Raw genomic sequence first — 51023 nt, 5'->3', positions numbered from 1 at the left:
GGCTAATTTGTTAGAAATTATGTCCCAGCCTCTTCATTTATATCAATTTATATAGAAGATAAAGGTTGTACATGTTAGGCGCTAATGATTATAAAGTTAATTTATAATTCCAAGTCTCTAGTCATTTCAATCATTTGTGTATATATATCATAGTAAATGTAATTAAACGCCATTGTATGAGGTTGTACAATTTTATCGTAATCCTCAGTATATACAATCGGACGCGGAGTTGATAAGTTTACAAAATGCATAAGATGTTCAGGGAAATCTTCTTGTTTAGGACGATTGCATACTAATACAAAATCAATATCTTTGTCTATTAATTGTTGAACATCTTGAGCAACCTCCTTAGTATAAAAAGGAGAGAATAAAAATACACGATCAGTTGTGTCTAAATCATTTAAACTGTTTAATTCACTCAATTTTTTACTAGAATTTAATTTTTCATCACTGTCTAATATAAAAGTTTCAAAAAATTTTAAATCTCCATAACCATTAATATATACATATCCTTCTCCACCAATAGCTTGGATTAAACATTGAGCAGCCATTTGTATGTCTAACGCTTGGTCTTCTAAACGATTAAATATACCCGTTAATTGTGTTTGTAGTATCTTTGACATGATTATCCTCCATTTCATTAGTATTGTAATGAAATATAATATTTTATGCAATGAAGCTTCAAAAGTTATCAATTATTTTTAAATTAAGCATGCAATAAAAAATATTATCTGCTATAATAATTTTTGAAAATTTATGTAATTGGATACAAGGAGGAACTTTCATGCCATTAGTTTCAATGAAAGAAATGTTAATCGATGCGAAAGAAAATGGTTATGCGGTTGGTCAATACAACTTAAATAACTTAGAATTTACACAAGCTATTTTAGAAGCTTCTCAAGAAGAGAACGCGCCAGTGATCTTAGGTGTTTCCGAAGGTGCTGCACGTTATATGAGTGGTTTTTATACAGTAGTTAAAATGGTAGAAGGTTTAATGCATGATTTAAACATTACTATACCAGTAGCTATCCACCTAGATCATGGTTCAAGTTTTGAAAAATGTAAAGAAGCTATTGATGCTGGATTTACTTCAGTAATGATTGATGCTTCACATAGTCCATTTGAAGAAAATATTGAAATTACTTCTAAAGTAGTAGAATATGCACATCAACATGGCGTGTCAGTTGAAGCTGAATTAGGAACAGTGGGTGGACAAGAAGATGATGTTGTAGGCGGTATCATCTATGCTGATCCTAAAGAATGTCAAGAATTAGTCGAAAGAACTGGTATTGATACTTTAGCACCAGCATTAGGTTCAGTACATGGTCCTTATAAAGGCGAACCTAAATTAGGCTTCAAAGAAATGGAAGAAATTGGTGTATCAACTGGATTACCACTTGTTTTACATGGTGGTACAGGTATTCCAACTAAAGATATTCAAAAAGCAATCCCTTATGGTACTGCAAAAATTAATGTAAATACTGAAAATCAAATTGCTTCAGCTAAAGCTGTTAGAGATGTATTGAACAATGATAAAGAAGTTTACGATCCTCGCAAATACTTAGGTCCAGCACGTGAAGCTATTAAAGAAACAGTAAAAGGCAAAATTAGAGAGTTTGGTACGTCTAATCGCGCTAAGTAAAATAATTATTATTAAAGGTTAAGGCAACCTGAACTGTCAGCAAAGTGTTCGCTTTGTTGACAGTTTTTTTATTTTATACAAAAATTTTACGATATATTATTAAAGTATTTGTATAAAGTTAGTCATGCTGAATGTTAATCAATTACTGACTCATGATTTATAAAAAATAAATTATCTCTTTTTAAAATTTATGAAAAAACAGAATTAAATAATTGTATAAATTGATTTATAATAGTGTTATCAATCCGTTATATGAAATATTAGATTTTTGGATATTAATATTATAATTGCTAAGTTTTTTTAAAAGTTAGTGTTTTACAAATAAATAATATATAATTTATAATGCGAATTATGTATAATTTTACAAAAGGCGAATAAAGGAGAAAAAATAAATGAGTCAAGAAGTAATTAAAATCCGAGGTGGTCAACCACTAAAGGGTGAAGTTACAATTAGTGGTGCAAAAAATAGTGCCGTAGCTATTATTCCAGCTACTCTATTAGCGCAAGGACAAGTGAAAATTGACGGTTTACCGCAAATCTCAGATGTTGAAACACTAGTGAGTTTATTAGAAGATTTAAATATTAAAACAAATCTTAATGGTAAAACATTAGAAGTTGATACAACAGACATTAAAAATGCACCGTTACCAAATAACAAAGTTGAATCTTTACGTGCTTCTTATTACATGATGGGAGCCATGTTAGGTCGCTTTAAAAAATGTGTGATTGGTTTACCAGGTGGTTGTCCATTGGGCCCACGTCCAATTGATCAACACATTAAAGGATTTAAAGCTTTAGGTGCTGAAATTGATGAATCAAGTGATACATCAATGAAAATAGAAGCAAAAGAATTGCACGGAGCCAACATCTTTTTAGATATGGTAAGTGTTGGTGCAACCATCAACATTATGCTTGCAGCTGTTCATGCAAATGGGCAAACAACGATTGAAAATGCTGCCAAAGAACCAGAAGTAGTAGATGTAGCAAACTTTTTAAATAGCTTAGGCGCAAATATCAAAGGCGCCGGTACAAGCACTCTAAAAATCAGTGGTGTTGAAGAGTTACATGGAGCTGAATATCAAGTGATTCCTGATAGAATTGAAGCGGGAACGTATATGTGTATTGCCGCTGCTTGTGGTGACGAAGTAACAATTAAAAATATTGTACCTAAACATTTAGAAGCGCTCACAGTTAAACTAAATGAATTAGGTGTTGATATTGATATCGATGATGATAAAGAACAAATAGTAATTAAAGGTAAATCATCATATAAAAATGTAGATATTAAAACATTAGTATATCCTGGATTTGCTACTGACTTACAACAACCTATTACGCCTTTATTATTTATGACAGATGGTCCATCTTTCGTTACAGAAACGATATATCCAGCTCGTTTCCGTCATGTAGAAGAGCTCAAAAATATGGGCGCTAGTATTGAAGCAGATACGTCTACTGGTACTGCAACAATTAAACCTTCTAAACTTCAAGGTGCCGAAGTATATGCGAGTGATCTACGTGCAGGAGCTTGCTTGATTATTGCTGGATTACTAGCAGAAGGTGTTACAACAATTTATAATGTTAAACATATTTATAGAGGATATACAGATATCGTTAAACATCTTAAAGAATTAGGTGCGGATATTTGGACTGAACAAGTTTAATTATTTTTGATATACTTAAATATATTAATTGCTGAAGTATATTAAATACCTGCAATGTTTAAGAAGTTTTGAATAGAGGTGAAGACAATGGAAATCTGTCCATATCTCGAAGAAACCTTTAAAATTGTTGGTAGAAGTTGGAACGGTTTAATCATTAATTACCTATCTCGATGCGCTGATTATACTGCACACTTTTCCGATATGAAAAGGGATTTAAAAACAATTACTCCACGTGCATTAAGTATTAAGCTTACAGAATTAGGTGAGTGGGAATTAGTAGACAAAAAAGTCATTTCTACACGTCCTGTTTCTATCGTTTATGAGTTAACCGATAAAGGAAAAGCACTTGCTGAGGCTTTAAGACCAATTGAAGCATGGGCTAGAGATTACGTCACATTAGAACATAACGATTCAGTTAAATAATATAGTTAAAAGGTTGGAGTTTATATAAACTTTAACCTTTTAATTATGTTTAAATAACATCAAATCGGATATATATTAGACATACACATTCTTAAGGAGTGAATCATTGATGAGAAATTATACTCAACAATATATTAATGGTGAATGGATTGATAGTGAAAGTAACGAAACAATTGATGTAATTAATCCAGCAACAGAAGAAGTTATTGGAAAAGTTGCAAAAGGTAATGAAAAAGACGTAGAAAAAGCGGTTCAAGCTGCTCATGACGTATATTTAGAATTTCGCCATAGTTCAGTTGAAGAAAGAAAACAACTACTAGATAGAATAGTAGAAGAATATAAAAATAGAAAACAAGATATTATTGAAGCAATTACTGCAGAGTTAGGTGCTCCACTAACTGTTTCAGAAAATGTTCATTATCAAATGGGTTTACAACACTTTTCAGAAGCACGTAGAGCTTTAGATTCATTTGAATTTGAAGAACGTCGTGGAGATGATTTGGTAACTAAAGAAGCGATTGGCGTTTCTGGATTAGTTACACCATGGAATTTCCCAACTAATCAAACATCTCTTAAATTAGCAGCAGCATTTGCTGCAGGTAGTCCAGTTGTGTTAAAACCTTCTGAAGAAACACCATTTGCTGCAATAATTTTAGCTGAAATCTTTGAAAAAGCAGGCGTTCCTAAAGGTGTATTTAACTTAGTTAATGGTGATGGTGAAGGTGTAGGTAATCCATTAAGCGAACATCCTAAAATTAGAATGATGTCATTCACTGGTTCTGGAGCTACAGGTTCTAAAATTATGGAAAAAGCAGCTAAAGATATCAAAAAAGTATCTCTTGAATTAGGTGGCAAATCACCATATATCGTACTTGACGATGTAGATATTAAAGAAGCTGCAAAAGCTACAACTGGAAAGGTTGTTAATAATACTGGTCAAGTATGTACTGCAGGAACAAGAATCTTAGTTCCAGAAAGTATTAAACAAGAATTCTTAACTGCCTTAAAAGAAGAGTTTAGTAATGTTAAAGTTGGCGATCCACTTGATAAAAATACTCAAGTAGGACCAATCATTAGTAAAAAACAATTCGACACAGTACAATCTTATATTGATAAAGGTATTGAAGAAGGCGCTGAATTATTATATGGCGGTCCAGGTAAACCAGAAGGATTAGATACAGGTTATTTTGCTAGACCAACTATTTTTGTAAATGTTAAAAATGATATGACTATTGCACAAGAAGAAATTTTTGGTCCAGTTGTTTCAGTAATCACATATAATGATTTAGACGAAGCAATCGAAATTGCTAATGATACTAAATATGGTTTAGCAGGATATGTAATTGGTAAAGATAAAGAAACGCTTCAAAAAGTAGCACGTTCAATTGAGGCAGGTAGAATTCAAATTAATGAATCTCCAAACGAACCTTATTTACCATTTGGTGGTTATAAACAATCTGGTATCGGTCGTGAATGGGGCGACTACGGAATTGAAGAGTTCTTAGAAGTAAAATCAATTGCTGGTTATTTTAAATAATTAAGTATAATGAAATATTTTAATATAAATACAGTTCATGGAATCGTTTTAGTTCCATGAGCTGTTTTATTTTTTGAAATTTAATAAAATCATTTTGTAATTAAATTAAAAATTTGCTATATTAATTCTAGTATTTAAGATGCTAACGTTTAAAACATTTAAGTTATAATCATTTAGATGATTTGACAATGCTAGTAGCTAGATGATTTTTATAAAAATATAAGAAATGGGTGCAATTTATGCCTGAAAGAGAACGAACATCACCACAATATGAATCTTTTCATGAATTGTATAAAAATTATACGACAAAAGAACTTACGCAAAAAGCAAAATCATTAAAACTAACTAATTATAGTAAATTGAATAAAAGTGAGCTTGTCTTGGCAATTATGGAAGCTCAAATGGAAAAAGATGGAAATTACTATATGGAGGGTGTTTTAGATGATATACAACCTGATGGATATGGTTTCTTAAGAACCGTTAATTATTCTAAAGGTGAAAAAGATATATATATATCAGCTAGTCAAATTAGACGTTTTGAAATTAAACGAGGCGATAAAGTAACTGGAAAAGTACGAAAGCCTAAAGACAATGAAAAATACTATGGACTTCTACAAGTTGACTTTGTTAATGATGAAAATGCAGAAGTTGTAAAAAAACGTCCTCATTTCCAAGCACTTACTCCGTTATACCCAGAGGAAAGAATTATTCTTGAAACAGAGCCTCAAAACTATTCTACTCGAATTATGGATTTAGTTACTCCAATTGGTTTAGGTCAACGTGGTCTTATTGTTGCTCCTCCTAAAGCTGGTAAAACGTCATTACTTAAAGAAATTGCAAATGCAATTAGTACAAATAAACCAGATGCTAAATTATTTATATTATTAGTAGGTGAACGACCTGAAGAGGTAACTGATATAGAGCGTTCAGTAGAGTCAGCAGAAGTAGTACATTCCACTTTTGATGAACCTCCTCAACACCACGTTAAGGTAGCAGAGTTATTACTAGAAAGAGCAAAACGTCTTGTAGAGATAGGACAAGATGTCATTATCTTGATGGACTCTATTACGCGTTTAGCAAGAGCATATAATCTTGTTATCCCGCCTAGTGGTAGAACATTGTCAGGTGGTTTGGATCCAGCATCCTTACATAAGCCTAAAGCATTTTTCGGTGCTGCGCGTAATATTGAAGCAGGTGGTAGCCTAACTATTTTAGCAACAGCTTTAGTAGATACAGGTTCACGTATGGATGATATGATTTATGAAGAGTTCAAAGGTACAGGTAATATGGAACTTCATCTTGATCGTAAATTATCCGAACGTCGAATATTCCCAGCTATTGATATTGGACGTAGTTCTACACGTAAAGAAGAATTATTAATTAGCAAGTCCGAATTAGACTCATTATGGCAACTTAGAAATATGTTTACTGATTCTACCGATTTTACAGAGCGTTTTATAAGAAAATTAAAACGTTCAGAAAATAACAAAGAATTTTTTGAACAATTGCAAAAGGCAGCCGCTGAAAGTACAAAAACAGGAAAACCAATTATCTAAAATATATGATTGAGGGTTGCGTTTTCCTTCAATAACTATTATAATTACACAGTATTGGGTAAAAACTCACAAATAACTCTGTTCCAGATGGTTCAGGGCAAAGGAGCTGAAAAAAATGAAACAAGGAATTCATCCTGATTACCACAAAGTCATCTTTTTAGATACAACAACTAACTTTAAATTCTTAAGTGGTTCTACTAAAACTTCTTCAGAAACAATGGAATGGGAAGATGGTAACGAATACCCAGTTATTCGCTTAGATGTATCATCTGATTCACATCCATTCTACACAGGACGTCAAAAATTCGCTGCTGCGGATGGTCGTGTGGAACGTTTCAACAAAAAGTTTGGTCTCAAATCAAACAACAATTAATTTTGAACTTAAAATGCCTGCCTAATCTATTATGTATAGAATTAAGCAGGTATTTTTTTATTTCTAAACTATTTTATTCATTTGTTCAATGATAACCCAGTAATAAACTCATTTATAATAAACGAAAATATGATATAATTAAGCGATTATGTTTTGAAAAAGGTGGAACTTATAATGTATGAAACTTACCATTCTGGTTGGATTGAATGCATTACTGGAAGTATGTTTAGTGGTAAATCGGAAGAATTAATTCGTCGATTAAGAAGAGGAATTTATGCTAAACAAAAAGTAATCGTATTTAAACCGGCTATTGATGACCGGTATCATAAAGAAAAAGTTGTATCACATGATGGTAATGAACTAGAAGCCATTAATATTTCAACAGCTAGAGAAATACTATTACAAAATTTATCTCAATTTGATGTCATAGGGATAGATGAAATTCAATTTTTTGATAATGAAATTGTACATATAGTAGAAAAGCTAGCTGAAGAGGGTCATAGAGTTGTAGTAGCAGGTTTAGACATGGACTTTAGAGGTGAACCTTTTGACCCCATGCCTCAAATTATGGCTGTAAGTGAACAAGTGACCAAATTACAAGCCGTTTGTGCAGTATGTGGTTCGTCATCAAGTCGGACGCAACGTTTAATCGATGGACAACCAGCAAGAATTGATGACCCAATTATATTAGTAGGAGCAAATGAAAGTTATGAGCCAAGATGCAGAGCACATCATATTGTAGCACCTAGCATCAATGACAAGGAGGAAATATAGTGTTTGATCAATTAGATATTGTTGAAGAAAGATATGAACAGTTAAATGAAATGTTAAGTGATCCCGAAATCGTCAACGATCCAGATAAATTACGAAAATATTCTAAAGAGCAAGCTGATTTACAGAAAACAGTAGATGTTTATAGAGATTACAAAAGTAAAAAAGAAGAAGTAGCAGAAATAGATGAAATGCTAACTGAAACAGATGATAAAGAAGAAATTGAAATGTTAAAAGAAGAAGCATCTGGATTAAAAAGTGAACTTCCTGAATTAGAAGAACAACTTAAATTCTTGTTAATTCCTAAAGATCCAAACGATGAAAAAGACGTTATTGTCGAAATTAGAGCAGCAGCTGGTGGAGATGAAGCAGCTATTTTCGCAGGCGATTTATTAAGAATGTATACAAAATATGCGGAATCTCAAAATTTTAAAACTGAAATTGTTGAAGCGGCAGAAAGTGATCATGGTGGATATAAAGAAATCAGTTTTTCAGTTTCAGGTAATGGTGCCTATAGTAAGTTGAAATTTGAAAATGGTGCTCATCGTGTACAACGTGTGCCCGAAACAGAATCTGGAGGACGTATTCATACATCTACAGCGACTGTAGCTGTATTACCTGAAGTTGAAGATGTAGAAATTGAAGTGCGTAATGAAGATTTGAAAATTGATACGTATCGTTCAAGTGGTGCTGGTGGTCAACACGTTAATACTACAGACTCTGCTGTGCGTATTACGCATATTCCAACCGGTATTATTGCAACGTCTTCAGAAAAATCACAAATTCAAAACCGTGAAAAAGCATTAAAAGTATTAAAAGCACGATTATATGATATGAAATTACAAGAAGAACAGCAAAAGTATGCAGCTCAACGTAAATCAGCTGTAGGGACAGGAGATCGTTCTGAACGTGTACGAACTTATAATTATCCTCAAAGTCGTGTGACAGATCATCGAATTGGCTTAACTTTACAAAAGCTCGACCAAATTATGGAAGGTAAATTGGATGAAATTATTGATGCATTAACACTTTCTGAGCAAACTGAAAAACTGAAAGAACTAAATAATGGCGAGCTTTAAAGATACCTTACAAGAAGCGATTGAATTAACAAAAGAAAAAGGATTTGAGCAATCTAGAGCGGAATGGCTGATGTTAGACTTATTTAAATGGTCTAGGACAGATTATTTAATGCATATGTATGATGAGATGTCTCAAGCTGAAGAAGCAAAATTTTCACTTGCATTAGACCGTATGTTATTAGGAGAGCCTATTCAATATATTGTTGGTTTTCAATCATTTTATGGATATCAATTACAAGTAAATTCTCAATGTCTTATTCCACGTCCAGAAACAGAAGAAGTTATGCTTCATTTTTTAGAGCATTGTAAAGATGGAAGTACAATTGCTGATATAGGAACAGGCAGTGGAGCGATTGCAATTGTACTTAAAAAACTAAATCCAACCTTAAATGTAATAGCCACAGATCTTATTGAAGATACTCTAGAGGTAGCATCTGATAATGCACATCAATTAAAAGCGGATATCAGATTTCTAAAAGGTAACGCCCTTAAACCACTTATTAAAGAAAATATTAAATTAGATGGCTTAATTTCAAACCCTCCTTATATTGATCAAACTGAGATGAAAGATATGGAAGATACGGTAGTAAAGTATGAACCTCATATCGCGTTATTTGCTGAGGATGAAGGGTATGAAATTTATGAGATGATTCTAGATGATTTACCAAAAGTACTTAATAAAGGGGCTTATGTAACTTTTGAAATTGGATATAATCAAGGAGAAATATTAAAAGCACGTATTATAAATAAATATCCGCATGTGAATGTAAATCTCTTGAAAGATATTAACGGATTAAATAGAATGATTTCATTTAAGTGGTAATAGTGGAGTGGGAAAGAAATGTATTATTTTCTAACCCACTTCTTTTTCTTTAATAATTTCACATATGTGAAAGGTGTGATCAAAGTGAAAACAAATATATGGAATATGAAAGATTATAGTCAAGATCCCCACACGTTTTCTCAATTAGCAGAAATAAAAACTATTTATGAAAATGGTGGCCTAATTGCGATACCTACTGAAACAGTGTACGGTTTAGGTGCCAATGCTAAAAATGAACAGGCAGTAGAAAACATTTATAAAGCCAAAGGACGCCCGTCTGATAACCCACTGATTGTTCATATTTACAAGCAATCACAAATGGATGCATTTGTATCAACTATCCCTAAGGAAGCTAAGAAATTAATGAATGCATTTTGGCCTGGCCCAATCTCGTTTATTCTTCCTTTAAAACAAGGATATTTATGTGAGAAAGTGACAGGTGGTCTTAATTCTATTGCTGTAAGAATGCCAAGTCATCCAATTGGAAGAGCAATATTAGAATATGTTGATTTACCAATCGCAGCACCCAGTGCAAATATAAGTGGAAGACCTTCTCCAACGACATTTCAACATGTTTATAATGATTTAAATGGAAAAATAGATGGTATTGTGAATGGCGATCAAAGTGAAGAAGGCTTGGAGAGTACAGTTTTAGATTGTACCCAATTTCCTTTTAGAATAGCAAGACCAGGATCAATTACTCAAACAATGCTTAATCAGGTGGTACCTCACAGCGTCATTCAATATGATTATAATCAATTAGAACGTCCCATAGCACCAGGTATGAAATATAAACACTATGCACCTAAAACACCTGTATATATGTTAACTGAATTGACACAACCTATTTCTGAGTTAAATGAATCAGGGTTAGCATTTGTTTTACCTTCTAGTATGAAAAAGTATGTACCTAAAGATGGTATATTTATCTCTCTTTGTGAAAATCAAAGAGATGTTAAAGGGGCTAATCATAACTTATATAAAATTTTACATGACATTGATGATGATGAACGAATAAAAAAAGCATTTATTTATACTTTTGATAATATTGAAGGTTCTGAAGCAGTTATGAATCGTATGCTAAAAGCAACGGGAAATCAAATAGTTAAAGGAAGAGAATTATGAAGATAATATTTGTATGTACTGGAAATACTTGTAGAAGTCCTATTGCTGAAAGTATAGCTACAGCGCTTCTACCTAACGATTCTATTCAATCACGTGGATTATTTGCAATGAATGGACAATCCATTACTCCTGAAGCATTAGAAGTTATTTTAGAAAATAATTTACCAGAACCCTCTGTATCTCAAATATTCAGTCAAGATGACTTAAAAAGTGATTTAATTTTAACGATGACCAATAGTCATAAACGACAGTTAATCAGTCAATTTGGGACAGAATATCCTATTTATACATTATGTGAGTATGTATCAGAAACAGGTGAAATAGATGATCCATTTGGCGGTAGCATAGATACCTATCGTCACACATTTAATCAATTATATTCTCTTATTAGCAAATTGAAACACGAAGAATAAAGAGAAATATTACGCTAATAGTATAAGTTGAGTAATAAATAAGTTATAATAAAGAAGTATAGCTTGTCAGCTATGCTTCTTTTTATCTTTGTAAGTGAGGTGAAATAATATGCAAGAACTTACAACTTTACTGGATGAATTGAAAACTCAATCGTTTTTCAAAAAAGATGAGATTTGTGTGATAGGATGTTCAACTTCTGAAGTAATTGGGGAAAAAATTGGGTCAGTTGGTTCAATGGAAGTTGCTGAAACTATTTTTAATGAATTGGAACGTATAAAACGTGAAACGGGCGTTTCATTTGCGTTTCAAGGTTGTGAACATATTAATAGGGCGATTACAATTGAGCGTGAAGATTATAATCCATTTACTATGGAAGAAGTAACTGTTGTACCAGATGTTCATGCAGGAGGAAGTCTTGCTACATATGCCTATCAACATATGAAAGATCCAATAGTCATTGAATATATAAAAGTGCCTAAAGGTATTGATATTGGTCAAACGCTTATTGGAATGCACATTAATCATGTTTGTGTTCCGTTGAGAACAAGCGTTAAAAAAGTTGGTGAAGCTACAGTTACAATCGCTACTTCAAGACCAAAAAAAATTGGTGGAGAAAGAGCTAAATATGAATAAGTTCTAAAGGAAGAAGGGGAATATATGTCTTATATTAAAGAACAAGATCACATTATTTATGAAGCGATTCAAAATGAATACAACCGTCAAAACAATAATATTGAGCTCATTGCTTCAGAGAACTTCGTTTCAGAAGCGGTAATGGAAGCGCAAGGATCTGTAATGACAAATAAATATGCAGAAGGCTATCCAGGTCGTCGTTACTATGGTGGTTGTGAATATGTTGATGTTACGGAAACAATAGCTATTGAACGTATCAAAGCTTTATTCGGAGCTGAACATGCAAATGTACAACCCCATTCAGGTTCTCAAGCTAATATGGCAGTGTATTTAGTTGCTTTAGAGATGGGAGATACTGTGCTTGGAATGAATTTAAGTCATGGTGGTCATTTAACTCACGGTGCTTCAGTTAATTTTAGTGGTAAGTTTTATAACTTTATCGATTATGGCGTAGATAAAGAAACTGAAAGAATTAATTATGATGAAATTCGTGAATTGGCACAGAAACATAAGCCTAAATTAATTGTAGCTGGTACGTCAGCGTATTCTAGACAATTAGATTTTAAGAAATTTAAAGAAATTGCTGATGAAGTTGGTGCTAAATTAATGGTTGATATGGCACACATTGCAGGTTTAGTAGCAACTGGATTACATCCTAATCCTGTAGAATATGCTGACTTTGTTACCAGTACAACTCATAAAACGTTGAGAGGACCACGTGGAGGCCTGATTCTTTGCAAGGAAAAGTATAAAAAAGAGATAGATAAGACAATATTTCCTGGAATTCAAGGTGGACCACTAGAACATGTGATTGCTGCAAAAGCTGTTGCTTTTGGAGAAGCTTTAGAACCAGATTTCAAAGTGTATCAAGAACAAGTCATTAAAAATGCTAAAACTTTAGCTGAAACACTTCAAAATGAAGGATTTAGAATTGTTTCAGGAGGTACAGATAATCATCTAATTTCAGTAGATGTGAAACAATCAGTTAATTTAACGGGTAAACAGGCTGAAGAAACATTAGATTCAATTGGTATTACATGTAATAAAAATACAATACCTTTTGATCAGGAGAAACCATTCGTTACAAGTGGAATTAGACTAGGCACTCCTGCTGCAACGACGCGTGGTTTTGATGAAGTAGCATTTAAAGAAGTTGCTTTAATTATCAGTACAGCATTAAAAAATTCAAATGACCAAGCAAAATTGAAAGAAGCTAGTGATAGAGTAAAACAATTGACTCAACAATATCCGCTATATGAATAACAACATAAATGGAGGAAATGAATTATGAGTAAAGTACATGTATTTGATCACCCACTCATTCAACATAAATTGAGTTACATTCGTGATAAAAATACTGGAACAAAAGAATTTAGAGAGCTTGTTGATGAAGTAGGTATGCTAATGGCATATGAAGTTACAAGAGATTTACAATTGCAAGATGTAGAAATTGAAACACCTGTAACAACTATGACAGCAAAACGATTAGCTGGAAAAAAATTAGCAATTGTACCTATTTTAAGAGCAGGATTAGGGATGACAGATGGTGTATTAAACTTAGTTCCAGCTGCTCGTGTAGGACATATTGGTTTGTATCGTGATCCTAAAACATTAAAAGCAGTAGAATATTTTGCTAAATTACCTCAAGATATCGATGAACGTGAAATTATAGTAGTTGATCCAATGTTAGCTACAGGCGCTTCAGCAATCGAAGCAATCAATTCACTAAAAAATCGAGGTGCAAAGAATATTCGTTTTATGTGTTTAATTGCCGCACCTGAGGGTGTTGAAAAAATGCAAGAAGCGCATGAAGATGTTGATATCTATATTGCAGCTTTAGATGAAAAACTTAATGAAAAAGCATATATTACACCTGGTTTAGGAGATGCTGGGGATAGATTATTTGGTACTAAATAGTACTATAGGAGTAAATATTATGAGAAAGATTATGACAGTCTTTGGTACAAGACCGGAAGCAATTAAAATGGCACCTTTAGTTAAAGCACTTGAAAAAGATTCAATGCTAGAACCAATTATTGTTGTAACTGCTCAACATAGAGAAATGCTTGATTCAGTTTTAAAAACATTCAACATAAAACCACATTATGATTTGAATATTATGAAAAAAGGGCAAACTCTTTCAGAAATAACAGCTAAATCTATTATTCAACTTGAGCAAATTATGAAAAAAGAATGTCCAGATATGGTACTTGTTCATGGTGATACAACAACTACTTTTTCTGGCGCATTAGCAGCATTTTATAATCATACCTCTGTAGGCCACGTAGAAGCTGGTCTTAGAAGTGGTAATAAATATGCGCCTTTTCCAGAAGAAATAAATCGGCAGATGGTTAGTAACATTGCCGATTTACACTTTGCTCCTACTATTGGTGCAAAACGCAATCTAATTCAAGAAAATAAAGATAAGACATCTATAGTGATTACTGGCAATACTGCCATTGATACACTAAATTTTACAATTAATAAAAATTATACTTCTGAGTTGATAGAAAAGCATAAAAATAAAAAAATTGTATTGCTGACCGTTCATCGTAGAGAGAATATTGGAAAACCTATGGAACATATTTTCAAAGCAGTTAGAGATATCGTTGAAGATATTGAAGACGTTGTAGTAGTTTTTCCTTTACATATGAATCCCGAAGTTAGAAAACTATCATACGCTTATTTAGAAAATCATCCAAGGATAGAGCTTATTGAACCATTAGATGTTGTCGATTTTCATAATTTTGCTAATCATGCTTATTTAATTTTGACTGATTCTGGAGGCATTCAAGAAGAAGCACCATCATTAAATAAACCAGTTTTAGTTCTTAGAGATGTAACTGAAAGACCTGAAGGTGTAGAAGCTGGAACATTAAAAGTAATTGGAACAGAGTATACACATGTGTATCAAGAAATAAGAAAATTATTAAAGAACAAACAAGTTTATAATAATATGGCCTATGCTCAAAATCCTTATGGAGATGGAAAGGCATCTGAACGTATATGTGATAGTATTAAATACTATTTAGGATTAACTGAAGAAATACCTAAAGAATTTGAAAAGTTAAAAAATTGTTGATTTATTTGTGAACATTTTATGACAATATTGGTGTTAAATTAAACAACAATTTGAATAGAATTGACACATAAATTACCCTATATTATTATTGAAATTGTATGAGTGGAACGGTTTCCATGATTGTCATAAGTTTTGGAGGCACAAAGAATGAAACGGTTCAGCATCATATTTAGACAATTCATTCAATATTACATTTATTTTTTAATATTGTTAAGTATTTTGTATTTTATTAAATCTAATTCTTTTTTATTAGGCTTAATAATTGGGACACTTGGGTCTCTAATCAACACATACATTTTTGAGATATATCTTTCTAGGGCAAAACAACCAGATAATATACATATTTCTACAGGTAATGTATGGAGATACTTAGTCGCAATTATTGCATGTATAGTATGGGTTGTCTTTAAAGAGAATGTAAATATCATTGGTATAATGATAGGCCTTATGATTTCTTATGTATTAATCATTTTTCGCCCTCTCTTGCTAAAATAGTAAACTATATACAGAAAGAGGTGAGTACATGGATCACAAATCCCCACTCGTAAGTTGGAATGTGTTTGGATTTGATATTGTTTTCAACTTAGCAAGTATTATGATGCTTATTATTACTGCTATTATTGTTTTTATAATAGCTATTGTTTGTACGCGTAATCTTAAGAAAAGACCTAGTGGCAAACAAAACTTTATCGAATGGATTTTCGATTTTGTAAGAGGCATTATTGAGAGTAACATGGCTTGGAAAAAAGGTGGTCAATTTCACTTCTTGGCGGTAACATTAATTTTATTTATTTTTGTTGCCAATATGCTAGGTTTACCATTTGCAATTGTTACACATGATCATTATTTATGGTGGAAATCTCCAACTGCTGACGCGACTGTAACGTTGACGTTATCTACGATGATGATTTTATTAACACATTACTATGGTGTTAAAATGCGTGGAACAAAAGCATATGTTGGTAATTACTTTAAACCTTTCTGGCCATTAGCAATTATTAATGTCTTTGAAGAATTCTCTTCAACATTAACACTAGGTTTACGTCTTTACGGTAATATTTTTGCTGGTGAGTTACTATTATCACTATTAGCTGGCCTGTTTTTCCAAAACGGCTGGGGCTGGATAATTAGTATTCCTGGCTTAATTATATGGCAAGGATTCTCAATCTTTGTCGGTACAATCCAAGCATATATCTTTATTATGCTATCTATGGTTTACATGTCCCATAAAGTTGCGGACGCACATTAACATAAACAAACATTTTAGGAGGAATTATTAATATGGGTTTAATCGCAGCAGCAATTGCAATCGGTTTATCAGCATTAGGTGCTGGTATCGGTAACGGTCTTATTGTTTCTAGAACAGTTGAAGGTGTAGCACGTCAACCAGAAGCACGTGGTCAATTAATGAGTATTATGTTCATTGGTATTGGTTTAGTTGAAGCATTACCAATCATCGGCGTTGTTATCTCATTCATGACATTATTCAGATAAGAAATGTTCGAGGCGAAGTCTCTTTGATCTTCGCCATTCGTTTTATTTAGTGGCAAAGTGATGATTAATAATGAAAGGAGTGTCAAATGCCAGTGAACGCATTAACTAATTCATTTGTTTTAGGTGCAACTACAGGTGGCGTTGAATGGGGAACAACAATTGTTACAATTATTACATTTATAATCCTATTAGCGTTATTGAAAAAATTTGCTTGGGGTCCATTAAAAGAAGTAATGGATAAACGTGAACGCGATATTAATAGAGATATTGACGAAGCTGAAGAAGCAAAATTGAATGCACAAAAACTTGAAGAAGAAAATAAAAAGACACTTAAAGAAACACAAGATGAAGTTCATCATATTCTTGAAAATGCAAGAATTCAAGCACGTAAACAACATGAAGAAATTATTAAAGATGCACATGAACGTGCAAACGGTATGATTGAAACAGCACAAAGTGAAATCAACAGTGAAAAAGAACGCGCTCTTGCAGATATTAATAATCAAGTTTCTGAGTTATCTGTTTTAATAGCTTCTAAAGTTTTACAAAAAGAAATTTCAGAACAAGATCAAAAAGGTCTCGTTGATAAGTATCTTAAAGAGGCAGGCGATAAATAATGGCAGATGTAGCAAAAAAATATGCTAAAGCTTTATTTGATGTCTCTATAGATAAAGATCGATTAGATTTAATGTATGAAGAATTACAAGAAGTTAGTCATGCAACTTTAAATTACATTGATGATTTAAAAGCAATTGATTCAAATCCTAATCAGCCTGCTTCTGAACGACGTAAATTCGCAGGTATTGTATTTGGGGATGCGAACTATTACTTAAAAAATATGCTAATGATTTTAGCAAATAATCGTCATTTAGCGCTTATCCATTCTATCTTTAAAGAATTTAAACATTTGTATGACCATCATTATAATCAAGGTGATGCTTTGGTTGAATCTGTATATCAATTGAATGAAGAAGAATTATCTCGTATTGAAAGTGTAATTCTTAACAAAACTAAATTGTCTAAAGTACATATTACAACTAAAATAAATCCTAACTTAATTGGCGGTTTTAGAGCAAAAGTTGGGACTACTGTATTAGATGGCAGTATAAAAAATGATTTAGAACAAATAGAGCGTAAATTTAAAAGAGTTAATTAAAAAAGAGGAGTGACATAGATGGCCATCAAAGCTGAAGAAATCAGTGCATTACTTCGCTCACAAATTGAAAACTATGAGTCAGAAATGTCTGTTGATGATGTAGGTACCGTCCTTCAAATTGGTGATGGTATTGCATTAATTCACGGATTAAATGATTGTATGGCTGGTGAGCTTGTAGAGTTTTCAAATGGAGTGCTTGGTTTAGCACAAAACCTTGAAGAATCAAATGTGGGTGTCGTAATCTTAGGACCTTATAGTGAAATTAGAGAAGGCGACGAAGTTAAACGTACTGGCCGTATCATGGAAGTGCCAGTAGGTGAAGAACTTATCGGACGTGTTGTAAATCCACTTGGTCAACCAATTGATGGACAAGGTCCTATCAATTCAACTAAGACACGCCCTGTTGAGCAAAAAGCAACAGGTGTTATGGATCGTAAATCAGTTGATGAACCATTACAAACTGGTATTAAAGCGATTGACGCATTAGTACCAATTGGTCGTGGACAACGTGAGTTAATCATTGGTGATAGACAAACAGGTAAAACAACGATTGGTATTGATACAATTTTAAACCAAAAAGGTTTAGATACAATTTGTATTTATGTAGCTATTGGTCAAAAAGATTCAACAGTACGTGCAAACGTTGAAAAATTACGTCAAGCTGGTGCTTTAGACTACACAATTGTTGTATCTGCATCAGCAGCGGAACCAGCACCATTATTATACATTGCCCCTTATTCAGGAGTAACAATGGGTGAAGAGTTCATGTTTAATGGAAAAAATGTACTTGTTGTATATGATGATTTAACTAAACAAGCAGCAGCTTATCGTGAATTATCATTATTATTACGCAGACCTCCAGGTCGTGAAGCATATCCAGGGGACGTCTTCTACTTACACAGTAGATTGTTAGAAAGAGCAGCTAAATTAAGCGATGCATTAGGTGGCGGTTCAATTACAGCTTTACCTATCATTGAAACACAAGCTGGAGATATCTCTGCATATGTTCCAACTAACGTAATTTCAATTACTGACGGACAAATTTTCTTACAATCTGATTTATTCTTCTCAGGTGTACGACCTGCGATCAATGCCGGTCAGTCTGTATCACGTGTTGGTGGTTCAGCACAAATTAAAGCAATGAAAAAAGTTGCCGGTACATTACGTTTAGATTTAGCATCTTATCGTGAGTTAGAATCATTTGCACAATTTGGTTCTGATTTAGACGAATATACTGCTAGAAAATTAGAACGTGGTAAACGTACGGTTGAAGTTTTAAAACAAGATCAAAACAAACCACTTCCTGTTGAAAATCAAGTGTTAATTATTTATGCCTTAACAAAAGGTTATTTAGATGACATTCCTGTAGAAGACATTACACGTTTTGAAGATGAATTAAATAGTTGGTCTAAATCAAATGCTTCAGAATTATTAGGAGAAATCAGAGAAACTGGTAACCTTCCTGATGATGCTAAATTTGAATCAGCTATTAATGAATTTAAGAAAAGTTTTAGCAAGTCTGAATAACTAAACTTTAAATCAAAAAGGTGGTGAGATAATGGCTTCTCTTAAAGAGATAGATAGTCGTATTAAATCGACGAAAAAAATGAAACAGATTACTAAAGCGATGAACATGGTTTCAAGTTCTAAATTACGTCGAGCTGAAAAAAATACTAAGCAATTCGAACCTTATATGGAAAAAATGCAAGATGCGATAACTGCTATTGCAGGCGCAAGTAAAAATTCAAGTCATCCAATGTTAAGACCAAGACACATTCAACGTAGTGGTTACCTGGTTATTACAAGTGACAAAGGATTAGCGGGTGCTTATAGTTCGAATGTGCTTAAACGACTAGTCAATGACATTAAAGAAAAACATACAAATAGTGATGAATATAGCATTATTGTTTTAGGTCAATCCGGTGTTGATTTCCTTAAAAATAGAGGTTATGAAGTTGAAAGTTCACTTGTTGATGTACCTGATCAACCTTCATTTAAATCAATACAAGCTATCGCTAAGCATGCGATTGACTTATTCAGTGAAGAACATATTGATGAACTTAAGATTTATTATAGCCACTATGTTAGTGTTCTTGAAAATAAACCTTCTGTTAAACAAGTTCTACCATTATCTCAAGAAGATTCTAGTCAAGGCCAAGGTCAAATGTCGTCATATGAATTTGAACCAGATAAAGACTCAATCTTAAGAGTTATTCTTCCACAATACGTTGAAAGTTTAATCTATGGAACGATTCTTGATGCTAAGGCTAGTGAACATGCAGCACGTATGACTGCAATGAAAAATGCATCTGATAATGCAACTGAACTTATTGATGACTTATCATTACAATATAATAGAGCGAGACAAGCTGAAATCACTCAACAAATTACAGAAATTGTTGGTGGTTCTGCCGCACTTGAATAATATTTTAAAGGAGGAAACAACATGGGTAATGGCCGTGTAACTCAGGTTATGGGTCCTGTAATTGATGTTCGATTCGAACATAATGAAGTCCCTGAAATTAATAATGCCCTAATTATTGAAGTCCCTAAAAATGATGGCACATTCAAATTAACATTAGAAGTTGCATTGCAATTAGGTGATGATGTTGTTCGTACTATTGCAATGGATTCAACTGATGGTGTTCAACGTGGTATGCAAGTTGTGAATACTGGTAAAGATATTAGTGTTCCTGTAGGTGAAGAAACACTTGGACGTGTGTTTAACGTTTTAGGAGAAACAATAGATTTAAATGAAAAAATAGATAGTTCTGTTAGACGTGATCCAATTCATCGTCGTCAACCTAATTTTGATGAATTGTCTACTGAAGTAGAAATCCTTGAAACAGGTATCAAAGTTGTAGACTTATTAGCACCTTATATTAAGGGTGGTAAGATTGGTTTATTCGGTGGTGCCGGTGTAGGTAAAACTGTATTAATTCAAGAATTAATCAATAATATCGCTCAAGAACATGGTGGTATTTCTGTATTCGCTGGTGTAGGTGAACGTACTCGTGAAGGTAACGACTTATACTATGAAATGAGCGATAGTGGCGTTATCAATAAAACTGCCATGGTATTTGGACAAATGAATGAGCCACCAGGTGCGCGTATGCGTGTTGCTTTATCTGCATTGACAATGGCTGAATATTTCCGTGATGAACAAGGTCAAGATGTACTTTTATTCATTGACAATATTTTCCGCTTTACTCAAGCTGGTTCTGAAGTTTCAGCATTATTAGGACGTATGCCTTCAGCTGTAGGTTATCAACCAACATTAGCAACTGAAATGGGTCAATTACAAGAACGTATTACATCTACTAATAAAGGTTCAGTCACTTCAATTCAAGCAGTATTCGTTCCTGCCGATGACTATACTGACCCAGCACCAGCAACTGCGTTCGCGCATTTAGATGCAACAACAAACTTAGAACGTAAATTAACTGAAATGGGTATTTATCCTGCGGTAGACCCATTAGCTTCAACTTCTAGAGCTTTAGAACCATCTATTGTTGGACAAGAACATTATGAAGTTGCACGTGAAGTTCAATCTACATTACAAAAATACAGAGAATTACAAGATATCATTGCAATTTTAGGTATGGATGAATTATCTGAAGAAGATAAATTAACAGTAGAACGTGCGCGTAGAATTCAATTCTTCTTATCACAAAACTTCCATGTGGCTGAACAATTTACTGGTCAAAAAGGTTCTTATGTTCCAGTTAAAACAACTGTAGCGGACTTTAAAGATATCTTAAATGGTAAATATGATCATATTCCTGAGGATGCGTTCCGTTTAGTTGGAAGTATGGATGATGTTATTGCTAAAGCTAAAGATATGGGTGTTGAAGTTTAAACTAATTAGGAGGTAAAGATAATGAACACAGTAAATCTTGATATTGTCACTCCTAATGGTTCAGTCTACGAAAAAGATGATGTTGAACTCGTTGTATTTCAAACTACTGCGGGCGAAATAGGTATCATGAGTGGACATATTCCGACAGTTGCCGCATTAAAGATAGGCCATATTAAAGTTAAGTTTAAGAATGGTACTGAGTATATAGCTGTTAGTGGTGGCTTTGTTGAAATTAGACAACATAAAGTATCTGTCATTGTTCAAACAGCTGAAACAGCTAGTGAGATTGATGTAGAAAGAGCTAAGTTGGCTCGTCAAAGAGCTCAGTCTCATTTAGATGAAGAGGATAACAGTGACATTAACCGAGCTAAACGCGCATTAGCTAGAGCGGAAAACCGTCTGCGTGTAGCTGAATTAAAATAATGATTAAATTAAATGATGTGGGATAATATTTATGATGAATATATTATTTCAATTTAGTAAGAATGGTTAATGAAAAAGTAACAGATATTAAAATATTATTGGTTTAGTTAATTATTCTTAATATATTAAAAGAGTTTGAGACATTTAATGGTGTTTCAAGCTCTTTTTTTATTGTACATAAAAGAACTTAGAATGATAATAACTTTAAATTTTTATTTTAGTTACTTTTATTAAATATCGTAACGTTCTTATGTATCATTATTAACTTTTTTAATGTACAATATATTACAGAAATCTTTAAGGAGAGAAAAGAATGGAATATGTTGGACAATTTGCAATAATACATCTATTTTTACATGTAATATGTATATGTATTGCGTACTGGGCATTACATTCTCTCAGATTAGATCAATTTTTTAAAAAAGGATATTCAACACAACTACAAGTGTGTATGATTTTCTTAGCAATTTTAATGGGTACTGCAGTAAGTAACTTTATCGTGGATTTATTACAGTATTCTACACAAATTAAATATTTATTTTAAAAAATGAATTTCTACTAATTAACTAAAAATGTAGATATACTAATTAAATAAGTAATTCAAAATGGGAAATGTTATAAGAAATAGGAGTTTAATGTGGAGGATTAATATGGATAAGATAATTATAAATGGAGGCAATCGCCTTACTGGTGAAGTTCAAGTAGAAGGAGCTAAAAATGCTGTATTACCTGTCCTTACAGCATCGTTATTAGCGTCTGAAGGACAAAGTAAATTAACCAATGTGCCAGATTTAAGTGATGTTGTTACTATCAATAATGTTTTATCTACTTTAAATGCTAAAGTGGATTATGATAAAGAAAACGGATCAGTTACAGTTGATGCTTCTGCTACACTAAATGAAGAAGCGCCTTATGAATATGTGAGTAAAATGAGAGCAAGTGTGTTAGTAATGGGACCTTTATTAGCACGTTTAGGTCATGCAATCGTTGCATTACCAGGTGGCTGTGCAATTGGTGCTCGTCCAATTGAACAACATATCAAAGGTTTTGAAGCCTTAGGTGCAGAAATTCATTTAGAAAACGGAAATATATACGCAAGCACTAAAGAGGGATTGAAAGGTGCAAATATTCATCTAGATTTTCCAAGTGTAGGTGCAACTCAAAATATTATAATGGGTGCTTCTTTAGCACAAGGAAAAACAGTTATCGAAAATGTAGCTAAAGAACCTGAAATTGTAGATTTAGCTAATTATATCAATGAAATGGGTGGTAACGTTGTTGGTGCTGGTACAGATACCATTACTATCCATGGTGTTGAAAAATTAACGGGCGTTGAACATGCAATTATACCTGATCGTATTGAAGCAGGTACACTTATTATCGCAGCAGCAATTACAAGAGGAGATGTTTTTGTAAAAGGTGCTGTTAAAGAACATATGACAAGTTTAATTTATAAATTAGAAGAAATGGGAGTTAACCTCGATTTTAATGAGGAAGGTGTACATGTTACTACAAATGGTGAACTTCAACCTGTAGATATTAAAACACTGCCTCATCCAGGTTTCCCTACAGATATGCAATCACAAATGATGGCATTATTATTAACAGCTGAAGGCCATAAAGTGGTAACTGAAACAGTATTTGAAAATAGATTTATGCATGTTGCAGAATTTAGAAGAATGAATGCTAATATTAATGTAGAAGGTAGAAGTGCTAAAATAGAAGGTAAAAGTCAACTACAAGGTGCTCAAGTAAAAGCTACGGATTTAAGAGCAGCCGCAGCTCTTATTTTGGCTGGTTTAGTGGCAGAAGGTACAACTCAAGTGACAGAACTTAAACACTTAGATCGTGGTTATGTTAATTTCCATGAGAAGTTAAAATCACTTGGTGCAGATATCAAAAGAGTCGATGACTAATTTTTAAATAGATTTGAGGTAATAGTTATGGAAACAATTTTTGATTATAATGAAATAAAAAAAATCATTCCTCATAGACAACCTTTTTTACTTATTGATCGTATTGTTGAATATGAAGAAGGAAAGCGTTGTGTAGGTTTAAAACAAGTTTCAGGAAACGAACCGTTTTTCCAAGGACATTTTCCTGATTATGCAGTTATGCCTGGTGTTCTCATTACAGAAGCTTTGGCACAAACTGGAGCGGTAGCTATGTTAAATAGTGAAGAAAATAAAGGTAAAATTGCATTATTTGCTGGGATTGATAAATGTAGATTTAAAAAACAAGTGACACCTGGTGATACTTTAATGTTAGAAGTTGAAATTACAAAAATTAAAGGTCCTATTGGAAAAGGTACAGCAAAAGCTACTGTTGATGGACAACTTGCTTGTAGTTGTGAACTTACTTTTGCTATTCAAGATGCTTAATTAAAATAAGAGTAGTAGCGAAATCATTCATTTCGTTACTACTCTATTTTTATCTTTCAAATTTTTCTTCTTTTAATTTCGGTTTAGATTGCATCATTCTGTTAAATGTAATTTTTAATTCTTCTCCAGATAATCCTTCATCAATAAGTTGTTCTAATAGTGTTTCTGCGTATACCTGACGGTGTGTATAAATATGACACTCGAAAATAATTGATATTTTCCTTTCAAATAGAGAGATATGTTTTATTGTTGCATCAAACAATGCTGGATCGTTAGAAGGTCTAGTAATCACTACTCTGATATCTAATACTGTTTGTGATTCATAAAATTTTTGCATGATATCATAATGTGTATCTGAAATTACAATTTCTAGGAGCCAACCTGTACCACTATTCTCTTTATTTATAATAACACCATCATAAAGTTCAAATTCTGAAATCCTGTTATCATCGCTTACTATTTGGAATCGAACTGCTTTAAAAGTCTTCATAACATGTCTCCCATACTCTTAAACATTTTTAAATTATATGATTATTGTTTTTTTGTTAAATAAGTCGTCTCATATCTTAATATTTTTCTTAAATATATCAGATATTAATACTAAAAAGGGAAGAAATCTAAAAAAATAGCTTTTTGACGTTATATTCAATTCTATTTAATATAACGATATAAGGAGGTGACACATGTTAAATAAGATAGTAATCGTTGGTCGTATGACTAAAGATGCAAAAATTTATGATAATGAGGAGGTGAAAATCGCAACGTTTAGTGTGGCTACTGAACGTAATTATAAAGATGAAAATGATGAAATAGCGTGTGATTATATATTTTGTAAAGCATTTGGTAAGATGGCTAGCAACATTGAAAAATATACTTCTCAAGGATCTTTAGTAGGTATTACTGGCCAAATGCGTTCTCGTAAATATGAAAAGGAAAAACAAACTCACTTTGTCACAGAATTATATGTTGAAACAATTAAATTTATGTCCCCTAAATTAAATAATGAAAAACTCTCAGATAGCTCACTAAATACAGACACTTATCCATTTGATAATCTCGAATTAATGAATATAAAATAAAACTCTCTATTTTTAATACTCCAAACCTTTCCAATTAATATAAAATAAGTCTTTCAATTATACTCAAATATACTCAAGAGGTCGGTATAAATATTCCGACCTCTTTAACTATGTATAAGACATTAGATACAACTCATTCATTGAATGATAAAAAAGACAGTGTATTTTTCTGAAATATTACAAAGTAATTACAGTTGGTTCTTTTATTATATATCTAATAAACACTGCCATTAAAGTGTTTATAGTATATATATAAGAAAAATTATTTACAAATCTATGTAATTTTAATGTAAAATAAGTATATTTTTTTTATTTCACTGTAACCTGCTAAGCTTTTTTAGATGTTAGAGTAGTATCCGTAAAATATTTAAGAAAACAAATGACTTAGGAGGATTATACTATTATGAAAAAGACAATTATTGCATCTTCATTAGCAGTAGGCTTAGGATTAGTAGCAGGAAACGTAAGTCATGCTGATGCAAGTGAAAATCAAATTAATAAAGAAAAATTAGCTCAATTAGCGGAATCTAACGATCAATCATTAAATCAACATCCTATTCAAGAAGGAGCTTATAATTACCAATTTAATTTAAATGGTAAAACTTATCATTTTTGGTCAGATGGAACATATTTTAAATGGGAATATTATCCATCAAACGGTTCAACTGTAAATAGTGCTAATCAAAATGTAGCTTCAACTCAATCAGCACAAAATGTATCTTTCCAAAATAATAATTATAATCATATAAATCAATCAGCTTCAACTTCAAATGTAAGTCAACACTATGCAAATGAAGCTCAAACACAACAAGCACCAAAAACAACACAAACTAAACAAGCAACTCAAACACAACAAGCACCTGCTAATGCAACTACAAATCAACCTAAACAATCAACAAGTGGTTCATCTGTAAATGTAAATAGTCATTTACAACAAATCGCTCAACGCGAATCAGGTGGAGATATTCATGCCATCAACCCTTCTTCTGGTGCAGCAGGTAAATATCAATTCTTACAATCTACTTGGGATTCAGTAGCACCAGCACAATATAAAGGTGTATCACCAGCACAAGCACCTGAAAGTGTTCAAGATGCTGCGGCAGTAAAACTTTATAATACTGCAGGTCCATCTCAATGGGTTACAGCGTAAAACTTAATAAATAATTTACTAGTGCCTGAGACAATATGAGTTGTCTTAGGCATTTTTATATATATTGATAGTAATGACTGAATTTAGAAAGATTTCTGTACTATTCTTTATTTATTATATTTATAATAATAGTTGTATGAATTAAACTTATTTCAATGAATATCTTTTTTATTTGAATTATAACAATGGTTTTGTTATGGTTAAATTAAACTAAAGACTACTAGGGGAGCCATGGAACATGGCTGAGATGAAGCATTCAGACCCTTATAACCTGATTTGGTTAATGCCAACGTAGGAAAGTAGTAATACATATTCATTCATTCTATTTTTTTGAATATTGACTACATTTCTACGTTGAAATGTAGTTTTTTTATTTAAGGAGGAATAGTTAATGAGTTTTTCAGATGAATTAAAGCAAGCGTCAAAGCCAATTATTGAAGAGATTTATAATGATGGTTTTATTCAAGATTTATTAAAGGGAAAATTATCAAAACAAGCAGTACGCCAATACTTACGTGCTGATGCTTCTTATTTAAAAGAATTTACTAATTTATATGCTTTACTTATTCCTAAAGCACCTACTATGAAAGAAGTGAAATTCTTAGTAGAGCAAATTGAATTTATGTTAGACGGCGAAGTAGAAGCCCATGAAATTTTAGCGGACTATATTAATGAACCTTATGAAGAAATTGTAAAAGAAAAAGTGTGGCCACCTAGTGGAGATCATTACATTAAACATATGTATTATCATGCTTATACACACGAAAATGCTGCATACACTATAGCTGCAATGGCACCATGTCCTTACGTATATGAAGTGGTTGCTAAATGGGGATTAGAAGATTCAAATCTTAATAGAGATGCACTTACTGCTAAGTGGTTTGATTTTTATAGCACTGAAATGGCACCTTTAATTGAAGTATTTGACCGTTTGTTAAATGAACTTACAGAACATTGTACCGAACAGGAAAAAAGAGAAATTAAAGAAGCATTTTTACAAAGTACTGTACATGAACGTCACTTCTTTAATATGGCATACATTGATGAAGAATGGGATTTTGGAGGAGCAAATCATGAATAAACCTAAGATTGCGTTAACAATTGCTGGTACTGACCCTTCTGGTGGCGCAGGAGTTATGGCAGATTTAAAATCATTCCATGCTTGTGGCGTATATGGAATGGCTGCTATTACAAGTATTGTGGCTCAAAATACTAAAGGAGTTCAACATATCCATAATCTAGAAACTAGTTGGGTTAAAGAACAATTAGATAGCGTATTTGATGATGAATTACCTCACGCAATTAAGACTGGAATGATTGCTACACATGAAACGATGGAACTGATTCAAACGTATTTAAAAAATCATAGCAATATTCCCTATGTTATCGATCCAGTTATGCTAGCAAAAAGTGGTGATTCCTTAATGGATGATGAAACAAAAAAACATCTTCAGAAAACGCTCTTACCATTAGCGGATGTCGTTACTCCTAACATTCCAGAAGCTGAAGAAATTACTGGCTTGAAAATTGATACTGAAGATAATATTCGTAAAGCAGGTCATATATTTATAAATGAAATAGGAAGTAAAGGTGTAGTAATTAAAGGCGGTCATTCTGCTGATTTAAATAATGCTAAAGACTTTTTATTTACTAAAGATGATGTCTATACTTTTGAAGAGAAGCGATTTAATACGCCACATACTCATGGTACAGGTTGCACATTTTCAGCTGTTATCACAGCCGAACTAGCTAAAGGTAAAACAATTTATGAAGCTGTAAAAAAAGCTAAAAAATTTATTTCATTAAGTATTGAACATACACCTGAAATCGGTCAAGGACGCGGCCCGGTAAACCATTTTGCTTATATGAAGAAAGTAGGTTTAGACGATGAATAGTTTAGAAAAGATAAGACAAGAGAATCCACTAGTAGTCTGTTATACCAATGATGTGGTTAAAAACTTCACTGCGAATGGACTCTTGAGTATTGGTGCAAGTCCAGCAATGAGTGAAGCTCCAGAAGAAGCAGAAGAGTTCTATAAAGTAGCAGGGGCACTGCTTATAAATATTGGAACATTAACTAAAGCAAATGAAAAAGATATTTTAGAAATTGGAAAAATTGCTAATCAACAAGGTACACCCATTGTATTTGATCCAGTTGCTGTAGGCGCATCAACATATCGTAAACAATTCTGTGAAACTTTTCTTTCTGAAATAAATGTTTCTGTGATTAAAGGAAATGCATCTGAAATTCTTACTTTAGTAGATTCAAATACTACAATGAAAGGCACTGATGGGGAAACAGACTTAGATGTAGTGACAATTGCTAAAAAAGCTTATGAAAAATATCAAACAGCAATTGTTATTACAGGTAGAGAAGATGTTATTATTCAAGATAATCAAATTGTCAAACTATCAAATGGTTCTCCATTACTGGCAAAAATCACAGGCGCTGGTTGTTTATTAGGCGGTTTAGTTGCTGGATTTTTATTTAGAAATACACATCCATCATTACAAGTATTAGAAGAATCAGTAAGTTATTATAATATCGCTGCAGAGATTGCTGAAAAAAGTGAAAAGGTTAATGGACCTGGAACATTTTTATCTCAATTACTTGATGAAATGTATCAACTTAACTATGATACTTATAAACAATTTGTAAAACGTGAAGAGGTTTAAATATGTTTGATTCAAAAAGCTTACAAGTCTATTTTATATGTGGAACACAAGACATCATCGGTGATCAAAATATTAAAGATGTTTTAAAAGCAGCATTAGAATCAGGAATTACATTATTTCAATTTCGAGAAAAAGGGCCAAATGCTTTAGTAGGGGATGAAAAAGAAGCCTTAGCTAAGGAATTAAAAACACTTTGTCATGAGTATAAAGTACCTTTTCTAATTAATGATGATGTGGATTTAGCTGAAAAAATTGATGCAGATGGTATACATGTAGGTCAAGATGACGAAATAATTGCTTCTTTTGCTAATCGTTTTAAAAATAAAATTATAGGGTTAAGTGTAGGAAACGTAAAGGAATATCAACAATCAGATTTAGAACACGTAGATTATATAGGTGTAGGTCCAATGTATGAGACATCTTCAAAATCTGATGCAAGTGCCCCTGTAGGTCCTGAAATGATTGCAACATTAAAAAATATTAATCCAAGCTTACCTATGGTTGCTATAGGTGGTATTACTGAAGACAATTGTGAACCTATAGCTAAAGAAGGCGCTGATGGTGTGTCAGTTATTTCAGTCATTACACATAGTCAAAATATTGACAAGACTGTTAATAAATTAAAGCACTATTTCAAATAAATATCTCTTTTTTTCAGTTTTTGTTTTCTAGTACACCCTATCTATGATAAAATTATTTCTACGTGAATATATCAATAGAGGTGTAAAAATGAAGAAGAAAGCGCGACTACCTTTGTTATTAGGGGTAATGGTCTTTTTAGCTGGATGTGACTATTCCAAATCTAGTAATAGAAATGGATTTTTCTACAATACATTCGTTGAACCAATGGCTAAAATTCTACATTGGTTAGGCCATTCTGTTTTTCATGATGATTATGGTATTGCAATCATCGTTTTAGTATTAGTTATTCGTATTATCTTATTGCCTTTCATGCTATCAAACTATAAAAATAGCCATATGATGCGTGAAAAAATGAAAATTGCTAAACCTGAAGTAGAAGGTGTACAAGAAAAAGTGAAACGTGCACGTACTCAAGAAGAAAAAATGGCTGCTAATCAGGAAATGATGGAAGTTTATAAGAAATATGATATCAATCCTATGAAGAGTGCTTTAGGCTGCTTACCTGTTTTAATTCAAATGCCTATTGTTATGGGATTATATTTCGTATTGCGTTATCGTATTGGTGGCGGTATTACAGAACATCCACATTTCTTATGGTTTAATTTAGTACATCCTGATATTTGGATTACTATTATTGCCGGTGTGTTATACTTTATTCAAGCATGGGTGTCAAGTAAACAAATGCCTGAAGAACAACGTCAAATGACTTATATGATGATGATTGTTTCACCTATTATGATTATTTGGATTTCATTAAGTTCAGCTTCAGCACTAGGTTTATATTGGTCTGTCAGTGCGGCATTCTTAATTATTCAAACATTCTTTGCAAATAAACATTATGAAAAAGTTGCAAAACAAGAAATTGGACCTATGGTTGAGGCACATAAAGAAAATAATTCAAATAAAAAAGGTAAAAATACGCAAGTTGTTTCTAAAAATAATAAGAAGAAAAAATAATATAAGCATAATACGATAAAAAAGTAGGAAAAGATAGATGATCTTTTCCTACTTTTTTTATTCTTCTAAGTGCCACTCGCTATAAAATTGAGATAAAAATAGTTTCATAAATTGATGACGTTCTTCAGCTAGTTGAAATCCTGTTTGTGTATGCATTAATTTTTTTAATTTTAATAACTTATCATAGAAGTGTCTAATAGCAGAAGGAGGTAAATCAACCATATCTTTTTCTGAAGGAATTGAATGATAGGGAGATTCTGTCCACATCGGCTCATTGAAATGTCCAGAAAATTGAAACGTTCTTGCGATACCTATAGCACCAATAGCATCTAAGCGATCAGCATCTCTAACGATTTGTCCTTCGATTGGAAGTGTAACATCGTTATTTCTACCATTTCGATAACTCAAATGTTTAATAATAAAAATAATATTCTTTTGAACAGTATCATCCAATTCTATTTTTTTAAAAAATTGATGTAATTCGCTTAAAGCATGGTGTTTATCAGTCAATTTATCATCTATGACGTCATGCAATAAAGCTGACAATACTATTGTAAGAAAATCGCCTTGATGTTCTTGTTTGGCAATATATTTAGCTAATAATGTGACACGTTCAATATGTGCAATATCATGTCCAGAGTAATCATTTTTATGAAATTGGTACATATATTCTTTAGCTAATAATATTTGTTCTGCTTGATTCATAAACTACTCCTTTAAAAACATGTATTGAATGCGTTTAAAGAATAGGTGATAATAATTGAGATATGTCTTCTTTAAACTTAATCCAAGTACTACGTTGATTATATAATTCTTTAGTCAACTCATATGAGACTTTCATATCTTTAATAAATGCTTTTTTAAGTTGAAGAGAAATATCTTCGTCATAAATGAACGCATTCACTTCGAAATTTAATGTAAAACTACGATTATCCATATTTGCTGTACCTACAGTAGCGATTTCATCATCGACAATGAGTGTTTTTGAATGTAGAAATCCATTATTATATTGATAAATTTTAACACCTGCGTCTAATAAAGAAGCGGCATTTTTTAATGTAGCCCAATAAACAAAAGGATGATCGGGTTTACAAGGAATCATTAAATTAACTTCAACTCCACCTAAAGCGGCAATTTTTATGGCATCAATAAAAGCTTGATCAGGAATAAAATAAGGTGATTGAATATAAATAGAATGTTTTGCTGACATAATCATTTTTAAATAGCCATATTTAATTTGTTCCCAGTCTTCATCAGGACCACTTGAAGCGATTTGAACACCAATCTCGCCGCCTGAATCTACATCAGGAAAATATCTATCTTCATAGCTGATATTGTCACGTGTTGATTGTGAATTCCAATCTAAGATGAATCTTAATTCTAATGCATTGACAGAATCACCTTCAAGTCTTAAATGAGTATCTCTCCAATAACCAAATTTTTTATCTTTACCAAGGTATTCATCACCAACATTAAACCCCCCAACATAGCCAATCTTGCCATCTATAATTACAATTTTTCTATGATTACGGTTATTCATTCTTAAATTGATTAAGGGCAATTTGGAAGGGAAGAAGGCTTCTGCGCGTCCACCTTTGTCTTTAAACTGTTTCAAATCTTTCTTGCGTAATGTTCTTGAACCCATATCATCATATAACATTTTAACTTCTATACCATCTTCAAGTCTGTCTTCGAGTGCCTTTAAAATACGACGTCCAAGACCATCACTTTTGAAAATATAGTATTGAATATGTATATAATCTTTAGCATTCTGAATATCTTCAATTAATGCGTCAAATTTAGCATGACCATCTGTAAAGATTTTTATACTGTTATCAGTAGTTAAAAATGCAGCATTATTATAGAGTAACATGTGCACCATTTCTTTAAACTTAACAATTTGATGATTACCTTTAGAAAAATCATCTTTTTCAAGTGCATTTAATTGCTCATCAACGATCATAGCTAAACCTTTACGATCTTCTTTTTTTAATTTAAAAATATGTTTGCGTTGTATTTGACGCCCTAATAATAGATATAAAATAAATCCTACTATCGGTAGAAATACAAGAACTAAAAGCCACGCCCAAATGGAACCTGCACTACGACGTTCCATGAAGATAATGATAAATGCGAAAATCAAGTTTAATATAAAGGCAGTGATTAATATGATGTTAATAATTAAAGAAGAGTGTAAAAAAGATAATTGCACGATCTCTACCATATTCATTAATTGAACCTCCTAAATCATTTAAAATTAATGTACTAACAAATATTGTACCATGCACTATAATAAATGGTATGATTAATTTTTAAAATAAAAATGTATAATTGACGTAATAAAGAGGAAATTATACGATGATATAGAAGTTATGAAAGGGTGAATTAGTTGGAAAATCAAAATCATGCCCATCATTCTGAGCAAGTTAAATTAAATTTAAAATCTCGATTAAATCGAATAGAAGGACAAGTTAAAGCAATTAATCGAATGATTGATGAAGACGTCTACTGTGATGATGTATTAACTCAGATAAGAGCAACACGTTCAGCACTTAATAGTGTTGCTACTAAGTTACTGGAACATCACATGAAAAGTTGTATTATGGAAAAAATAAATCAAGGTACTGAAGAAGAAGCAATGGAAGAACTACTAGTGACATTTCAAAAACTAGTGAAAGATTAGTTAGGAGATTGTAATATGTTAAACCGTAATATTGTATTTATAGATAACATTGAAACAGAAGAACAAGCACAAATGTTAAATGAACGTTTGTTAAATATGATTGGAGTACATACGGTATCAATCGATATAGAAAGAAATAAGGTTAATGTTGAATATGAAACACCTACTAATTTAAATAGTATTGAAAAAGAAATTTATGACGCTGGATTTAAAGTACTTTCATAATAAAAAGCTTTAGTGTAACTTAAATAATTTAAAATAATTTTCAAATATGGTAGTAAAGCATGACTAATTAGGGTAGTATATCATTGAAGGTCAAAAAACGAGGTGAGATACCATGAACAAATCAGATAAGTTACAAAATGTAGTCAAATTATTATCATCTTTAGGCGTCAATATCAAAAAAACAAAATCTCGTTTCGACATTATTAATACTTTGCCTACCACAAAAACCGTTACTCAAGAACTTAAATAATATGTGATTGAAAAAAGTCTGAGACATTATTAGTTGTCTCAGACTTTTTTATATGTTGGAGATACATTATCGAAGTGGAACGATAATGTCAAAATGAGTTTTGTCCCATTCTCTTTTATACTATTTTCATGTTATTAACTGAATTAAAATATATTTATCACTAAGCATCTTTGGACGCTGGCTTTTGATGGTAATAAATAGAAAGTATAACACCAATACCTAGCATTAAACTCCATAATGCGCTACCACCATAACTAATAAATGGTAGTGGTATACCTGTAATAGGTAAGAGTTGAATCGTCATACCGATATTTTGCAAAATATGGAAGACGAGTAAAGAAATATAACCAATTAAAAATACCTTATTAAATGATGAAGTTGTTTTTATAGCTAAACGGATAAGATGGAAAATTAAAGCTAGGAATATAAGAAGTAATATCACTGCTCCAATAAATCCAATTTCTTCTCCAATGACAGAAAAAATAAAATCGGTATGGTTTTCTGGAATGTATACTTCTCCGTGATTATAACCTTTACCAAATAATTGACCGGATCCTATAGCTTTTAACGATTCCGTTAAATGGTAGCCATCTCCATTACTATAAGCATAAGGATTTAACCATGAATTGATTCGACCCATTTGGTACATTTTGATATGTAACGTTTTCTCAATCAGAGAGGGTTTATATATAATGGCTAAAATAATGCTACTTCCTAATACGGCTACAGTAATAAAGATAGGAGCAAGAATGCGCCATGTAATACTACTCACTAGCATGATTCCAACAATAATGGCACACAGAACCAATGTAGTTCCTAAATCATTCTGAAGTAAAATTAATATCATAGGTACCAGGGATATGCCAATGATTTTAAAAAATAAGATTAAATCAGTACGAAAAGATTTATTAAATGTAAATCGATTATGATTAGAAACGATTTTAGCCAATGCAAGTATCAAAATAATCTTCATAAATTCTGAAGGTTGAATACTAATTGGACCAAAAGCATACCAACTTTTAGCGCCATTAATAATAGGCGTAATAGGTGTTTCAGGAATGATTAATAAACCTAGTAGTAAGATACAAAAGAAGATATACCATATATATGTATTATTTTTTATTTTTTTGGGAGAAAAAATCATCACAATAAGTGCTAGTATTGCTCCTAAAATATAATAGATAATTTGACGAATACCAAAATTGGCACTATATTGGCCGCCACCCATAGCAGAACTGATTGTAGTCACACTAATGATGGCTAAAATCATTATTAATGCTATAAGTATCCAGTCAATTTTTCGAAGCCAATGTGTTGTAGGCTGTTGACGGGATGAATATTTCATAAAAAACTCCTTAAATTCTATGGAATAGTATATATAGATTTTACATGACTTTATATGATTATGCTACAAAATATAGAAGATGATATAAAGTCGAAGCAGTTTAATCTAAAAAATAACAATTAACATGAATGGACTATTCTTTAAGAAATATACATATTTTTATTTATTGGTAAATGCAAAAAACACTGATACTGTGATAATATGGACATTTAGAAAGAATAATTTAAATTACATATCGTTAATGAAAAGTATAATTAACAATTTAAACTTAATACATTATAGTATTATAATTATGATGAGAGAAACAAAAGCGTAATTAAACTTCAATTTATAAATGGCTTTTGTCATTATTTTTCTCGATGGAGGATATAAAACATGGTAAAAGAAAATATTTGTATCGTATATGGTGGTAAAAGTGCTGAGCATGATGTATCAATTTTAACAGCACAAAATGTATTAAATGCGATTAATAAAGACAAGTATCTTGTAGATATTATATATATTACAAATGATGGTCAATGGAAGAAAAAAGAAAATATTACAAAAAATATTAAAACTGTTGAAGAATTACATTTAGAAGACATAAGTCCTGGAGAAATTACATTACTTTTAAAAGAAAATGGGGAAGGAAGTAAATATGATGCTATTTTCCCATTATTACATGGACCAAATGGTGAAGATGGTACCATTCAAGGTTTATTTGAAGTGCTAGATTTACCATATGTAGGAAATGGTGTATTAGCTGCATCAAGTTCGATGGATAAATTAGTAATGAAACAATTGTTTGAACATCGCGGTTTACCACAACTACCTTATATTAGTTTTTTAAGAAGTGAATATGAAAAATATGAAGGTAATATTATTAAACTCGTTAATGATAAATTAACATACCCAGTATTTGTAAAACCTGCTAACCTTGGATCTAGTGTGGGTATTAGTAAATGTAATAATGAAGATGAACTTAAAAAAGGGATTGAAGAAGCATTTCAATTTGATCGTAAGTTAGTGATTGAACAAGGTATTATTGCACGTGAAGTGGAAGTCGCAGTTTTAGGTAATGATTATCCTGAAACAACATGGCCTGGAGAAGTAATTAAAGATGTTCAATTTTATGACTATAAGTCAAAATATAAAGACGGTAAAATCAGTTTACAAATTCCAGCAGATTTAGATGAAGAGGTTCAAATGACGTTACGTAATATGGCATTAGAAGCATTTAAAGCTACAGATTGTTCTGGATTAGTACGTGCCGATTTCTTTGTGACGGAAGATAATCAAATCTACATTAATGAAACAAATGCGATGCCTGGTTTTACAGCATTTAGCATGTATCCAAGTTTATGGGAAAATATGGGATTATCATACTCTGATTTAATCACTAAACTAATTGATTTAGCTAAAGAACGTTACGAAGATAAAAAGAAAAATAAATATACTATCGATTAAGCGAGGAGCCTAAGTATGATTGAAGTTTCTTTAAAACAAATTCAAAAATGGATATCTTGCGATATTGATGAAGCATATTTAGAACATCAAATTAAAGGAGTCACTATCGATTCTCGTCATGTAGAAAAAGAGATGTTATTTGTTCCATTTAAAGGTGAAAATGTAGACGGTCATCGTTTTGTAGAACAAGCACTAAAAGATGGTGCTGGTGCTTCATTTTATGAAAAAGGACAGGATATTAGCGATTCAATTCAAGGACCTATTATATGGGTAGATGATACATTAACTGCTTTACAACAATTAGCTAAAGCGTACTTAAAGCATGTTAATCCAAAAGTAATTGGAGTGACCGGCTCTAATGGTAAAACCACAACAAAAGATATGATTGAAAGTGTGTTACATACCGAATTTAGAGTCAAAAAAACACAAGGTAACTATAACAATGAAATTGGTTTACCTTTAACCATTCTTCAATTAGACAAAGACACAGAAATTTCTATTTTGGAAATGGGTATGTCAGGATTCCATGAAATTGAATTGTTATCTAAAATTGCGGAACCTGATATTGCGGTTATCACAAATATTGGTGAATCTCACATGCAAGATTTAGGTTCTAGAGAAGGTATTGCTAAAGCCAAATCTGAAATTACTATTGGTCTTAAATCTGATGGCACATTTATATATGATGGAGATGAACCACTTCTAAAACCGCATGTTGAAAATGTGAAAGATGCTAAACTTGTTAGTGTTGGTTTAAATCATGACAATACATTAGTATGTAAAGTGGAAAATAGTAAAAATGATGGTATAGCATTTACGATAAATAACAAGGAACATTATGAATTACCAATTTTAGGTATTCACAACATGAAAAATGCTACTATCGCTATTGCAATTGGACATGAACTTGGTTTAGATTACGACACAATTCAAAAGAATATAAGTAATGTACAACTCACAGGTATGCGTATGGAACGACATGTTACTAATAATCAAATTACGGTTATTAATGATGCTTACAATGCAAGTCCAACAAGTATGAAAGCTGCTATTGATACATTAAGTAATATGAATGGACGTAAAATCATTGTACTCGCTGATTCTTTAGAATTAGGTGAAAATAGTCAACGTATGCATGAAGATGTAGGTGCTTATTTGGACAATAAAGGTATTCATACGTTACTTACTTACGGTAATGATGCTAAGTTTATAAGTCGTACAGGTGGCCAGTTTGTGGAAGATGTAGCTTATTTTTCAGATAAAAATGAACTGACTCATTATTTAAAGTCTATTTTACAACCTGATGACAAAGTGTTAATTAAAGGGTCACGTGGTAATAAACTTGAAGAAGTAGTAAATGCTTTAATTTAATTATTAATAATAATTAAGAGTTGCTTAGAAATGAAAGGTTTCAAAGCAACTTCTTTTTATTATTTTAATAGAACCAATACTCTACTTAAAAATGTTATTTGCTGTAGATATGAAAATTGCTTTATTGCTATAACTATTTTTAGGTGGTACTATATAGAAGTTGACGTAATAAGAAGACCTTATATACAAAAACGTATATTGATAAATAAAAGAATTAAAAGGAGAATTATATTGCAAAATTTTAAAGAATTAGGGATTTCGGATAAAACGGTAAAAACCCTAGAAGAAATGGGTTTTAAAGAACCAACACCGATCCAAAAAGAAAGTATCCCTTATACATTAGAAGGAAAAGATATCCTTGGTCAAGCTCAGACAGGTACGGGTAAAACAGGAGCTTTTGGTATCCCTTTAATAGAAAAAGTTGTTGGAAAATCAGGCGTTCAAGCTTTAATTTTAGCACCTACAAGAGAATTAGCAATGCAAGTTGCTGAACAATTACGCGAATTCAGTCGTGGACAAAATATTCAAGTTGTTACTGTCTTTGGTGGTATGCCAATTGATAGACAAATTAAAGCGTTAAAACGTGGGCCTCAAATTGTAGTAGGAACACCAGGACGTGTTATCGATCATTTAAATCGTCGTACATTAAAAACGAATGATATTCATACTTTAATTTTAGATGAAGCGGACGAAATGATGAACATGGGCTTCATTGATGATATGAGATTTATTATGGATAAAATCCCTGCTGAACAACGACAAACAATGTTATTTTCAGCGACAATGCCTAAAGCTATTCAGACATTAGTACAACAATTTATGAAGTCACCACAAATTGTTAAAACAATGAACAATGAAATGTCTGATCCTCAAATCGACGAATACTATACAATTGTTAAAGAGTTAGAAAAATTTGATACATTTACTAATTTCTTAGATGTACATCAACCTGAGTTAGCTATTGTATTTGGTAGAACTAAACGTCGTGTGGATGAGTTAACAAGTGCATTGCTTACTAAGGGTTACAAAGCAGAAGGATTACATGGAGACATTACACAAGCCAAACGTTTAGAAGTACTTAAAAAATTCAAAAACGATCAAATTGATATATTAGTTGCCACAGACGTTGCAGCACGTGGTCTTGATATTTCAGGTGTAAGTCACGTATATAATTTTGATATACCTCAAGATACTGAAAGTTATACACATAGAATTGGACGTACAGGTCGTGCAGGTAAAGAAGGTATTGCTGTTACGTTTGTTAACCCAATTGAAATGGATTACATTCGTCAAATTGAAGAAGTAAATGACAGAAGAATGAAAGCTTTAAGACCACCTCATCGTAAAGAAGTGCTTAAAGCACGTGAAGAAGATATTAAAGACAAAGTTAAAAACTGGATGTCACGTGAGAGTGAAGATCGTTTAAAACGTATTTCTAGTGAATTATTAGAAGAATATGATAGTACTGAATTAGTAGCTTCATTATTACAAGAACTTGTCGAAGCAAACGATGAAGTTGAAGTTCAATTAACTTTCGAAAAGCCACTTGCAAGAAAGAGTCGTAATAATAAAGGTAATCAATCAAGACGTGGTGGTAAACGAAATAATAAATTTGATAACAAAAATAAACGATCAAAAGGTAATTTCAACAAGAAAAAAGGTAAAAAACAAGATCGTCGAGATAGACAAGATAAAAGAAAAACATCTATCAAAGGTCGTACGTTTGCTGATTTACAAAAATAGTTGTTATAGATAAGAATAAATTTGCTTGATTGAGCTTGAGATATAAACATATGTCTCAAGCTCTTTTTGATTATAAGTTACCTATTAAATTTATAAATGCTTATACTAATATTATTTTAAAGAAAAAGAGGATAATTGATCGTATTTAAATAGATAGTATTCAGTTTTGGTTTTTACATTAATATCTATCATATTATTTTTAAAAAATAGTATGATATAATATAAAAAAATTGTTAAGGAGTTTATTGTGCAATTACATCACTCTTTTCATAAAAGTCCTAAATCCGCATTTTTATATCATTGGTTAGTAAGTGGAGTCACGTTACTAATAGAGCTCATTATTTTGGGTGGTGGGTTGTGTTGTTGGAAAGCATTTCACTGGCCACATTTTATTTTTTATATTCTACTTGTGTTAACTATTTGTTCTCTTATTCGTTTTATTCTCCAACCTATCAATAGATACTCTTATAGATTTTATAATATAGAAAATAAGAACATAGAAATTTTAAATACTTTTATTTTTAAAAGGTACAAAACAACAAAAATTGAAAGGTTACAACTTTTAAAGGTTAAAACAAATCCGTTATTAAAACAGTTTAATCTTAAGAGAATCATTGTTGTAACTGCAGGTCATGAACTCACAACACCTGTTGTTTCTAATAAAGAAGCAGAACGATTAATATTACATATCTTATCACAAATGCGAGGTAGTAATGATGATATTTAAACCTCAAAAACTACATCCGATTTCTTATTTCACGGGTCTAATAAATGTTATAAAGCAAAACATTTTTGTCATTATCGTGTTTATTGGATTTAATATATGGAATTTTGATTTTACAAATATTAGACATTATATTGGACCAGGTATCTTTTTATTGATTATTCTTTTTTCTATGATTAATCAATTTCAAAAAGTACGTCTAACGCGTTATTGGATAGAAAATGATCAATTTATAGTCACATCTGGATGGTTAAATAAAAAACGCAAAGAATTAAATTTGAATCGAATTCAATCCTTAGATACCACACAAGGACTGATTAATCAATTAGTAGGTGGAGTACGACTACAAATTAAAACGCCGAGTGATGGTATTGAACTTGAAACGATTTCGAAACAACAAAGTGAATTGATTGAACGTACAATTAAAAAAAGACAACTTCAGTTAGATAGTCAAGAAATAGAGACTAATCATAAGCCCAATAATAGCGAACAAGAATTAATATCTGAAGATAATAGTAATAATAAAGTAATTTTTAAAATGTCTAATAAACTGTTGATTTTTATGTCATTGACCAGTGGCGTGATAGGTGTAGCATTCGCCACTATTTCCCCTATTATAGGTGCATTTGAAGATGTTATCCCATGGGAAAAATGGACATCTCGTCTTTTTCAATGGATACAGTCAGTGACGTTTTTAGTGACTATTATTATATTGACTGTACTTATATTTTGTTATGTTATAGGTACTCTAATTGTTTTTCTCCGTTATTATAACTATACAATCACACAACGTGATAATGAGTTGAAAATTACTTATGGATTACTAAATGTAAAAAATATCACAGTGCCTACTGAACGATTACAAGCAGTTGTAGAAAAACAGTCATTTATTAGAAAGTTATTTGGATATACCTCTATATACTTTATTATTACAAGTGATTTAGAAGTTAAATCTAATGAAGATGTAAGTGAAAATGGAAAAATTATGATTCTTCCATTTATTAATAAAAAAGAGGCATATTTTATTATTAGAAAATTAATTCCTGAAATGCAATTTAACTCTATTACTGAAAATGTACCAAAACGAGGATATCATCGACATTTTTTTATACCTAGTATCATATTAATTCTTGGCGCAACTATAGGTGCTTACTATTGGAGTATATGGAGTTATATGATAGCGATAATTATGATTATCTTTATGGCAATTCATGCGTATGTGTATATATCTGTTTCTGGATTATGCAATAGAAAAAATGAAATTGCACTTCGTCAAGTAAGTATCATGCATATTAATTCTTATTATTTTAAAAAGGATAAAATTATTGGTATGAATGTTAATCAAAATCCATTGTTAGAAAAGAGTCGTTTAGCACATTTACATTTTATTATAGCTAAGGGTGCGGTAAATGAAGATATTAAGCTTAAATATGCTTCTGAAAAACAGGTTCAATTAAATATTGAGACCTATTTAGGAGGGTCTAAGATTGAGTGAACATAGTTTTATGAACACGAGTGGTCTAAAGGTGATGAGAATCACATCATTGATAGGGCTTATAATTATTACTGTTTTTTTATTTCTACTCAATATGATAGATGTTTATTTTACTCATATATCAAAACTTTCAATTAATATCATTATTTCTATAGTCATTATATTGCTTTATATCATACTATTTATTATTGTTATTCCGCTTCTGAGATATCATTATTTCAGTTATTACTATGATGAAAACGAGATTCATATTAGAAAAGGTATCATAACTGTTGAAACAGATATGATACCGTTTTATAGAATACAAAATATAGAAGTCATAGAAGGATTCATAATGAGAAAATATAAATTAGCACATCTTCATTTATCTACTGCAGGTGGAGAATGCAATATAGAACTAATTGCAAAAAAAGAAGCGATTTATTTAAAACAAATGATTCAAAATAGAAAACACGAACTAGAACTATATGAATGATAAAGGATAATTAAGTGAGGTGTGGATATGATACATGGTATTGGTATTGATTTAATTGAAATTGACCGAATAAAAGACGTGTATATTAAACAAAGTGATAAATTAATACATAGAATACTAACAGAGCAAGAACAGCAAAAATTTAACTCTTTTAAAAATGATAAAAGAAAATTAGAATTTTTAGCAGGACGATTTGCAACTAAAGAAGCATTTAGTAAAGCATTAGGAACAGGGTTAGGAAAAACGGTAGCATTTAATGATATTGATTGTTATAACGATGAAAAGGGGAAACCTTGCATCGAATATCCTGGTTTTATTGTTCATGTCTCGATTACGCATACACAACATTACGCAATGAGTGAAGTAATATTAGAAAAGTAAATCATATCAATTTTTTATAAGTTTAAATAAGGAGGACTTCATATGTCAGATGTTGCTTATAGACCGACATATTTAATTGTAGATCTTGATGCCATTCTATACAATTATAATATTTTTAAAACACTTCAAAGTGATAAGTTGGTGATTCCTGTAATTAAAGCGAATGGATATGGATTAGGAAGTGTAAAAATAGCAGAAATTTTAGAAAATAATGGGGCTCAATTTTTTGCAGTTGCTACTTTAGATGAAGCCATTGAATTACGCTTACATAATGTAAATGCTAAACTATTAGTTTTAGGTGCGATATCACCGAAAGATATAAATAAAGCGATTCAATATGACATTACCTTAACTGTGCCTTCACAGTTTTGGTTAGAACGAGCGATTCATTATATAGAAGATAACTCAGATCATGTATATCTTCACGTGAAATTAGATACTGGAATGGGGAGACTAGGGATTAAAACGCTTGAAGAGTATCAGTTAGTCATTAATCTTATTAAAGAACATCCAAATCTTATTTTTGACGGCGTTTTTACTCACTTTGCCAATGCAGATGAACCTGGTGATTCAATGAAACAGCAATATGCATTTTTTGAAGAGTTGGTAACAAAAGCAGAGCGACCAAAATATATACATGCTCAAAACTCAGCGGGCGCTTTATTAGCAAATTGTAAATTATGCAATGCGTTAAGACTTGGAATTTCACTATATGGTTATTATCCTTCTGAATATGTTAGAAATGAAGTTGATGTTCAATTAAAACCAAGTGCTAAATTAATAACTCAAGTTGTTCAAACTAAATATTTAAATCCTGGAGACTCTGTAAGTTATGGAAGTACATTCACTGCAACTGAAAAAATGAAAATAGCGGTTTTACCAATTGGATATGCAGATGGTTTCTTAAGATCTATGCAAGGATTTGCCGTAAATGTCAATCAACAGCAATGTGAAATCATTGGAAGAGTATGCATGGATCAAATGATTATTAGTGTACCAGATGATGTGAAAGAAGGAGATGAGGTTATTTTAATAGATAACAATTTAAATTCTTCACAAGCAGTAGAGGCATTAGCTGTAAAACAAAATACAATTAATTATGAAGTTTTATGTAATTTAGGACGCAGACTTCCAAGAATATATTATTTAAATAAAAAATTTGAAGTTACAAATGAATTATTAAATTAGTATAGTCACTTGTTACAAAATTTGTTATTATAAAACTAAATTAAAGTTTATAATGTCTTGTTTGTATCAATTGGAGGTTCATAGTATGTTAACTTTTAATCAGAATAGAAGCCATAGTCTTGAACAATCATTAAAAGAGGGCTATGTCCAAATGGCCGATTTAAACCTCTCCCTAGCAACAGAAGCATTTCCATTAGAATGTGAAGCTTGTGATTGTAACGAATCATATCTTACATCTAATTATAAAAGTGAATGATTAGAAGAGGCGATGTATATTTAGCTGATTTATCACCAGTTCAAGGGTCTGAACAAGGGGGAGTAAGACCTGTAGTTATCATTCAAAATGATACTGGTAATAAATATAGTCCTACAGTAATCGTTGCTGCGATTACTGGTAGGATTAATAAAGCGAAAATACCAACACATGTAGAAATAGAAAAGAAAAAATATCGTTTAGATAAAGATTCAGTCATTCTTTTAGAACAAATACGAACATTGGATAAAAAAAGATTGAAAGAGAAACTTACATATTTATCAGAAGATAAAATGAAAGAAGTTGACGATGCATTGGATATCAGTTTAGGTTTACACGATGTTCGTCCTCAAAAAAATTAGTATTTTATATGTATAATCCAAAAAATATGAAATAAACTTTTGAAATAAATCAATTGTACTTTTGAAAAGTTTTAATTAGACTAAATTCAGTTGAATTCAATGATACTATTGAGTAAGTTTATGACTATTTAGAGATATCGCAGTAGTTAACTGAATTGAAAATATTTAACTTAAGTTTTCAATTTCAATTAACCTTGCGGGGGTAAGACAGCATATTCACAAAATGAATACTGTCTTGCTCCCTTTTTAAGTAGAAGAGTTATTTTAGAATAATATACATTTGATATTAATGAATAAATTTAAAATGTTGTATTGTGTCAGACAATATTTAAACATATTTTAATCAGCTATGAAGTAAGGAGGCAAAATTCGTGGAAGAATTTAAAAAAAACTATAAGCAACTTATAGATGAGAGCTTGGTTACTAAAAATAAAGAACAATTTTTAAAGAAGTGCGATGAATTCACTGAAGAAGTAATCAAAAAGGATATTCTACCAGAAGATGTTGTTGATTTACATAAAACGTATATTGCTTCTTTAAATTTAAAAACATCTCAAATCTTAGATACATTAGACGTATTAGAAGAAGTAGTAAAAGGCTTTGGATATAGCTATAGAGATTATCAAAATTTAGTTGATAAAATGCAATTCCACGATAAAGAAATTGACTTAGCCTCTAGACTTCAACAAACGATGTTAAAAACAGACATTCCACAGTTTGATAGTATACAAATAGGTGTTATTTCAGTAGCTGCTCAAAAAGTAAGTGGAGACTATTTTAATTTAATTGATCATAGAGATGGTACGATGAGTTTTGCTGTAGCAGATGTTATAGGGAAAGGGATTCCAGCAGCATTAGCAATGAGTATGATTAAATTTGGAATGGATTCCTATGGTCATTCACAATTACCAAGTGATGGTTTAAAACGACTCAATCGTGTGGTAGAAAAAAATGTTAATCAAAATATGTTCGTCACGATGTTTTATGGACTATATGAAGAAATGAATCACTTATTATATTGTAGTTCAGCAGGTCATGAACCAGGATACATTTATAGAGCTGAAACTGAAACATTTGAAGAAATTGAAGTTCGAGGAAGAGTACTTGGTGTAAGTCAACATACGCGATATAGTCAACAAGAAATTCCAATATATTTAGATGATTTAATTATTATTTTTACTGATGGTGTAACAGAAGCTAGAAATAAAAAGGGGGAGTTTATTGCAAAAGATACTGTTCTTAATTTAATTAGAAAATATAAGCATATGCATCCCCAAGATATTGTTCAAATCTTATATGAAGCCATTTTAAAAATACAAAATACGCAAAAAAGAGATGACATGACAATTTTAGTAATAAAAAGAGTGAATTAATTATTTAATTTTTTGATTATATTATAATAATAATGGGTATAGTTGCTATAGTATACATATCGAAAAAGATTAGGAGTGTAAGTAAATGAATCTTAATATAGAAACGATAACCCATGATGATTATTATGAAGTTATTGTTGGTGGAGAGTTAGACGTATATACAGTACCCGAGTTAGAAGAAGTACTTGTGCCTATGCGCCAAGAAGGAAATCATGATATTCACGTGAACTTAGCAAATGTAAGTTATATGGATTCAACGGGTTTAGGCTTATTTGTAGGAACATTAAAGGCTCTAAATCAAAATGATAAAGAATTATATATTTTAGGTGTCACAGATAGAATTAGTAGATTATTTGATATTACTGGTTTAAAAGATTTAATGCACGTTAATGAAGGAACGGAGGTAGAGTAATTTGTCACTCAAAAATGATTATATTGAAATGAAGTTACCTGCCTCAGCAGAATATGTAAGTTTAATTCGCCTTACCTTATCAGGAGTATTTACAAGAGCAGGTGCTTCATACGATGATATTGAAGATTCAAAAATTGCAGTAAGTGAAGCGGTTACTAATGCTGTCAAACATGCGTATAAACATAGTGAACAAAATGGTATGATTAATATTTGTTTTGAATTATTTGATGACAAAATTAAGATTATTATTTCAGATCAAGGTGAAAGTTTTGACTACGAATCTACAAAATCAAAATTAGGGCCTTACCAAGAAAACGAAAATATCGATTTCTTACGTGAAGGTGGGCTAGGGCTATTTTTGATTGAATCATTAATGGATGAAGTAAAAGTTTCAAAAGAGTCTGGTGTAACAATTAGTATGATTAAGTATATAAAAAAAGAGCAGGTGCCAAATAATGACGAAAGAGTCGAAATCAGTTAATGAGATATCACCTGAACAAATTAACCAATGGATTAAAGAACACCAAGACAATATAAATCCTCATGCGCAAGATAAATTAGTTAAACATTATCGCAAACTAATTGAATCATTAGCATATAAGTATTCAAAAGGACAATCACATCATGAAGATTTAGTTCAAGTGGGTATGGTTGGTTTAATAGGTGCTATTAACAGATTTGATATATCTTTCGATCGCAAATTTGAAGCATTCTTAGTGCCAACTGTTATTGGTGAGATTAAAAGATATTTACGAGATAAGACATGGAGCGTTCATGTTCCTAGAAGAATTAAAGAAATTGGTCCAAGAATAAAAAAAGTGGGCGATGAACTTACGAATGAACTCGGACGTTCTCCTTCAATTTTAGAAATCGCGAATCGTTTAGAAGTAAATGAAGAAGAAGTATTAGAAGCCATGGAAATGGGTCAAAGCTATAACGCACTTAGCGTAGATCATTCAATTGAAGCAGATAAGGATGGATCTACAGTTACATTGTTAGATATTATGGGTCAACAAGATGATAATTATGACCTTACTGAAAAACGAATGATTCTTGAACGTATTTTACCAATCTTATCTGATAGAGAAAGAGAAATTATTCAATGTACTTTCATTGAAGGATTAAGTCAAAAGGAAACTGGTGAACGTATTGGACTTAGTCAAATGCATGTATCTAGATTACAACGAACTGCAATACGAAAATTACAACAAGCTGCTAAGCAATGAAATTGAGGAGCGACCAATGAGTTCATATTGAATTCTATGGCGCTCCTTTTATTGTTAAAAATGTAATGTAAAAATAAAGATATGTTAAAATTAAAGAGAATTTATATACAAAGAGTGGTTATAACATGGAAAAGACATTAATTAATGATATTGTAAAAAAATATCAATTTTTAGAAAAACAAGTCATAGCTGTATTAAATCTATTAGAGGAAAATAACACAGTACCTTTTATTGCCAGATATCGAAAAGAAGCAACTGGTGGTTTAGATGAGGTTCAAATTAAACAAATATCTGATGAATATCAATATGTAGCGCATCTTCAAAAACGTAAAGAAGAAGTTATACATAATATTGAACAACAAGGTTTACTTACTGATGAATTAAAGCAAGACATTCTTCAACAAACAAAATTACAACGTGTAGAAGATTTATATCGTCCTTTTAAACAAAAAAAGAAAACTAGAGCAACTGAAGCAAAACGAAAAGGATTAGCACCATTAGCTCACTTTTTAATAGAAGGACAAAGTATGAATGTAAATGAAGAAGCTAGAAAATATTTAAGTGAAGAAGTTAAAACAGTTGATGAGGCAATTCAAGGTGCTCAAGATATTATTGCTGAACGTATTTCGGATAATCCTAAGTATCGACAACGTTTACTTAAAGACGTTTATTATCAAGGAAAGATTGTGACAACAAAGAAAAAACAAGCAAATGATGAAAAAGAGATATTTAGTATGTACTATGATTATTCTGAGCCTATAAAAAGAATAGTTAATCATCGAATTTTAGCAATGAATCGTGGAGAAAAAGAAAAAGTATTGTCAATTAAAATTGAATTTGATACTACTTCAATAGAAACATTTATACAATCGCAAGAAGTAAAAAAAGCTCATCAACTAGTTGAATATATTGAGTCTGCAATTAAAGACAGTTTAAAACGTTTAATCTTGCCTTCAATTGAAAGAGAAATTCGAAATGATTTAACTGAAAAAGCAGAGCATCACGCTATAGAAGTGTTTAGTGAAAATTTAAAACATTTATTATTACAGCCTCCTATGAAAGGTAAACAAATTTTAGGTGTCGATCCAGCATTTAGAACTGGATGTAAATTAGCTGTTATTAATCCTTTTGGAACATTTATTGCTAAAAGTGTTATATATCCTCATCCTCCAAAATCTAAAATAGAATTGGCAGAAAAAGAATTAGTTAGAATGATAACTGAAAATAATGTTGAATTAATTGCAATTGGTAATGGTACAGCAAGTCGTGAAACGGAACAATTTGTAGCAAATGTAATAAAAAAATATCAACTAAATGCTCAATTTATTATCGTAAATGAAGCAGGAGCTTCTGTATATTCTACTTCTGAAATAGCAAGAAATGAATTTCCAGAGTTTCAAGTTGAAGAACGAAGTGCAGTGTCTATTGGTAGACGTGTGCAAGATCCGCTTAGTGAATTAGTGAAAATTGATCCTAAATCTATTGGAGTAGGACAGTATCAACATGATGTAAACCAAAAAGAACTTGAACAAGCTCTCACATTTGTCGTAGAAACTGCAGTTAACCAAGTAGGTGTAGATGTAAATACCGCTTCAAAATCTTTACTTCAATATGTTTCGGGATTATCAAGTACCATTGCTCAAAATATAATTGATTATCGTGAAGAAAATGGATCTATAAAGCATCATTCCGAAATAAGCAAAGTAAAACGTTTGGGTAGTAAAACGTTTGAACAAAGTATCGGATTTTTAAGAATAGTTAATGGTAAAGAACCATTAGATAATACATCTATTCATCCAGAAAGTTATCAAGCGACATATCAGTTTTTAGAAAGTTTACAACTATCAATTGATGATTTAGGTTCAGATAAACTTAAACAAACACTTAGCGATATTAATATTGAAGAAAAATCAAACGAAATTGGAATAGGCAAACCAACACTAGAAGATATTATAAAATCTCTTAAAGCGCCAAATCGTGATCCTCGTGATAGCTATGAAACACCACAGTTAAAATCTGACATATTATCAATCGAAGACTTGTCTAAAGGTATGAAGTTAAGTGGAACGGTTAGAAATGTAGTAGATTTTGGAGCATTTGTAGATATAGGTGTTAAACAAGATGGTTTAGTTCACATTTCAAAATTATCAAAGAAATATGTTAAAAATCCTATGGATGTTATTAGTGTAGGAGATATAGTTGATGTTTGGATTTTAAATATTGATAAAAATAAAGAAAAAGTATCATTGACTATGATTAATCCTAATGAATAATAAAATGCTTCAAAAGTTAGTAGAAACAACTTCACTTGAGTATTTTAAACAACCTTTTAAACATAAAGCGTATTTTAATTCTCGATTACGAACAACAGGCGGACGATATGTATTATCTACACACCATATTGAGATTAATCCGAAGCAATTTTCTCGTTTTGGAAAAGAGGCTTTAATAAATATCATAAAGCATGAACTATGTCATTATCATTTACATTTATCCGGAAAAGGTTATCAACACAAGGATCATGACTTTAAAATGCTAAGCAATAAAGTTCAAGCGCCAAGATTTTGTCAGCCGATTCAAAGCTATGAAGAAAGAGCAAATTATATATATCAATGTTGTAAATGTAAAACTACATATCTAAGAATTAGAAAAGTTAATACTGATAAAATGAGATGTGGTAAATGTGGAAGTAAATTGAAATTAAAGATGTATTTATAAATAAATTTAAATATGAACAATAAGACTTTACTAATATAACAATGTCCTTTAAAAACCTACAATGTTGTAGGTTTTTAAACTTTTTAATAAAAACTATTGACTTATGTTTAAAAAGTATGTATTATAGTTATCGTTGTATTAATGAATGACGTAAACATTAAAAAATAGTAAATTTGTTTAAAATAATATTAAAAAGTTATTGACTTTTTATTACAAATCATTTACAATAAATACTGTTCTCGATAATCAATAGATTATTGCGTTTTGCCAGCGGTCGTGGCGGAATGGCAGACGCGCTAGGTTGAGGGCCTAGTGGGAGAAATCCCGTGGAGGTTCAAGTCCTCTCGGCCGCACCAAATCAATTCCAATCATTATATATTGCGGGTGTAGTTTAATGGCAAAACCTCAGCCTTC

The 51023-nt window shown here is 31.4% G+C and carries 58 protein-coding genes, 1 tRNA gene and 1 riboswitch; of the genes, 54 read left to right on the top strand and 5 right to left on the bottom strand.

Features of this window, described 5'->3' with window-relative positions; translation table 11 throughout:
* Nucleotides 1-101: 101 nt before the first annotated feature.
* Nucleotides 102-623: a DUF2529 domain-containing protein gene (locus HMPREF2629_RS02885; protein WP_054105566.1), complete on the bottom strand. Its 522-nt coding sequence runs from the start codon at nt 621-623 to the stop codon at nt 102-104.
* A gap of 161 nt (nt 624-784) precedes the next feature.
* Between HMPREF2629_RS02885 and fdaB the strand changes: the two genes are divergently transcribed.
* The 27 genes from fdaB (at nt 785) to fabZ (ending at nt 24435) form a co-directional block, all read left to right on the top strand.
* Entirely contained in the window at nt 785-1642 is an 858-nt protein-coding gene (gene fdaB / locus HMPREF2629_RS02880) for a class IIb fructose-bisphosphate aldolase FdaB (RefSeq protein ID WP_070813136.1), read from the top strand.
* Nucleotides 1643-2034: 392 nt separating this feature from the next.
* A complete protein-coding gene (locus tag HMPREF2629_RS02875; protein WP_017175118.1) occupies nt 2035-3306 on the top strand; it encodes a UDP-N-acetylglucosamine 1-carboxyvinyltransferase in 1272 nt (423 codons plus the stop codon).
* Between the two features lie 87 nt (nt 3307-3393).
* The gene (locus tag HMPREF2629_RS02870; RefSeq protein ID WP_002488141.1) at nt 3394-3729 is read left to right on the top strand and encodes a winged helix-turn-helix transcriptional regulator; all 336 of its coding nucleotides are present in this window, start codon (nt 3394-3396) and stop codon (nt 3727-3729) included.
* Nucleotides 3730-3838: 109 nt separating this feature from the next.
* On the top strand, nt 3839-5266 hold the full coding sequence (locus HMPREF2629_RS02865; RefSeq protein ID WP_070813135.1) for an aldehyde dehydrogenase family protein: 1428 nt from the start codon (nt 3839-3841) through the stop codon (nt 5264-5266).
* Between the two features lie 239 nt (nt 5267-5505).
* On the top strand, nt 5506-6822 hold the full coding sequence (rho, locus tag HMPREF2629_RS02860; RefSeq protein WP_017175120.1) for a transcription termination factor Rho: 1317 nt from the start codon (nt 5506-5508) through the stop codon (nt 6820-6822).
* A gap of 115 nt (nt 6823-6937) precedes the next feature.
* The gene (locus HMPREF2629_RS02855; protein ID WP_002448672.1) at nt 6938-7195 is read left to right on the top strand and encodes a type B 50S ribosomal protein L31; all 258 of its coding nucleotides are present in this window, start codon (nt 6938-6940) and stop codon (nt 7193-7195) included.
* 174 nt (nt 7196-7369) lie between these two features.
* The gene (locus HMPREF2629_RS02850) at nt 7370-7969 is read left to right on the top strand and encodes a thymidine kinase (protein ID WP_017175121.1); all 600 of its coding nucleotides are present in this window, start codon (nt 7370-7372) and stop codon (nt 7967-7969) included.
* Complete coding sequence (gene prfA / locus HMPREF2629_RS02845; RefSeq protein ID WP_019835608.1) at nt 7969-9045, top strand: peptide chain release factor 1; 1077 nt, start codon at nt 7969-7971, stop codon at nt 9043-9045. Before HMPREF2629_RS02850 ends, prfA begins: the two co-directional genes overlap by 1 nt.
* Nucleotides 9032-9868 (top strand): peptide chain release factor N(5)-glutamine methyltransferase, encoded by an 837-nt coding sequence (gene prmC, locus HMPREF2629_RS02840; RefSeq protein WP_017175123.1) that lies wholly within the window; start codon nt 9032-9034, stop codon nt 9866-9868. Before prfA ends, prmC begins: the two co-directional genes overlap by 14 nt.
* Before the next feature lie 84 nt (nt 9869-9952).
* The gene (locus tag HMPREF2629_RS02835; RefSeq protein WP_019835609.1) at nt 9953-10993 is read left to right on the top strand and encodes an L-threonylcarbamoyladenylate synthase; all 1041 of its coding nucleotides are present in this window, start codon (nt 9953-9955) and stop codon (nt 10991-10993) included.
* Nucleotides 10990-11406: a low molecular weight protein arginine phosphatase gene (locus HMPREF2629_RS02830; RefSeq protein WP_017175125.1), complete on the top strand. Its 417-nt coding sequence runs from the start codon at nt 10990-10992 to the stop codon at nt 11404-11406. Before HMPREF2629_RS02835 ends, HMPREF2629_RS02830 begins: the two co-directional genes overlap by 4 nt.
* Before the next feature lie 109 nt (nt 11407-11515).
* Nucleotides 11516-12040: a TIGR01440 family protein gene (locus HMPREF2629_RS02825; protein WP_019835610.1), complete on the top strand. Its 525-nt coding sequence runs from the start codon at nt 11516-11518 to the stop codon at nt 12038-12040.
* 24 nt (nt 12041-12064) lie between these two features.
* On the top strand, nt 12065-13303 hold the full coding sequence (glyA, locus tag HMPREF2629_RS02820; protein WP_017175127.1) for a serine hydroxymethyltransferase: 1239 nt from the start codon (nt 12065-12067) through the stop codon (nt 13301-13303).
* A gap of 24 nt (nt 13304-13327) precedes the next feature.
* Entirely contained in the window at nt 13328-13957 is a 630-nt protein-coding gene (upp, locus tag HMPREF2629_RS02815) for a uracil phosphoribosyltransferase (protein WP_054105567.1), read from the top strand.
* Nucleotides 13958-13976: 19 nt separating this feature from the next.
* Nucleotides 13977-15122: a non-hydrolyzing UDP-N-acetylglucosamine 2-epimerase gene (gene wecB / locus HMPREF2629_RS02810; protein WP_017175129.1), complete on the top strand. Its 1146-nt coding sequence runs from the start codon at nt 13977-13979 to the stop codon at nt 15120-15122.
* A 147-nt stretch (nt 15123-15269) separates the two neighbouring features.
* Entirely contained in the window at nt 15270-15617 is a 348-nt protein-coding gene (locus HMPREF2629_RS02805) for an ATP synthase subunit I (RefSeq protein ID WP_017175130.1), read from the top strand.
* A 28-nt stretch (nt 15618-15645) separates the two neighbouring features.
* Nucleotides 15646-16371: a F0F1 ATP synthase subunit A gene (gene atpB / locus HMPREF2629_RS02800; protein ID WP_002448665.1), complete on the top strand. Its 726-nt coding sequence runs from the start codon at nt 15646-15648 to the stop codon at nt 16369-16371.
* Between the two features lie 32 nt (nt 16372-16403).
* Entirely contained in the window at nt 16404-16616 is a 213-nt protein-coding gene (atpE, locus tag HMPREF2629_RS02795; protein WP_002448651.1) for a F0F1 ATP synthase subunit C, read from the top strand.
* Nucleotides 16617-16702: 86 nt separating this feature from the next.
* Nucleotides 16703-17233 carry a F0F1 ATP synthase subunit B gene (locus HMPREF2629_RS02790; protein ID WP_054105568.1) on the top strand — a complete coding sequence of 177 codons (531 nt, stop codon included), beginning with the start codon at nt 16703-16705 and terminating at the stop codon, nt 17231-17233.
* A complete protein-coding gene (locus HMPREF2629_RS02785; protein ID WP_049382314.1) occupies nt 17233-17772 on the top strand; it encodes a F0F1 ATP synthase subunit delta in 540 nt (179 codons plus the stop codon). The genes HMPREF2629_RS02790 and HMPREF2629_RS02785 overlap by 1 nt, the downstream gene beginning before the upstream one ends.
* 18 nt (nt 17773-17790) lie before the next feature.
* Nucleotides 17791-19299: a F0F1 ATP synthase subunit alpha gene (atpA, locus tag HMPREF2629_RS02780; RefSeq protein WP_017175133.1), complete on the top strand. Its 1509-nt coding sequence runs from the start codon at nt 17791-17793 to the stop codon at nt 19297-19299.
* A 31-nt stretch (nt 19300-19330) separates the two neighbouring features.
* A complete protein-coding gene (atpG, locus tag HMPREF2629_RS02775; protein ID WP_017175134.1) occupies nt 19331-20197 on the top strand; it encodes an ATP synthase F1 subunit gamma in 867 nt (288 codons plus the stop codon).
* A gap of 21 nt (nt 20198-20218) precedes the next feature.
* Entirely contained in the window at nt 20219-21631 is a 1413-nt protein-coding gene (gene atpD / locus HMPREF2629_RS02770) for a F0F1 ATP synthase subunit beta (protein ID WP_017175135.1), read from the top strand.
* Between the two features lie 21 nt (nt 21632-21652).
* Nucleotides 21653-22054, top strand: coding sequence for a F0F1 ATP synthase subunit epsilon (locus tag HMPREF2629_RS02765; protein ID WP_002448708.1), 402 nt, complete (start codon nt 21653-21655; stop codon nt 22052-22054).
* 313 nt (nt 22055-22367) lie between these two features.
* Entirely contained in the window at nt 22368-22598 is a 231-nt protein-coding gene (locus HMPREF2629_RS02760; RefSeq protein WP_017175136.1) for a DUF1146 family protein, read from the top strand.
* A gap of 106 nt (nt 22599-22704) precedes the next feature.
* A complete protein-coding gene (gene murA, locus HMPREF2629_RS02755) occupies nt 22705-23970 on the top strand; it encodes a UDP-N-acetylglucosamine 1-carboxyvinyltransferase (RefSeq protein ID WP_017175137.1) in 1266 nt (421 codons plus the stop codon).
* Nucleotides 23971-23997: 27 nt separating this feature from the next.
* Entirely contained in the window at nt 23998-24435 is a 438-nt protein-coding gene (fabZ, locus tag HMPREF2629_RS02750; RefSeq protein ID WP_002448673.1) for a 3-hydroxyacyl-ACP dehydratase FabZ, read from the top strand.
* A gap of 49 nt (nt 24436-24484) precedes the next feature.
* Here fabZ and HMPREF2629_RS02745 read toward each other — a convergent pair whose 3' ends face one another.
* On the bottom strand, nt 24485-24925 hold the full coding sequence (locus tag HMPREF2629_RS02745; RefSeq protein ID WP_017175138.1) for a YwpF-like family protein: 441 nt from the start codon (nt 24923-24925) through the stop codon (nt 24485-24487).
* A 193-nt stretch (nt 24926-25118) separates the two neighbouring features.
* Here HMPREF2629_RS02745 and HMPREF2629_RS02740 point away from each other — a divergent pair, with 193 nt between their 5' ends.
* From HMPREF2629_RS02740 to yidC, 7 genes are all read left to right on the top strand, one after another.
* Complete coding sequence (locus HMPREF2629_RS02740; RefSeq protein ID WP_017175139.1) at nt 25119-25514, top strand: single-stranded DNA-binding protein; 396 nt, start codon at nt 25119-25121, stop codon at nt 25512-25514.
* A gap of 403 nt (nt 25515-25917) precedes the next feature.
* The gene (locus tag HMPREF2629_RS02735; RefSeq protein WP_017175140.1) at nt 25918-26664 is read left to right on the top strand and encodes a transglycosylase family protein; all 747 of its coding nucleotides are present in this window, start codon (nt 25918-25920) and stop codon (nt 26662-26664) included.
* Between the two features lie 212 nt (nt 26665-26876).
* A riboswitch (TPP riboswitch) is annotated at nt 26877-26979 on the top strand.
* A gap of 76 nt (nt 26980-27055) precedes the next feature.
* Nucleotides 27056-27745 (top strand): thiaminase II, encoded by a 690-nt coding sequence (gene tenA / locus HMPREF2629_RS02730; RefSeq protein ID WP_019835613.1) that lies wholly within the window; start codon nt 27056-27058, stop codon nt 27743-27745.
* Nucleotides 27738-28559 carry a bifunctional hydroxymethylpyrimidine kinase/phosphomethylpyrimidine kinase gene (gene thiD / locus HMPREF2629_RS02725; protein WP_017175142.1) on the top strand — a complete coding sequence of 274 codons (822 nt, stop codon included), beginning with the start codon at nt 27738-27740 and terminating at the stop codon, nt 28557-28559. The genes tenA and thiD overlap by 8 nt, the downstream gene beginning before the upstream one ends.
* The gene (thiM, locus tag HMPREF2629_RS02720; protein ID WP_017175143.1) at nt 28552-29340 is read left to right on the top strand and encodes a hydroxyethylthiazole kinase; all 789 of its coding nucleotides are present in this window, start codon (nt 28552-28554) and stop codon (nt 29338-29340) included. The genes thiD and thiM overlap by 8 nt, the downstream gene beginning before the upstream one ends.
* 2 nt (nt 29341-29342) lie before the next feature.
* Nucleotides 29343-29981, top strand: coding sequence for a thiamine phosphate synthase (gene thiE / locus HMPREF2629_RS02715; protein ID WP_048787784.1), 639 nt, complete (start codon nt 29343-29345; stop codon nt 29979-29981).
* Nucleotides 29982-30069: 88 nt separating this feature from the next.
* Nucleotides 30070-30939: a membrane protein insertase YidC gene (gene yidC, locus HMPREF2629_RS02710; protein WP_054105569.1), complete on the top strand. Its 870-nt coding sequence runs from the start codon at nt 30070-30072 to the stop codon at nt 30937-30939.
* A gap of 57 nt (nt 30940-30996) precedes the next feature.
* Here the strand turns inward: yidC and HMPREF2629_RS02705 are convergent, their stop codons facing one another.
* Both HMPREF2629_RS02705 and cls read right to left on the bottom strand, forming a co-directional pair.
* Nucleotides 30997-31644: an HD domain-containing protein gene (locus HMPREF2629_RS02705; protein WP_002448635.1), complete on the bottom strand. Its 648-nt coding sequence runs from the start codon at nt 31642-31644 to the stop codon at nt 30997-30999.
* A gap of 34 nt (nt 31645-31678) precedes the next feature.
* Nucleotides 31679-33163 (bottom strand): cardiolipin synthase, encoded by a 1485-nt coding sequence (cls, locus tag HMPREF2629_RS02700; protein WP_054105572.1) that lies wholly within the window; start codon nt 33161-33163, stop codon nt 31679-31681.
* Nucleotides 33164-33328: 165 nt separating this feature from the next.
* Between cls and csoR the strand changes: the two genes are divergently transcribed.
* From csoR to HMPREF2629_RS10995, 3 genes are all read left to right on the top strand, one after another.
* Nucleotides 33329-33622: a copper-sensing transcriptional repressor CsoR gene (gene csoR, locus HMPREF2629_RS02695; RefSeq protein WP_002437530.1), complete on the top strand. Its 294-nt coding sequence runs from the start codon at nt 33329-33331 to the stop codon at nt 33620-33622.
* 15 nt (nt 33623-33637) lie between these two features.
* Nucleotides 33638-33847 carry a putative copper chaperone CsoZ gene (locus HMPREF2629_RS02690; protein ID WP_019835618.1) on the top strand — a complete coding sequence of 70 codons (210 nt, stop codon included), beginning with the start codon at nt 33638-33640 and terminating at the stop codon, nt 33845-33847.
* A gap of 112 nt (nt 33848-33959) precedes the next feature.
* The gene (locus HMPREF2629_RS10995; RefSeq protein ID WP_002437525.1) at nt 33960-34097 is read left to right on the top strand and encodes an Lmo0850 family protein; all 138 of its coding nucleotides are present in this window, start codon (nt 33960-33962) and stop codon (nt 34095-34097) included.
* Nucleotides 34098-34257: 160 nt separating this feature from the next.
* Here the strand turns inward: HMPREF2629_RS10995 and HMPREF2629_RS02685 are convergent, their stop codons facing one another.
* On the bottom strand, nt 34258-35442 hold the full coding sequence (locus HMPREF2629_RS02685; protein ID WP_048787782.1) for an FtsW/RodA/SpoVE family cell cycle protein: 1185 nt from the start codon (nt 35440-35442) through the stop codon (nt 34258-34260).
* A gap of 375 nt (nt 35443-35817) precedes the next feature.
* Here HMPREF2629_RS02685 and HMPREF2629_RS02680 point away from each other — a divergent pair, with 375 nt between their 5' ends.
* From HMPREF2629_RS02680 to HMPREF2629_RS02600, 17 genes are all read left to right on the top strand, one after another.
* Nucleotides 35818-36888, top strand: a complete 1071-nt coding sequence (locus HMPREF2629_RS02680) for a D-alanine--D-alanine ligase (RefSeq protein ID WP_017174790.1) — start codon at nt 35818-35820, stop codon at nt 36886-36888.
* 15 nt (nt 36889-36903) lie between these two features.
* On the top strand, nt 36904-38259 hold the full coding sequence (gene murF, locus HMPREF2629_RS02675; protein WP_017174791.1) for a UDP-N-acetylmuramoyl-tripeptide--D-alanyl-D-alanine ligase: 1356 nt from the start codon (nt 36904-36906) through the stop codon (nt 38257-38259).
* A gap of 231 nt (nt 38260-38490) precedes the next feature.
* Entirely contained in the window at nt 38491-40002 is a 1512-nt protein-coding gene (locus HMPREF2629_RS02670; RefSeq protein ID WP_048787780.1) for a degradosome RNA helicase CshA, read from the top strand.
* Between the two features lie 247 nt (nt 40003-40249).
* Entirely contained in the window at nt 40250-40729 is a 480-nt protein-coding gene (locus tag HMPREF2629_RS02665; RefSeq protein WP_017174793.1) for a PH domain-containing protein, read from the top strand.
* Nucleotides 40719-42221: a PH domain-containing protein gene (locus tag HMPREF2629_RS02660; protein ID WP_054105570.1), complete on the top strand. Its 1503-nt coding sequence runs from the start codon at nt 40719-40721 to the stop codon at nt 42219-42221. Before HMPREF2629_RS02665 ends, HMPREF2629_RS02660 begins: the two co-directional genes overlap by 11 nt.
* Complete coding sequence (locus HMPREF2629_RS02655; protein ID WP_049417165.1) at nt 42214-42696, top strand: PH domain-containing protein; 483 nt, start codon at nt 42214-42216, stop codon at nt 42694-42696. Before HMPREF2629_RS02660 ends, HMPREF2629_RS02655 begins: the two co-directional genes overlap by 8 nt.
* 27 nt (nt 42697-42723) lie before the next feature.
* On the top strand, nt 42724-43077 hold the full coding sequence (acpS, locus tag HMPREF2629_RS02650) for a holo-ACP synthase (protein ID WP_017174796.1): 354 nt from the start codon (nt 42724-42726) through the stop codon (nt 43075-43077).
* Nucleotides 43078-43119: 42 nt separating this feature from the next.
* Nucleotides 43120-44265, top strand: coding sequence for an alanine racemase (alr, locus tag HMPREF2629_RS02645; RefSeq protein ID WP_048787778.1), 1146 nt, complete (start codon nt 43120-43122; stop codon nt 44263-44265).
* A gap of 85 nt (nt 44266-44350) precedes the next feature.
* Nucleotides 44351-44521 (top strand): type II toxin-antitoxin system antitoxin MazE, encoded by a 171-nt coding sequence (mazE, locus tag HMPREF2629_RS02640; RefSeq protein ID WP_002448681.1) that lies wholly within the window; start codon nt 44351-44353, stop codon nt 44519-44521.
* The gene (locus HMPREF2629_RS02635) at nt 44518-44880 is read left to right on the top strand and encodes a type II toxin-antitoxin system PemK/MazF family toxin (protein WP_017174798.1); all 363 of its coding nucleotides are present in this window, start codon (nt 44518-44520) and stop codon (nt 44878-44880) included. The genes mazE and HMPREF2629_RS02635 overlap by 4 nt, the downstream gene beginning before the upstream one ends.
* 371 nt (nt 44881-45251) lie before the next feature.
* Nucleotides 45252-46253: a SpoIIE family protein phosphatase gene (locus HMPREF2629_RS02630; protein WP_017174799.1), complete on the top strand. Its 1002-nt coding sequence runs from the start codon at nt 45252-45254 to the stop codon at nt 46251-46253.
* A gap of 85 nt (nt 46254-46338) precedes the next feature.
* Nucleotides 46339-46665 carry an anti-sigma factor antagonist gene (locus HMPREF2629_RS02625; RefSeq protein WP_002448686.1) on the top strand — a complete coding sequence of 109 codons (327 nt, stop codon included), beginning with the start codon at nt 46339-46341 and terminating at the stop codon, nt 46663-46665.
* Nucleotides 46666-46693: 28 nt separating this feature from the next.
* A complete protein-coding gene (gene rsbW, locus HMPREF2629_RS02620; RefSeq protein ID WP_049335593.1) occupies nt 46694-47146 on the top strand; it encodes an anti-sigma B factor RsbW in 453 nt (150 codons plus the stop codon).
* The gene (gene sigB, locus HMPREF2629_RS02615; RefSeq protein WP_017174800.1) at nt 47121-47891 is read left to right on the top strand and encodes an RNA polymerase sigma factor SigB; all 771 of its coding nucleotides are present in this window, start codon (nt 47121-47123) and stop codon (nt 47889-47891) included. The genes rsbW and sigB overlap by 26 nt, the downstream gene beginning before the upstream one ends.
* A gap of 125 nt (nt 47892-48016) precedes the next feature.
* Nucleotides 48017-50164, top strand: a complete 2148-nt coding sequence (locus HMPREF2629_RS02610; RefSeq protein WP_070813134.1) for a Tex family protein — start codon at nt 48017-48019, stop codon at nt 50162-50164.
* The gene (locus HMPREF2629_RS02605; protein ID WP_017174802.1) at nt 50157-50609 is read left to right on the top strand and encodes a SprT family protein; all 453 of its coding nucleotides are present in this window, start codon (nt 50157-50159) and stop codon (nt 50607-50609) included. The genes HMPREF2629_RS02610 and HMPREF2629_RS02605 overlap by 8 nt, the downstream gene beginning before the upstream one ends.
* 270 nt (nt 50610-50879) lie before the next feature.
* Nucleotides 50880-50965, top strand: a tRNA-Leu gene (locus HMPREF2629_RS02600).
* The last annotated feature ends 58 nt before the right edge of the window (nt 50966-51023 follow it).

It is taken from the genome of Staphylococcus sp. HMSC034C12 (assembly GCF_001835895.1).
Classification (GTDB): Bacteria; Bacillota; Bacilli; order Staphylococcales; family Staphylococcaceae; genus Staphylococcus; species Staphylococcus hominis.
This window is presented reverse-complemented; position numbering and strand designations above follow the sequence as displayed.

Bases quoted from the DNA above. Each gene is read 5' to 3' on its own strand.
- HMPREF2629_RS02705 (WP_002448635.1), bottom strand. From the start codon at position 31,644: ATGAATCAAGCAGAACAAATATTATTAGCTAAAGAATATATGTACCAA.
- alr (WP_048787778.1), top strand. From the start codon at position 43,120: ATGTCAGATGTTGCTTATAGACCGACATATTTAATTGTAGATCTTGAT.
- atpG (WP_017175134.1), top strand. From the start codon at position 19,331: ATGGCTTCTCTTAAAGAGATAGATAGTCGTATTAAATCGACGAAAAAA.
- thiE (WP_048787784.1), top strand. From the start codon at position 29,343: ATGTTTGATTCAAAAAGCTTACAAGTCTATTTTATATGTGGAACACAA.
- HMPREF2629_RS02785 (WP_049382314.1), top strand. From the start codon at position 17,233: ATGGCAGATGTAGCAAAAAAATATGCTAAAGCTTTATTTGATGTCTCT.
- HMPREF2629_RS02735 (WP_017175140.1), top strand. From the start codon at position 25,918: ATGAAAAAGACAATTATTGCATCTTCATTAGCAGTAGGCTTAGGATTA.
- sigB (WP_017174800.1), top strand. From the start codon at position 47,121: ATGACGAAAGAGTCGAAATCAGTTAATGAGATATCACCTGAACAAATT.
- acpS (WP_017174796.1), top strand. From the start codon at position 42,724: ATGATACATGGTATTGGTATTGATTTAATTGAAATTGACCGAATAAAA.
- atpD (WP_017175135.1), top strand. From the start codon at position 20,219: ATGGGTAATGGCCGTGTAACTCAGGTTATGGGTCCTGTAATTGATGTT.
- HMPREF2629_RS02765 (WP_002448708.1), top strand. From the start codon at position 21,653: ATGAACACAGTAAATCTTGATATTGTCACTCCTAATGGTTCAGTCTAC.
- prmC (WP_017175123.1), top strand. From the start codon at position 9,032: ATGGCGAGCTTTAAAGATACCTTACAAGAAGCGATTGAATTAACAAAA.
- HMPREF2629_RS02790 (WP_054105568.1), top strand. From the start codon at position 16,703: ATGCCAGTGAACGCATTAACTAATTCATTTGTTTTAGGTGCAACTACA.
- HMPREF2629_RS02680 (WP_017174790.1), top strand. From the start codon at position 35,818: ATGGTAAAAGAAAATATTTGTATCGTATATGGTGGTAAAAGTGCTGAG.
- HMPREF2629_RS02830 (WP_017175125.1), top strand. From the start codon at position 10,990: ATGAAGATAATATTTGTATGTACTGGAAATACTTGTAGAAGTCCTATT.
- HMPREF2629_RS02850 (WP_017175121.1), top strand. From the start codon at position 7,370: ATGTATGAAACTTACCATTCTGGTTGGATTGAATGCATTACTGGAAGT.
- rho (WP_017175120.1), top strand. From the start codon at position 5,506: ATGCCTGAAAGAGAACGAACATCACCACAATATGAATCTTTTCATGAA.
- tenA (WP_019835613.1), top strand. From the start codon at position 27,056: ATGAGTTTTTCAGATGAATTAAAGCAAGCGTCAAAGCCAATTATTGAA.
- rsbW (WP_049335593.1), top strand. From the start codon at position 46,694: ATGAAGTTACCTGCCTCAGCAGAATATGTAAGTTTAATTCGCCTTACC.
- yidC (WP_054105569.1), top strand. From the start codon at position 30,070: ATGAAGAAGAAAGCGCGACTACCTTTGTTATTAGGGGTAATGGTCTTT.
- HMPREF2629_RS02875 (WP_017175118.1), top strand. From the start codon at position 2,035: ATGAGTCAAGAAGTAATTAAAATCCGAGGTGGTCAACCACTAAAGGGT.
- cls (WP_054105572.1), bottom strand. From the start codon at position 33,163: ATGGTAGAGATCGTGCAATTATCTTTTTTACACTCTTCTTTAATTATT.
- HMPREF2629_RS02660 (WP_054105570.1), top strand. From the start codon at position 40,719: ATGATATTTAAACCTCAAAAACTACATCCGATTTCTTATTTCACGGGT.
- HMPREF2629_RS02690 (WP_019835618.1), top strand. From the start codon at position 33,638: ATGTTAAACCGTAATATTGTATTTATAGATAACATTGAAACAGAAGAA.
- HMPREF2629_RS02805 (WP_017175130.1), top strand. From the start codon at position 15,270: ATGAAACGGTTCAGCATCATATTTAGACAATTCATTCAATATTACATT.
- HMPREF2629_RS02885 (WP_054105566.1), bottom strand. From the start codon at position 623: ATGTCAAAGATACTACAAACACAATTAACGGGTATATTTAATCGTTTA.
- HMPREF2629_RS02870 (WP_002488141.1), top strand. From the start codon at position 3,394: ATGGAAATCTGTCCATATCTCGAAGAAACCTTTAAAATTGTTGGTAGA.
- HMPREF2629_RS10995 (WP_002437525.1), top strand. From the start codon at position 33,960: ATGAACAAATCAGATAAGTTACAAAATGTAGTCAAATTATTATCATCT.
- HMPREF2629_RS02855 (WP_002448672.1), top strand. From the start codon at position 6,938: ATGAAACAAGGAATTCATCCTGATTACCACAAAGTCATCTTTTTAGAT.
- fabZ (WP_002448673.1), top strand. From the start codon at position 23,998: ATGGAAACAATTTTTGATTATAATGAAATAAAAAAAATCATTCCTCAT.
- glyA (WP_017175127.1), top strand. From the start codon at position 12,065: ATGTCTTATATTAAAGAACAAGATCACATTATTTATGAAGCGATTCAA.
- HMPREF2629_RS02685 (WP_048787782.1), bottom strand. From the start codon at position 35,442: ATGAAATATTCATCCCGTCAACAGCCTACAACACATTGGCTTCGAAAA.
- murF (WP_017174791.1), top strand. From the start codon at position 36,904: ATGATTGAAGTTTCTTTAAAACAAATTCAAAAATGGATATCTTGCGAT.
- atpB (WP_002448665.1), top strand. From the start codon at position 15,646: ATGGATCACAAATCCCCACTCGTAAGTTGGAATGTGTTTGGATTTGAT.
- HMPREF2629_RS02760 (WP_017175136.1), top strand. From the start codon at position 22,368: ATGGAATATGTTGGACAATTTGCAATAATACATCTATTTTTACATGTA.
- atpE (WP_002448651.1), top strand. From the start codon at position 16,404: ATGGGTTTAATCGCAGCAGCAATTGCAATCGGTTTATCAGCATTAGGT.
- thiD (WP_017175142.1), top strand. From the start codon at position 27,738: ATGAATAAACCTAAGATTGCGTTAACAATTGCTGGTACTGACCCTTCT.
- thiM (WP_017175143.1), top strand. From the start codon at position 28,552: ATGAATAGTTTAGAAAAGATAAGACAAGAGAATCCACTAGTAGTCTGT.
- mazE (WP_002448681.1), top strand. From the start codon at position 44,351: ATGTTAACTTTTAATCAGAATAGAAGCCATAGTCTTGAACAATCATTA.
- HMPREF2629_RS02625 (WP_002448686.1), top strand. From the start codon at position 46,339: ATGAATCTTAATATAGAAACGATAACCCATGATGATTATTATGAAGTT.
- HMPREF2629_RS02745 (WP_017175138.1), bottom strand. From the start codon at position 24,925: ATGAAGACTTTTAAAGCAGTTCGATTCCAAATAGTAAGCGATGATAAC.
- HMPREF2629_RS02825 (WP_019835610.1), top strand. From the start codon at position 11,516: ATGCAAGAACTTACAACTTTACTGGATGAATTGAAAACTCAATCGTTT.
- fdaB (WP_070813136.1), top strand. From the start codon at position 785: ATGCCATTAGTTTCAATGAAAGAAATGTTAATCGATGCGAAAGAAAAT.
- HMPREF2629_RS02605 (WP_017174802.1), top strand. From the start codon at position 50,157: ATGAATAATAAAATGCTTCAAAAGTTAGTAGAAACAACTTCACTTGAG.
- HMPREF2629_RS02865 (WP_070813135.1), top strand. From the start codon at position 3,839: ATGAGAAATTATACTCAACAATATATTAATGGTGAATGGATTGATAGT.
- upp (WP_054105567.1), top strand. From the start codon at position 13,328: ATGAGTAAAGTACATGTATTTGATCACCCACTCATTCAACATAAATTG.
- HMPREF2629_RS02635 (WP_017174798.1), top strand. From the start codon at position 44,518: ATGATTAGAAGAGGCGATGTATATTTAGCTGATTTATCACCAGTTCAA.
- HMPREF2629_RS02610 (WP_070813134.1), top strand. From the start codon at position 48,017: ATGGAAAAGACATTAATTAATGATATTGTAAAAAAATATCAATTTTTA.
- HMPREF2629_RS02740 (WP_017175139.1), top strand. From the start codon at position 25,119: ATGTTAAATAAGATAGTAATCGTTGGTCGTATGACTAAAGATGCAAAA.
- wecB (WP_017175129.1), top strand. From the start codon at position 13,977: ATGAGAAAGATTATGACAGTCTTTGGTACAAGACCGGAAGCAATTAAA.
- atpA (WP_017175133.1), top strand. From the start codon at position 17,791: ATGGCCATCAAAGCTGAAGAAATCAGTGCATTACTTCGCTCACAAATT.
- murA (WP_017175137.1), top strand. From the start codon at position 22,705: ATGGATAAGATAATTATAAATGGAGGCAATCGCCTTACTGGTGAAGTT.